The organism is Peribacillus folii, from assembly GCF_030271255.1.
Classification (GTDB): domain Bacteria; phylum Bacillota; class Bacilli; order Bacillales; family DSM-1321; genus Peribacillus.
Genome location: NZ_JASJOM010000010.1, coordinates 1 through 57671 on the forward strand (window position 1 = coordinate 1; position 57671 = coordinate 57671).

Genomic DNA, 57671 nt, shown 5'->3' on the forward strand with positions numbered 1-57671 from the left:
AACCTATCTATGCGAAACGCAAAGAAACGATTGAGCGTGTATTCGCAGATGCAAAAGAAAAGCATGGTATGCGTTGGACTACTTTAAGGGGACTTAAAAAATTGTCGATGCAAGCGATGCTTACTTTCGCTGCCATGAATATAAAGAAGATGGCCAATTGGACATGGAAAGGTCCAAAAATGGCCTAACATGGTGGGCTCGTAGAGCTTCAATCTCTTAACTATAGGTAAAAATCAATAGGGAATTTCAAAAGGGGGTACGGAATTTAATAATTCCGTACCCCTTTTGTCTACAAACAGAAAGGAGCCTGAGGGGCTCCTTTTTTTAGTTCGGCCGCTTAATGGTACCCGTTCTTTCCGTTTGCAGAACCAGACGTTTTATGGTTCGAGCCTTTTTTACCTTTTTGCTTTGTGCTGCCATCCTTTTTACTCATAAAAAAACTCCTCCTTCACAAAAGTTGTCATTTCTTGAATAGTATTTGCAGCAAGCATGCTCACCATTACGGGAAGTCAAGGAAGCTCACTCACATTCTGGATTTTTCATTTCGCTTAAGAGGGCATTTATTTCCCCGCCCAGGATAATGATGAGTCCTGATAAATAAAACCAGATCATCAAAACGATGATTCCCCCAAGACTTCCGTATGTTGCTGAATAATTGGCGAATTTATCGACATAAAAGGAAAACAAAAAGGAAACTAGGCTCCAGCCTGCCGTTGCAAAGATAGCACCAGGCAGCACAGTTAAGCATCTTAGCCTTTTGTTAGGTGCAATCCAGTAAAGAATCGTAAACACGATCATGAATACAATCGTGCTGACCACCCAACGCAGTTGATTCCAAATCGTCAGGAACTCGTCGGATTGCCCAATTTCAGAAAACAGGAAAACCCCGATTTGCTTACCGAATACCGGCAGCAGTAATACGACAATAAAAACGAAAATCATCGCTAAGGTGAGCAAAATCGACATTCCCCGGGAAATAAAGAAAGTTCGACTTTCTTTTACACCATATGCGTGGTTAAACGCTTTAATGATTGCATTCATTCCATTTGAGGCCGACCAAATCGTTCCGATGATACCAAACGACAATAATGTCCCGTTCGCTTCCATCACTTCCGATAAATTGGCCTCGATGATCTTCATCGAATCGTCAGGTGCATACGAACGGACAGTATTTAATATATCTTCTTGGGAAAATGGCAGATAGGCCAATAAAGTGAACAAGAAAATTAATAACGGAAACAAGGAGAGCAGGAAGAAATAAGACAGCTGGGCTGCCAATCCCGTCACTTCATCCATCTGCAGCCGTTTAATGAAAGCCTTGAAGAATGAGCCTTTCAGCCATTCCTTTTTATTGGCCATACCTCCACCCCATTTTCTAATTTAAGGAAAGCCGGTTTTCCGAATGAGCATTCGCTGACGATTCATCCTCATTCTCGGCAGTGAAGACCTCCTTCGTCTCCATCACCACTTGAGCAACTTGTGCTGGAATATCTTTCATTTCCTCGACTTTTTGGGAAATGAACGTTACATCATCAGAAATCTTTTCAACCGTTGATCGGACCTTCTTTGATGTTTCCCGCACTTGGGAAAGAAACCCATTGGGATTCTTTACAAAATCCCTTACATTACCCATGCAGCTTTTACTGTTATCCAATACAGACGTACGGGTCGTTTTATCGAAAAGGCTTACTACAGCCCCTGCAACCGCCCCTATAATGATCGCTTGCATAAATTTGCTTTTCTTTTCACTATTATATTCTTCTCGAATGTTGCTCATATATTCTCCTCCTCGTCATATATTGATTGATGGATAATGGTATCTATCTCCATTATACAATGTTTATATAAGTTTTTTCCTATCTTTTCCCAAACCCGACCACTTTAAAACGCGGATTCCATCGAGTGAATTGGGTTTCATGCTTCTTTTCAGTCCCAATATCCATTGACTTCTATGGGCAATCATGCAAAGATGAAAATAATTTAGGAACGCTTGAAAGGATGAGGAAAATGGACTTAACTCAAAACACGGCCGAAAGCGTCGAGTTTATGGTGGAAGCAATAAAAGATAAATTGAAAGTGATGAACTTCGGTGCCATCAAATCCACCCATTTTGATATCGATATGTATGAAGATCTTCATGACATATATCAAATGGTCATGAAAAAAACGAATTTCAGTGTCCGTGAAATGGAAGCAATCGCTGAAGAACTTGGAAGACTGCGCAATAAGTAAACGATCGAATCCTCCCAAATTGGTGAGGATTTTTCTTTTTTTTTGGATTTCTGCTACATTTGATATATAGAAAAAGAGATAGGAGTGGAAAAGCATGGTGGAAAGAAGGACGCCAATAAGTATCGCAGAAGCCGTCAATAAAGTGATGGAATACAAATTGGATGGACAAATGGAATGGGTTCCGCTGGATGAAAGCCAGCATCGTTTTTTGGCAAAAGATATTACAGCTAAAAATGATGTTCCGCATTTTAACCGCTCGCCATATGATGGCTTCGCTCTCCGGTCAAAGGATACCGAAAAGGGTTCCATCCATAACCCTCTCACGTTCGAGGTGGTGGAAGAGCTGGCTGCGGGTATGGTATCGACCGTCCCTATACAGCAAAACCAAGCGGCCCGGATCATGACCGGTGCTCAATTGCCCGCTGGATGCGATGCCGTCATCATGCTCGAGCTGACCAAGGAATCGGAGATGGACGGAAAGAAATACATATCATTCAAACGCTCCCTTGAGGAAGGGGAAAATGTTTCATTCCAAGGAGAGGACGCCAGTGAAGGCGATATTCTCGTAAAAAAAGGCACATATATCAATCCAGGTATCATTGGCTTACTAGCCACTTTCGGATATGCCGAAGTCCCTGTTGCCGCCAAGCCTATCATAGGATTATTCGCTACAGGTTCGGAGCTCCTCGATGTTCATGAACCCTTACAGCCTGGGAAAATCCGCAATAGCAACTCGCATGCCATCTCTGCCCAGATCGAAAGGGCTGGAGGAGAAGTCCGTTATTATGGAAAGCTTAAGGATGAATTTCCATCAAGCTATGCTGCAATCTCAAAGGCTTTGGAGGAAGTTGATCTGCTGATTACAACTGGAGGCGTATCCGTCGGTGACTTCGACCTTCTTCCAGAGATATATCAAAAACTAGGTGCAGATGTGTTATTCAACAAAGTGGCCATGCGCCCCGGAAGCGTTACTACTGTTGCCGTCTATCGAAATAAATTTTTATTCGGTATATCGGGCAACCCATCTGCTTGTTATGTCGGCTTTGAACTATTTGTGAGACCGGTCATCCGGACGATGCTGTTTTCGGAACAGCCGCATTTACGTAAAGAGTCCGCTCGATTGGCAGATGACATCCTAAAGCCCAACCCATTCACCCGTCTCCTGCGAACACGATTGTATTACGAATTAGGCCAGTTGAGAGTAACCCCCAGCGGTGTGGATAAATCCAATATAACCACTAGCCTGGCAGGTGCCAATGCACTGACCGTCCTGCCTGGAGGAAGTCGTAATTTTCACTCGGGGGATATCGTGGAGATCCTCTTGCTCGAGGACCAGGAAGGCAGCAGTTGGCCGTGGTGAAGCCGTTTATTTTCCAGGTTGTTGGCTATCAGAATAGAGGAAAGACGACATTCATAAAGAAGGTCATCATGAAGCTTCGTGAAGTGAATGTGGAGGTGGCCGTATTAAAGCACCATGGCCATGGGGGAAAGCCGAATATCAATAATGTAAAGGATTCGCATAATCATTTTCAGGCCGGGGCGATAGCTTCGCTTGTCGAAGGGGACGGATCATTGGAATTGCTCGGCAGTTTCAATAGTGAACCTCCAATCACTGAGCTGATTCAATTATTGGGGCTTTTTCATCCAGATGTGATTTTAATTGAAGGACATAAGCAAAAGGACTTTCCAAAGCTCGTCCTGATCAAAGAAGAAAGTGACCTTCTTTTATTGGAGCGACTTACTAATGTCAAAGCGGCCGTGGCTTGGCCTGATTGCCTTGAACGAACCAGGAAGCAAGCTTCCGTGCCTGTCTTTTCCTTGGATGCGGACCAATTCTTTGAATGGTTTTTAGAACAAATTTTAGGATGGCACAATGCTCATTCAATTGCATTAAGGAAATCCGACGACGGAGACCGATGATTTCCGATTGCAGAAAGTGATCGCTGCAAAGGTGATCGATGTTCCGAATGCTACTGCTGCTGGATCTGACAATGAATGAACTCGGTCATCACTACGTTCATCCTCGCCGGCTCAAAATTTAAAAGGTTCCGGAATGCGATCATTCCGGAACCTTTCGTCTATCATTGCTCCGTCAAAATAAGCGGACCGTTTTTGGTTATGGCGATCGTGTGCTCGTATTGGGCAGAATATTTGCCGTCTGCAGTGGAAGCGGTCCATCCATTTGAATCCCTCGTGGCCTTATATGTACCTACGTTGACCATCGGCTCGATCGTGAATACCATGCCTTCCTTAAGGCGCGGCCCTTTATTCGGCAGCCCATAATGCGGAACCTGCGGCTCCTCATGAATGACATTCCCTATTCCATGCCCGATGAAATCGCGAACGACCGAAAAGCCCTCCGCCTCGACATATGATTGGATGGCATGACCGATATCACCTATCCGATTGCCTGCCAGACTCACTTCGATAGCTTTATATAAAGAATCCTTCGTCACCTGCACCAAATGTTCCGTTTCCTTCGAAACCTTGCCGACCGTATACGTCCAGGCCGAGTCGGCAAGGGCTCCGTTATGATTGACGACCATATCAATCGTTACGATATCCCCATTTTTCAAAGGTGTTTTACGAGGGAATCCATGGCAGATTTCTTCATTTATGCTTGCACATGTCGCATATTCATACCCTTTGTATCCTTTCTGTTCAGGCTTCGCTCCATGTTTTTTTAGAAACCCCTCGACAAATTCCTCTATTTCCCACGTGGTCACACCGGGAGCGATCATTTTTGCGATCTCCCTATGACAAGCGGCCAAAATTTTACCTGATTCATGCATCGCTTGAATTTCACGTGCTGACTTTAATACGATCAATCGTGACACTTCCTTTTTTATTTCGTCTCTCCTTTTATTTTACTGCAAAGATGGAAGTATATGAATCCTTTAAAGATTATTCCATAAAAAAACCCGGCAGCTGCCGGATTTTTATCATTTCAATAAGTTTAGCGATTCCCGGTTAAATGCAGGAAGATCTTCAGGTGTTCTGCTGGTCACAAGTTGGTTGCCGCAAACCACAACCTCCTTGTCCAAATAGGTGGCACCTGCATACTCCATATCGACTTTAATAGAGGTATAGCCAGTTGCATGGCGTCCTTCGAGTGCCTTGGCCGTAATCAACAGCTGAGGTCCATGACAAATCGCAAAGACAGGCTTTTTATCATCCATGAATGCTTTGGCAAATGTTACGAAGCGTTCATCAGCACGCAGCTGGTCAGGCGAGAAACCGCCGGGAATGAACAATGCATCAAAATCCTCCGCTTTCACTGAATCGATGCTTTCGTCAATCTTGACTTCGACTTCACCTTGTTTTCCTTTAACCGTTTTCCCTTTTTCCATTTCGATCGCCGTCACGGTATGGCCCGCTTCCTCAAATGCCCTGGCCGGTTCACTATACTCGGAATCCTCAAACATATTCGTCACTACACATGCAATTTTTTTACTCATATTAAATTCATCTCCTCATTTTTTGATCGAATGAACCTATCTTTGTCCTTTATTTATGTTCCCTCCTGTACCGTAAATAAAACACATAAATCATAATCTTCCCTGAAAGCAATACTGAATCAATCCTTTGGCATCTGCGAATACTCGCTCAATCGTTTTTTTTCGTTTTGCATAGATAGGATTTACATCATGATGGTGGCGCAAAATCTGACCTTCCATAAAATGTTCATCGTATACGCAGTCATGTTTGCGAAAGAACCACTCTTTTGTGCGAGGGTGTGTATAGGGTAAAGCCGGTATGATTCAATATTAGGGAAAAGGGCTCTATCTAAAAACAAAGTTGGTTGGAGAGGGTGTTCGAGACTCCTGCGGGAAGTGCGGGTCACGGGAGTAATCAGAGGCTGAAAAGCCGAGGAGGCTCCCGGACCGCCTCTGTAAGCTAAGTGCCTGGAGAGGAAATCAACGGCCCTAAGCACCAACTCATAAAAATAGACAAACTCGATTTTCATCGAGCTTGCCTATAGTCTGAGATAAGGCAGCTAATGCCCTATCTTCCCTCCTGTTAGTCAATGTTTAGGATATTGCCCCACAACATGTATGGCATTGATGATTCTTTTATTGATCCATTTCCGGTTTTCTTCCGTATTCAGATTCTCAAATATCCGCAGACGTCCTTCTTCTGTGGTTACATAGTAGTTTGGCATATTATTCAATGATAAAGTGATGATATCATTTTTACATTTTCTGCATGAACAAAAGGTTTGGTATTCCATGCCTGACATTAAAACCTGAACCCACGTGACTACGATTTCTTCCATCACATTTGTATATTCTCTATCCATTTTTGCTCCTTCAAAAAGTAAAACCCGTCCATTCCAGACAGGTTTCACTGATTTATTGCTGTCCGCGGAACAATCAGGATTTCAACTCTCCGATTTTTCGCTCTACCTTTTTTCGTATCGTTAGAAGCCACCGGCTTGAATTCCCCATGTCCTTTAGCACTGAACATCTCAGGGTCCAACTCTTTATTTTCGAGAAGGAGCTTCATGAAATTCACCGATCGCATCACGCTCAGATCCCAGTTGGATTGATATTGATAATTCTTGATCGGAATATTATCGGTATGCCCGCTTACGATGATATTTCGGGGCAAGTCCATGACCAGCAAAGCGGAAATTTCCTTGGCGATTTTCCGGTTTTCACTTCTAACTTCAGCCACACCCGATTCAAACAGAACATTTTCCCTTATCGAAATCAACATGCCTTCATCGGTAAGGTTCGTTCCCAACTTATCCGTTAAATCATTCTTTTTGATATAGGCGTCGACACGCTTCTTCACTTCTTTAAGCTCTTCCTGCTCATTTTTCCCTAATTTCTCAAGATCCTCCGCACCTGCCTTTTGCTCTGGCGATGTGGGCTCATTGCTTGGGGAATCACTCGGGAATTCCATAAATCCCGATCCGCTCGTAAACACCTGGTTAAAGACATTGGACAATTGCTGGAACTTAACGGCATCCACCGAACTCGAAGCGAACAAAACGATAAAAAGAGCCAGAAGCAATGTTAGGATATCAGCATAAGGGACCAGCCACGACTCATCGATATGCTCTTCATGCCTTTGTTTCTTTTTCCGCCTAGCCATCTTCTCTCACATCGCCTTCCAGCCACTTTTTCCGATCACCAGCAGGCAAATAGGATGTCAATTTCTGTTCGATCGTTCTTGGCGCTTCACCTTCGATGATCGATAAAATCCCCTCAATCATCATTTCCTTGATCCGGACCTCCTGCTGAGATTTTCGCTTGAGCTTATTGGCAAAGGGATGCCATAATACATACCCCGTATAAATCCCCATCAAGGTTGCAACGAACGCAGCAGATATCGCATGACCCAATGCCTCCGTGTCAGCCATGTTCCCCAAGGCAGCGATCAATCCGATTACCGCCCCCAATACTCCAAGCGTCGGTGCATATGTACCCGCTTGAGTGAAAATCGCGGCACCGCTCAGATGGCGTTCTTCCATCGCATCGATTTCCTCAGCTAGAATATCGCGAATGTAGTCGGCACTCTGACCTTCAACTGCAAGATTCAAGCCATTTTTCAAAAAGGTATTATCCACTTGATCGGAAATGCTTTCCAATGCCAATAAGCCTTCTTTCCGGGCGATGACCGCCCATTCGGAAAATGTTTTGATTAATTCCTCCGGCTTCGTCAGCTTTTGCTGCAAAAATAAAATCTTGAATATTTTTGGCAGTCTTTTTAATTCCGACAATGGGAAAGCCGTTACGACAGCGGCAATCGTCCCTACAATGATGATCAGAATAGCGGCAGGATTGACCAACGCCGTTACACTTACTCCCTTCAGAACCATTCCGACCAAAATGGCCACAATACCAAGAACTACGCCCAAAACTGATGTTATATCCATAATATTCACCCATTCATTTAAAATCTCGTCTTAATTTTTATATCGGTTGATTTTCGAAAAAAATGAGGATTATTTTACTATTCCGGTTTAAATTCCATCAAATGATCACAAAATCTACCTACTTTTCTCCTTGTACCATGCCGTTTAACCCGCAAAATCCCACAGTTCAGTTGAATTTCAAGCACCTAAAAAGCTGTTGCCGTCCTCTGTGAGGTTTTTCATTTTAGCCTTGAATTTTTCCAGATCGAAACAAGGCAAAGCTAATCAGCTTTGCCTTTGCTCCTGTTTCACCTCGTTTCTTCCATCAATCCATTTAATAATGGGAGAAAGAAGGAACAAGATGAATAAGATCCTGAATAAATGAAAACTTGTGACAACCGATAAATCGACTTGTACGGACATCGCTGTGACAGCCATTTCCGCAACACCGCCTGGCGCCATGCTCAGGAACAATTCATTTGCCTGCAAAGATAGCAGCGGAGCCAACTGTATGGATAATAAATAGCAAAAACCGATCAATAGTACATTACTTAAGAATACAGCTCCGAACATTTTCCTGAAAAGCCTTGGGTTATCAACCTTCAATGTGCAGCCTAAATGGGCGCCAATCAATAATTGTGACATGCTCAGCCAAAAGTCAGGTATTTGCGGTGCTCCTGGTCCGACTAAATTGAATATGGCCGCAGCCATTAAAGGACCCAGTAAAAAAGGCAGCGGGAAATTCATCCTCTTTGTGACGAAGATGATTGATAGCAAGGTCACCAGCATCATGATGGCCATTTTCCCGTCATAATCAAAAAAGAAAAAAGGCCGATCAGCCATGGCCGCAACCGCACTTGAACCAACTGACATTACATGTGTCGCCAGCCAAGGAACGAACGATATGACGAGAATGATCCGAAGTGTTTGCATGAAACCGACGACCGTTTCATCGCTATTCTTCATTTCCTCACTCAAAACCACCATTTGTGAAAGACCGCCTGGAAAACTGCCAAGCATGGAAGTGCTTGGGGATAAGTTCATTCGTTTCCCGACAAGCCATCCAGTCACCATGGAAAATAATATGATGGCGATTGTCGTAAAAAGCATGACAGGCAAATATTCAACCATCTCGTTCAAGGATTGTTTCGTGAAAGAACTGCCCAGTTGCAATCCTAGAATGACGAGCCCCATGCTTCTGAAGGGCCTGGACCAATACATGTACTTCCCAAGCTTCACTTTCGCAATCATAACTACAAATAAAGGTCCAAGCATCCACGGCAAGTATACGCCAAGTCGATGAAACGTATAGCCGCCAAGGAAAGCAAGTATGGATGTAAAAATGACTTTAAAACTCTTACTCTCAATAAAATATGTACACACAACATTACCTTCTTTATCTCATTTTCATCTATATCTTAACATAAAAAGGACGGTTCCCAAGGTGCACCGCCCCTGTTCAGGACAAAAGCCAGGGCAATAAATATACGCCACCGCCTGAAATTTCTTGATTTTTTTTGCATAGTAGCCACTTATTGAATAGGGTACGATGTCACCTGTCTGTTATTTACTAGAATTACCACCCCCATAAACACCCTACAAAAGGTAGAATGAGTATATAGGGGTCAAACTCTTATGGAGGGGTGACTAAATGTTATCAAATACAGAAATAGGCATTGATTTAGGAACTGCAAATACATTAGTTTACAGTAAAAATAAAGGAATCGTATTTAATGAGCCATCTGTGGTGGCCATTGATATAGAGACTAATAAAGTATTGGCAGTCGGTGTGGATGCAAAAAACATGATTGGGAAAACACCTGGTAATATCGTCGCAATCCGCCCGTTAAAGGACGGCGTCATTGCAGATTTTGATGTAACGGCACAAATGCTTCGTGAAATCATGAAAAAAGCCAGCAAGGCCCTGGGCTTATCGCTCCGGAAGCCCAGTGTCGTGGTATGTACGCCCTCAGGTTCAACGTCTGTCGAGAGAAGGGCCATACAGGATGCAGTCAAAAGCTGCGGAGCTAAGCAGGTCCATCTTATCGAGGAACCGGTAGCGGCGGCAATCGGGGCAGGGCTTCCTGTCGAGGAGCCCGTTGCCAATGTGATCGTCGATATAGGCGGCGGGACGACTGAGGTTGCGATCATATCATACGGCGGAGTGGTATCCTGCAATTCAATCAGAATTGGCGGGGATCAATTGGATGAAGATATCAGCCAATATGTCAGGAAAAAACATAATGTGCTGATTGGCGAAAGAACAGCCGAGGAGATAAAAAAAGAAATCGGCTATGCACTTGTCGAACACTCCGTGGTGACGATGGAAGTCAGGGGCCGCGACCTTGTAACTGGCCTGCCAAAGCCCATTACCATATCATCCACTGACGTTCAGTCGGCCATTCAGGAATCGCTTCTACATATATTGGAGTCGATCAGGGCCACATTGGAGGACTGCCCGCCTGAACTGAGCGGGGACATCGTCGATCAAGGTGTCATCCTATCAGGAGGCGGCGCTCTCCTCAACGGGATACAAGAATGGCTGACGAATGAAATTGTCGTTCCAGTCCAGCTTGCAGACAATCCGCTTGAATCAGTTGCCATCGGAACCGGACTATCACTTGAAGTCATACACAAATTACAAAAAGCGGTATACTAAAAAAAGGAGTCCCTACTTGGGGCTCCTTTTTTAGTTTGCAGACAAATGGGCTTGGAATTAAAAAGTCCGTTTAACCAAGATAGGGTCAACACTTTGGCGCCCTACATTGATTGAACGTAATCATTTCAAGCTGTCCAACTTGTACAAACAAAAAAAGGTTGGCCCCCTCCCCGTTTTACTTTTAAAGAAACTGATATATTTTCACTTGTTTGTGCAGAGAATAAGAAAACCTTTTCGCGGTTTAAGGGTACGCTGCTTTTGGAGAAGGAATCTTCTTAATAGGTCTTAACGCATGCAATGTTACATAAGTTATGATATAATACAATTATGTTACATTGGCAAGAGGAGAAGATGTATGGAATATGTAGAAGCCTTTAAGGATATCAATCAAATCAGCAAAATGAAGACCTATTTACGAGCTCATTCCAGCCGCGATTATTTATTGTTTGTGCTCGGCATCAACACCGGCATGAAAATAAATGAAATGCTGGATATTACGATCCCAGACGTCCTTGATGAAACGGGGAAAATCAAGGAATTTTATGAGCAACGGCTGGAAAATGGCGAAGTCGTCCAAATTTTTTTGAACCTAAAGGTTCGTACCGCTTTACAAGAGTACCTTAAAGGCTCGAAGGTTATCGAAGGTCAATTTCTTTTTCTTTCCCCTAAGACAAAAAAGCCGATCACGCGGCAGCAGGCACACCGTATCATTCATGATGCTGTGGAAGGTGCAGGGCTGGCAGGTAAATTCGGAGCGAGTTCGATGCGTAAAACTTTTGGCTATCATGCCTATAAACAAGGGGTGTCTTTAGCTTTGATCCAAAAGCATTACCATCATTCAAGCCCGTCTGAGACACTGAAATACATCGGCATTTCCAAGGAGAAGAAATTCAAGACGATCATAGATGTTAACTTATGAACATGTTTCCATCTTCCGTTCACTCTAACCAACAAATTTAAGGAGGAATTCCAGTGAGAATTAGAGAAAGTGAACTTCCTGGTATTGGCCAAAAGTTCGAAATCATAACCAGAAATGATGAAAAGTTAGTAGTCGTCATTCACGATGACGGACGCAGGGAATTATACCATTTTGACCAGGAGCATGAAGATGTCATTTCAAGCATCACCATTAACGATCAGGAATCGAGGCAATTGGCTTCCATCATTGGCGGCATGGTTTATAAACCGCAAGCACTCGAAACGATTGAAATGTCACTGGGTGACCTGGTGATAGAATGGTTCAAGGTCGAACCAGGTTCTAAAGCCATCAATCAAACGATCGGTTCGATTGATATCCGGAGCAATTATAACGTTACCGTCATTGCCCATTCGAAAAAGGGCAAAAAACAACTGAGCAATCCTGGTCCCGACTCCATCATCGAAACAGGCGACACATTGGTGATATCTGGCGACAGGAAAGATATCCGTAACCTGACAAGAGAATTATTGACCGACGAAAGGAGTGATTAAGCTCCTATGGACCATTTAGTTTTCGAAGTGGGCACCGCCCTGCTTCTAGTGGCATTCGCCGCTCTCATTGCAGGTAAATTTAAAGTATCCAATGTACCTATTCTCATAATCATCGGAATGCTCGTGGGCCCTCATGCCCCGCACTTCGGGCTGATTGACCTGCGATTCATCGAGAGTGATGAAATCATAGCGTTCTTGGGGAGAATCGGTATCTTATTCCTCCTGTTTTATTTAGGGCTTGAATTTTCCGTTAAAAAGCTAATGAAATCAGGAAAAAATATCGTGACGGGCGGAACCTATTACATTTTGATCAACGTGGGCATGGCCCTGATATATGGCTTCCTTCTGGGACTTCCCTTAAAAGAGGTGCTGATACTAACAGGGATTATCAGCTTTTCATCTAGTGCCATCGTGGCAAAGGTACTGGTTGACCTAAAAAGGACCGGTAACAATGAAACGGAGCTAATCCTTGGTATTATCATGTTTGAAGATATCTTCCTCGCTGTTTATCTATCAGTCGTATCTGGATTGGTATTAAGCTCTTCTGGTTCCGTTTGGGGGACATTACTTTCTACTTTCATCGCGATCGGGTACATGCTGATATTCTTCGTTATAGCCCGGAAGGCTTCTGGGGTACTGAACAAGTTGTTCAATATAACCTCGGATGAGATATTCATCATTGTCGTGTTCGCTTTACTATTCTTCATTGCAGGTTTTTCGGAAACGATTCATGTAGCAGAAGCCATTGGCGCTTTATTGCTCGGGCTGGTCTTTTCTGAAACGGAACATAGCGACAGGATCGAAAAACTTGTCATTCCCTTTAGAGACTTCTTCGGGGCCATATTCTTCTTCAGCTTCGGCTTGAGCATCGATCCGACCTCCCTTGGCGGAGCAATCTGGATGGTTCTTGGGGCCGTGATCATCACCATCATCGGTAACTTTGCCGCTGGTATGATAGCCGGACGCAAATCGGGCTTATCTCACAGAGCATCCGCAAATATCGGATTAACGATCGTTTCGCGTGGCGAATTCTCCATCATATTAGCAAACCTTGGCATTGCCGGCGGTTTAATGCCTATACTCACCCCGTTTGCTGCATTATATGTGTTGACCTTAGCGATTCTTGGACCGATCCTGACCAAGGAATCCAAACACATCTATAATATCCTAAATAAAGTCTTCAAATGGACCCCTCCGAAGATCGAAAGGGAACAAGAGAAAGAAGTGCATTAAAAAACCCAGACAACATTGTCTGGCTGCTGCATAAAAAAGGAAGCCCAGGCTTCCTTTTTTTTATATACTAAATTGAATTTATCTGCCTTCTGATTGTTGATTTTGCTTTTTTACTTCTTGAACATTCGTTTCACTTGCAAACTCAGTTTCAGATTGAATAGCGTTTTGTCTAAAGTTACCTGCTTGATTTTCCTTTTCCATTTGAATTCACCTCCACGATAGTTACTTAACCAACATCGTGAGATAGTATCCGAAATTTCTTACCTTTATTAATCTATCGGGGCGAAGGTTTCTACTTAATTTAACGGGTGATTTATTTGTTTAGCAAGATCTTGTTGATTAGATTTCTAGACATTTAGTTTACGGCCCTTCCATTTTACAGAACGTAAAACATTCACCCGGAAGAAGGAATATACATAGACTCCTGTGAAGAATAAAAACAAAAACGGATAAAAAGGGAATACCGCCCATCTGAAATTACCGACCCTACGGGCAAACCATGCCGTTTGAATCGTATAGAGAATATACAATACTCCACTGATAATAATGACGGGAGCGTCTAATTCAATAATGGAAGAGATCAACGCTCCCGTAGAGATTAAACTGCCGGCAATCCAGATGATAACCATCAACATGATGACTGGATGAGTGGACTTGGAACCAACGGCAAAGCTTTTGCACCAGCCTTCTATCAGGCTGTTCAAGCCTTCCGGATACATGCGTAAAGAGATGATCCCTTTGCCACCCAAGCAATGAACCGGGAGATTATGGTCAAGAAATGCCTGGCCCAGTGCCAGATCATCCATGATTTCTCCCTCGATCTTTTTATGCCCCCCCGACAAAAGATAATCGTCTCTATTGCATAAAATGCACGGACCGAACGAACCGGCGGTTTTAAACCGTGATCCCCAGATGGTACATACATTCATGCCCACAATGACAATAATGTTAAATATTACAGAAAGGTGTTCATACAAGCGATCAACCGTGTGATAGGGCTGAAGGGATACAATGCCCCTGGCTCCTTTTCCCTGGTAGAAATGCAATAGATTTTTTAAACCATCCAAATTGGTGAAGGCAGTATCTGCATCCAAAAACAATAGCCAACTTCCTTTTGCATGCATGGCACCACGCCAGCAGGCAGATGACTTCCCGGATCCTTCATTTTTTAGAACATTTGCACCGTAGCTTTTCGCAATAACCACAGTATTGTCAGTTGAATGGTCGTCAACAACCAGTATTTCAAATTGCTTGAAACGTTGTTCCTGCAGGGATTGCAATAACGGTGAGAGCCTGCCTCCTTCATTCCTCGCAGGAATGATGATTGACAGAAACGGAAGACCGGTATTCTTGCTGGAGGAGAAAATTGGAACTGGTAAAGACCAGAACATGATAATGGCAATCATAACTGCCAGAAAACCAATAGCGAGATTAATCACTTCTGAAGCTGTCATGTAAAACGCCTCCTTCATCTAAGAGTCATCAGAAAGTCTTCTTTTTCCTGAATAATCAAACATTTCACCTGTATCGTCTTGTATCAGTTCCTGTGCAGTGATCTTGGCGGATAATAGCACGATAGGGACACCAGCACCAGGATGTGTGCTGCTTCCGGTAAAATACAGATTTTCACAATGTGTTGCTTTGCTTTGCGGGCGAAAGTGGTTGCTTTGGGCCATGATTGGCTGCAAACCAAAAGTGGCGCCATTATATGCATTGAACTTTGACTCAAAGTCCAATGGTGTTGCATATGTTTCGGTTACAATCTCCTTTTCAATGTTTTCAAAACCACGGATTTTTTTTAATTCATCTAAAATGTAGCTGCGATAATAAGAAATGGTTTCCTCTTCCCACTGATATTTGGCTGTTGCTATATTCGAGACAGGCATCAGGATATACAGCCCATCCTTTCCATCGGGTGCAAGGGAAGGATCCATTTTTGAAGCTATGTACACATAAAAGGAGGCATTCGTCAGTTTCTTCCCTGCAAAAATATCTTCCAGATTCTGATTTAGCTTTTCATTGAAAATAAAATTATGTACATGTCCAATTTCTTCATATTTTCGATCCATACCGAGATATAAAAGAAAACATGAACAGGTATATTTCATGCTGTCAATCTTTCTATCGGTATATTTCCCTTTAGCGGTCTTGTCTTTTATCAAGTGTTTCATGGCATATGGGAAGTCTGCATTACAAACGACAAAATCCGCAGAGATTTTTTTGCCCTCCACGATAATCCCGGTCGCCTGGCGATTATGAATGCATATTTCCTGCACATCCTTGCCATAGTGGATGGTTCCTCCAAGTTCCGTGAAGAGCCTCTCCATAGAGAGTGCCATCGTATACATACCGCCTTTGATGAACCATACTCCATATAAAAATTGGATCATGGGGATCATGCTGTAAAAAGATGGACTTTCAATGGGGGAAATGCCTATGTACAACGTTTGAAAGCTGATTAACTGTTTCAGCCGTTCATTCTTGATATATTTTCCTATAAAAGAATCTGCGGTGCCGCGTGCTTTCAGTCTCATCACTTTCTTCAGCATGGAAAGGTTATAAAAATCAGCCTTTTTGCGGAATGGCCTTTGAAGAATATGATGCTTTGCAACGACAAAGCTTTTGTAAATTTCATGCAGATATAGAAAAAAACCTTCCGCATCCTCTTCGCTGATTGATTCAATCATCCGTGTCAATTCGGTAAGGTCTGAGGAGATATCAAAAGGCTTGTCGGGAATATCACTGAAGTAAGCCCGATAAATCGGGTTCAATTTTTCCATTGGAATATAATCATCGGGGTTACGTCCGCATAGTTCGAAGATCTCCCGATATAATTCCGGCATCATGACAATACTCGGTCCCAAATCAAATGTATAGCCATCCAGTTCAATTCGATTCATTTTGCCACCGGGAGTTGTTCCTTTTTCATATATCTCCACCTGGTACCCCGCCTGCTGCAGTCTGATTGCAGAAGCAAGCCCTGCAACACCTGCCCCCACAACAATAACCTTCTTACTCATGTGCATTCCCTCATTTCCTTACAATATGCTGCTTCATTTCTTAACAAGTTCTGAAATAATGGCAGTAATACGCCCGCGATTGTAGCGCTGAACAACGATAATGGGAAGGTTGAATACAAACGCATACAGGATCATCACCCAGCCCGCCCATACAGGATTCCACAAGAAGAACAACGGAGCAGGCAGTATGGAGAGCCAGTGTGTGAATTCCGCCCGTTTTGTTTCCGCAGCAAAGATCGTCAAATCCCTCAACCCGATGCCATGTAACCCCTTTTTACTGTAACCCTTTTTAAGGAATAGCGTGCCGTCTATAATATAGCCTTTCCATTTTTTCACTCGGAATAAACGCTGCCACAATTGTCCGGATTTTTCCCAAGCGAAACTCCGAAACCAAAATTGATCTCTTAGAAACCATACCAATGGCAGTTTCAAACAAATGGCAGAAATGGACAGATGAAAAAAGGGCCATGCAAACATGTCGATGATGATGATCCAATGGATAGGTAATGAAACAATCATGATAATTCCCCTCATTTTTTTATGCTTCACAGGTAACATCGTGTTCTATGAATTCTAATTACAACAGCCACTTTCTTAACTTCTTCAAGAATTTCATATTTCTATCGGAATAAGGCGGGAATTTCCCTTGAAAATGGATGAAATGATAGGCTTTGTAATTTGTTTTGTCATAACTGAAGGCTAAAAAACCAGCCTTTCCATGATAAGCACCGTATCCGCTTCTTCCAGCCCCTCCAAATGCGACATGGGGATTCGCGGCATGATGTATCACTTGATTGACGCTAATGGTCGGTGACTTCATATATTCCATGAACAGCAGGATTTGTTTGTTATCTTTACTGAAAATATAGCCTGTAAGTGCATCACGTTGAATCCTATCACTGGATAATAATGTTCTTAAATCTGTATATGGAATGACAGGAAGTACCGGGCCGAATATCTCTTCCTGAATGATAGAACTCCCCGGTTTCAAATTCACAACCACCGTTGGTTCGATGAACCGATCGTTTCTATCATACTTCCCGCCATGCCAGACATCACCTTTCCCGATAAAATCAACCACCTTTTGGAAATGTGCATCGTTACAAATCCTACCATAATCATCGCTTTCCTGGGGTCGATCTCCGTAGAAAGCTGAAAGCGAAGCCGATATTTCAGAAAGTGTTTTTTCGTAAATGGACTGATGGACATACAGTGTGTCCGGCGCAATACACGTTTGCCCCGCATTAAGAAACTTACCCCAGACGATTTGCTGGATTGCCGCTTTTGAAAAGCCCGTTTCATCCAAGATACAGGGGTTTTTGCCGCCGAGTTCCAGTATCACCGGTGTGAGTTGATTGGCCGCCTGCCGCGCTACCGCTTTTCCTGTCTGCTGACTGCCTGTGAAAAAAATCAGGTCAAAAGGTGAAGAAGTCAATAGGCTGGCGGTCTGAGCATCTCCTGTAACAACTGTTAATTGTTCGGGAGGAAATACGTGATTAATGACCTCTCTAAGCAGTTCACCAGTTGCAGGTGCATGTTCAGACGGCTTGATCACACAGCGGTTTCCGCTGGCTATCGCTCCGATGGCAGGCATCAATGCAAGCTGAAGCGGATAATTCCACGAACTAATGATGAGTATACTCCCGTATGGATGCCTCTTTCTTTTGATCGCTTCCACATATCCAAGTTTTAGATGCCTGGACCGAATGGGCCGGATCCATTTTGCTAAATGCTTGCATACGTAATCGATTTCATTTAATAAAACCGTAATTTCAGAAGAAAGGGTTTCGAATGGCGGTCTTCCCAAATCTGAATGAATGGCTTGAATAAATGCAGTTTCATTCTCCAAAAGAATGGTCTTCAGCTGCAATAGCTTTTTTTTACGCGTTTCAATTGAAAGATCGGCACTGGAAAATAGATCCTCTCTCTGCCTTTCCGGTAATGTCTTTAGAAAATGACCGTCATTGTCAGGCATTGGATACATCCCTCTGAACAATTTTCTCGCTTACAAGCTGACCACTTAAGGTAACCATTGGCATTCCGCCGCCAGGGTTTACCGTTCCACCGACAAAATATAGATTGTCGTAGAGTTCACTCTGTTTCGGATGCTTAAATCCTTTATTCTTCATGCGGTCTGACACCGTTCCATAAATCGCACCGCGGTCGGAGCCATACACCCTCCTGATATCTTCCGGTGTCCATACATCCTTTGTGACTATATTATCCCGTAAGTCATGCAGGCCCATTTTTTCCAATTTGATCAAAACCCGCTCAGAGAATTGTTCATAGTCCTGCTGTGTATAAGGTTGTTGATCTCGAATATAGGGAATATGGGGCAGTACTTTTATATTTTCATATCCTGCAGGAGCTTGTGTCGGATCCGTCTTATTGACATTGACCAAATAAATGACCGGATCGTCAGGCAGCTCATGACGATGGAAGATCGAATGCATTTGCTGCTTCATATCTTCTGCGAAAAAGAAATTATGATGGCGCAGCTGCGGATAGCTCTTTTTCACTCCCAAATGCATCACGAGGCCGGAACTGGCCGGCTCGAATTTTTTTTTCAGTTTTTTCACATAATGGCTGTCTTCTTCCAGTAAACGTTCGTAAACCGGTATGACTTCCATATTGGATACAAAATAATCTGCTGTTAGTTTTGTACCGTCTTCCAAAACAGCTCCGTTAATTTTCCCATTCTCTTTTTCAAGTTTTACGATCTGCTTTCCTAGGTGGAAGGTAACACCCACTTCCTCAGCCAGCTTCACCAGGCCACTGGAAAGATTGTGTAAGCCGCCGGGTATATACCAGACACCCTGATCATGCTGCATGTAGATCATCATATTCAATACGGCCGGTGCATCGTAAGGGGACGAACCCACGTACTTGATAAAATAGGAGAGCATCACACGGAGCTCCTCATTACTGATCCGTTTATTAATGGCTCCATGAACCGTAGAAAACAGATCGAAGTTCCTCAAAGCGGTGAACAATCCGGTATGTTTCATGATTTGTCTCGTCGTATCAACGCCATGCTGAAAATAGGTTTTATCCGTCATATCATAAAGTCTTTTCGAATAGTGGAGCAGATTTTGATATTCTCGCATATCACTTTCATTCAGGGCTGAGTTCTTCTCTTGCATTTCGTTTAAATCTTCATATAAGTCAATGACATTTCCACCAGGGAAAAAGGAGCGCCATTGATGATCCAGCTTTTCAATCGGGACGTAATCCTTCATGGATTTTCCACTCGCGGAAAATAATCGTTCAAAAATCCGAGGCATCGTCAGGATGGATGGGCCGAGATCAAAACCAAAACCATCTTGATCCAGCCTGTTCAATTTTCCTCCAATGTGGTTGTTTTTCTCATATAAGGAGACATCGTATCCTGCTTGCGCGAGTGAAATGGCAGCTGACAGTCCACCGAGTCCGCCTCCGATGATGATCACGGTTTTATTTTTCAACTGTAAATGCATCTCCTTCCCACAAACCAAAGACGTTGTTGGCTGCAACATTGATTTGGGCCATTTTTTCTTTTGTAACATAGTTTCGTTTGGTTAGACACTGATATTCATTGTTTCGCACAGCATCAAGTATGCCTCTGTAAATGTGAGCAGACAGATAGACCGGTATGCGGCTATCTGTATCCAACAGCTCGATGTTGAACAAGAACTTGCTATATAGTGATTCAGCTCGAGCTGCAAGTTTTTCCCATAGTTCGATGAAATTTTCATTGATCGTGCCGTTATCTAAATCATGCTGTGAATAGTGGACATGAGTTAGTTCTTCTTCGGGTAGATAGATGCGATTTTTCTCACGGTAATCTTCTCCAATATCTCGCAGGATATTCGTTAGTTGCATGGCAACGCCAAGACTTATCACTGATGAATGCAAATCCGCAGAAGATCTCGAAGCGATGACAGGAACAAGCATTAAACCAACGGACCCAGCTACATAGTAACTGTACCTTTCCAGTTCATCCATTGTTTTCGGGGGTGTAAATGTCAAATCCAAGGATTGCCCAGTCAGCTGGTCATAAAATGGGCTGATATCCATATCATACGTATTGAATACATGCCTGAGTGCGCGCCATAGTGGCTTATCCAATTCCTCATGTTCGTTGAACAAATCAAGTTCCTTCTTTAATTGTCTCAGCAACTGAACCTTTTTCTTGGATGACTGGCTTCCATCTGCACACTCATCTGCGGTTCTGCAAAATGCATAGATGGCATAAACGGCTTTTGCTTTTTCACTAGGGAGTTGTGAAAAGGCATAGTAAAAGACTTTGGAATGTTTCTTTATGATCTTTTCACAATAATCAAAATCCGCTTGCCTTTGCTCTTTATCCATATCCATCTCCTTCTGATCTAATTGCAGATCATTGAAATATAATAAAGCGCCGATTTACTGCTACAAATCTGTAACCTTAGAACTTATTTTAAATCCTGGTTCCTCCAAAAAAAAACTTGAATGTGCTGAACATACATTATGTAAGGAAGGAATAACGGAGGATTTCAATTTTCATAGGATTCCACCACTTCTTTGATTTTCCATGCAATCAATTGCCAAGCCTCTTCAGCTCGTTCTTTTGGGCCTAGATGGGTAAAAGCATGAGAGCAGTCTTTGAATAGCTCATCTTGAACGTTTATCCCTGCTGCTTTTAATTTCTCTGCGTAGCATTCGGCTTCTGGTCTAAAGGCGTCGTACTCCGCTATGAGGATAAGGGCGGAAGCTAAGCGGTCACTGATCTCGGCACGAACAGGGGAAGCATAGGGATGCCCCGCTAGTTCTTTGTCTGGCAGGTAACACATATTTATAAAATGGGCAACTTGAGGGTAGCGGGAACGCCACTTATCTCGTTCTGGTTTATCTGCATGCGGGGTGACAAAATCCAGCATCGGGCAGGATAGCACTTGGAGCAGCGGCTGCTTGTCCCCTTTCTCATCAAGGTAGAGACAGAGTGCTGCTGCGATATTTGCACCTGAACTTTGTCCGCCGATCATGATTTTTCCCGCATCAATCTTCAAATCATCGGCTCTTCCCTTGACCCATTGAATAATGTCATAGCCCTGTTCGATCGGTTTGGGAAACGGGTATTCCGGTGCTTTCGCATAATCGACATTAAGAACGACACACTCTGCCTGATTGGACAAGAAGCGGCAATAAGGATCATCCATCTCCTTTTCATTCATTATGAACGCTCCACCATGGAAATTGATGTACACAGGGAGCTTTTCCTGTTTTGCTTCCAAAGGATAATATAAAGATAGATAAGTACGTTGAACAGATGTCTCAACTAGCACATTTTTTTTCATTTTTACTTGCTGCAGTGGAATCATAGGTGTTTTCTTTGCTTCATTGGGGAGGAGACGCAGTAATTTTGCAGTAATTGTAGTGAACATCGTGTAACCTCACTTTTTTTAACATTATAGCTGGAATGCAACGTATCTATACTCCCCCCTTCGTGTCCCCTACACATGATTTTTAATGTTCATCATGCCACTTAACTAACTATTCCACAGAAAGAGGCGTAACCCTGCTTAGTTGTTCTTCTGTTTATCGCCTTTTCTTAACGACAATTCCAGCTCGTTTTCCTTTTCATGCACTTTCATTGTGTTCTGGTACAAGGGAGACCCATGAACATAACCTGGCTGCATTCTTTCTTACATAAAGTGGAATGCAACCGCGACAATCCTGGGGAAAAGCGGTTTAAATGGAGGCTCACCGACCGCCTCTGTAAAGCCAAGTGCCTGCAGTACAACGACACGGTCGATGTACACCCATCAAAACTGCGGGTAATCTGAATCCCATTTTCAGTGCAATGGAAATTAACGGACAATCCCTAACCAGGAAAAATCATATACCGTTCAGATAAAACATAGAATTTTTTTAATAAAGGGATTAACTTTCCGCAGCAAAGGGAAAAGAAAGAAACAAATAAACTAAGTAACTTGTCAGGAGTGACGCCCGGATGGATAAATCGATAAAATTCTCTAAAAAACTCATGAAAGAAATAAAGGAAGATCGTGTCACAGGACTGGCAGCAGAACAAGCATATTACTATTTACTTGCACTATTTCCATTGCTCATATTACTGCTGTCCATATTGCCTTACTTGAATATTGATATTCAAACGGCGCTGGATACGCTCAAGACCTTCATGCCTGCGGAAACGATGGAAGTCATCGAGAAAAATATCATCAATATATTGAGTGAAAGGAATGGCGGTTTACTGACGTTCGGTTTCCTCGGAACCATATGGTCCGCTTCAAACGGGATGAATGCGTTCATCCATTCCATGAATATCGCTTATGATGTTGAAGAAACAAGAAATTTCATTAAAGCTCGCTTCATTTCCATTGCCTTAACATTAGGCTTGGTTGTGGCATTCATCGTTATGCTCGGTCTTCCCGTCTTCGGTAAAGTCCTCATCGATTTATTACAGCAGGTCATTCCAATCGCGGATGAAATGCAAATCTTATTCAGCTTATTACGCTGGGTCATAGCGGTAGTGGTCATCTCGCTCGTGCTTACCTTCTTATATCGCTTTGCCCCGAATAAGAGCTTTTCGTTTATACATGTACTCCCTGGAGCAGTGACGGCAACTGTACTTTGGCTAGCGATCTCGCTAGGATTTTCCTTCTATGTCAGTAACTTTGCCAACTATTCCTCCACCTACGGAAGTTTGGGAGGAGTCATCATCTTGATGCTGTGGCTGTATTTAAGCGGCCTGATCTTTGTCGTCGGAGGAGAAATCAATGCGATCTTGCATCATCAGAAAAACATACCGAACAAAAAGTCACGTACGCTTGTACACCCTGTCCCGCTTAAAAGGTGAACAAAAAACAAGAAAAAGCGGCTGTCCTGATCGGACAGCCGCTTTTTCATTCAACCTTTATTGACGAACTCTTCATACCTTTCATCATGGGCCAGCCATGCCGCGTATTTCCGCTTCATGTATTTTTCCGCTTCGCCAAACGTATCAAACGTTTTTTTCTGTTGTTTACCGTTAATTTCAACAATCCATTCCTCTTCTTCGTCTTCATAGATGAATATGTCCTGTTTCTCCCTCGTTGAATAGAGGCAGCCTTCTGGGGAATCTTTTACATTCAATTGGTTTTTATTGGCATCACGCTTCAGCGGCTCGGCAAAGAATGTCTTCTCGACGAACTGACTGTATGCCTTCTCGGACATCGTGCAGCCGGCGGCTTTTTGGTGCCCGCCTCCATCGTACTTTCCGGCAACCTCTGAAACATCTATGTCATCATGAATGGTCCGGAAGCTGATTCTTTTACTGCCGACCATCAAGATTGCGATATAATCCAAATGGGAGAACTCCTTCGATAATTCATTTCCCAATTCCGAATGATATGATTCGGCATGGACCACCCCGGCAGTATGAGGACCGACTGTTGCTTGATAAACTTCTCTTTTCTTCCTGTTTATGTAACGCTCCACCCTGCTCTCTTCCACTTTCAGAAGCGTTTGCTCCACTTCATCAAAGGAGAAGCTTGCGCCAGTGGACAGCTTTTGAGCGATTTTCATCTCGAATTCCTCGATCGGAATCATGAAGAATAAATCATTTAAACGTTTTGCCGTTGCATTTTTATTAACTTCCCATTCCCATGTGTCATATTGGCGGACCAATTCAACGAATTCCGCTACGATGCTTGAAGGCTCCAGCAAATCGTTTTCAATTGCATACTGATAAAACAATGAAGTCGCCGCTGTCTGTTTACCATCTTCCTGCTCGACCGTAACGGATGCCCAATCATGTTCGTTCAAGTGCAGCGCTGACTTATGATGATCTATGAGCAGTGCTTTACCTCCATCTTCAACAAATTGCGAAATCAGCTTTTCGTTATCTTCATCAACCGAAAGATCGGTAACAATCAAAGTATCCTCGATTTTTGCCTGCTCCAGAAATGCTCCCACGTTCTGGTTAAGCCGGCCGATCGAATTATAACTAACCACTACATCTTCTCCGAATGCCAGCTTTGCCACAATGCCGCACCCTACTCCATCTAAATCATTATGTGTAAAGAGATGGTACACACAAACCCCTCCTAATAACTAATAAATTTACTTTTCCCTAAAGAAATGAATTTCACTTGCAATCTTTACAATTGTAGCATAATCACCTTGCCTATTTTATCATGCTTTCAGTAACCTAATGCTTTTGCACATTTTTTATTTCCCTTTCCATTCCACGGTAATTTTCTTCAGAAGAGAAACAGAATAACCTTCGCTTCCTTGTGACATAAGATTAAGACCCAAACATTCATCTGAAATCAGCTAGGGGCTTTGCCCGATGAAGAGAATGCAGCACGGCTGAATGTAGTTACCGCGAGCGAAATGGCTTCCATCCTAAAAATGCACATAGAAAAACCGCAGGAATATTCTCCCTGCGGCTTTCCTGAAACAAAATTATTGCTCAATCAGCTTTCCAAGGTTAGCCATTTCAATCGCACTTACGGCCGCTTCATAGCCTTTGTTGCCAGATTTAGTTCCGGCACGTTCAATGGCTTGCTCGATACTCTCGGTCGTAAGCAGGCCGAAGATGACCGGTACGCCTGTGTCCAATGATACGGCCGCCATGCCCTTAGCCGCTTCATTGCATACATAATCGTAATGGGAGGTCGCACCCCTGATAACCGTCCCAAGTCCGATTACTGCATCATATTTACCTGTATTCACAAGCTTCTTTGCGATTAACGGAAGCTCGAAAGCACCAGGAACCCAAGCGATGTCCACATCATTCTCATTAACGCCATGACGCTTAAGGCCATCCAATGCCCCGCCCAGAAGCTTGCTTGTAATAAATTCATTAAACCTTCCTACAACGATTCCGACTTTCAATCCAGATCCGATTAATTGTGCTTCAATGATGTTCCCCATGTCCTATTCCTCCTAATTTATAAAACCTTTTATTTTTTTCAAGCTTTGAACCTTACGAGTTCGGAACGTTCAGTTCCAGTTCCTGTTTTCCGCTTGATTCGCCTTCCTGAAGGTAACGAATCAAATCAGCTATCGTTATGAATTTCAAGTTGAATTTATCGGCGATGACTTCTAAATCGGACACCCGTGCCATCGACCCATCTTCATTCATGATTTCACAGATGACACCAGCTGGAGCGGCACCGCATAACCTGGCCAAATCCACTGAAGCCTCCGTGTGCCCTGCCCTCTTAAGTACGCCTCCTTCTTTGGCGACTATCGGAAAAGTGTGACCAGGCCTTTGAAAATCTTCAGCGACCGATTCTTCTTTAAGAAGCTCCAGAATGGTCAAGGAGCGTTCAAAAGCACTGATTCCTGTAGATGTGCTATTATGATCGACACTTACAGTAAAAGCCGTTCCATGCTGGTCGGTATTCACCCCAACCATAGGATGCAAATTCAGCTTTGCCGCCAGTTCTTCAGTTATCGTCGTACAGATCAAGCCTCGTCCATGGGTCGCCATGAAATTGATCGCATCCGGGGTCGCTTTTTCGGCAAGTACGACAAAATCGCCTTCATTTTCCCGGTCTTCATCATCTGATACAATTACTACCTTGCCAGCCTTCAAATCTTCGATTGCTTCTTCAATTGTATGGAACATCCACTACACCGCCCTTATCTTAAAATCCGTGCTTTGCTAAAAACTCTAGATTCAGCCCTGGTTTTGAGTCGCCTTTTTTCATCTGATGTACAATATATTTCCCAATCATGTCGTTTTCAATATTAACGATATCCCCAGCCGCTTTTTGCCCCAGTATGGTGTCCTGGTGAGTCAAGGGAATCAAGGAAACAGTTAATAGGTTTTTCTCGATCCCAAATATCGTCAAGCTCGTTCCATCGATGGCAATCGATCCCTTTGGTATGCAAAAGGCACTTAGCCCTTCTTCCAATTGGATGATATAATATACGGCATTTTCTTTCCGTTCTTTTTTTATGATAGTCCCGGTACCATCGATATGACCTGAAACGAAATGTCCGCCAAATCTTCCCCCAGCACTCATGGCTCGCTCGAGATTCACGGGTGACCCCACTTTTAAGGTCCGGATCGTGGAAGCCTTGACCGTTTCCGGCATGACATCGACAGCAAATAAACTTTTCGTGAAGGAGGTAACCGTCAAGCAAACGCCGTTGACTGATATACTATCCCCTAGATGAACATCTTCAAGAATTTTCTCGGAACGAATCGTCAACTCCATACTGCTTTTTCCTTTTTTCAAGGAATGGATGGTACCGATGTCCTCAATGATTCCCGTAAACATGTTTTTCCCCCTTTAATGAAATATAAAAAACCCCTTAGAGTACCTAAGGAGTTTGCAGGAGAAATGAGTGAAAAAATTGTATACCTAAAAAACCTAATTTTCCCATTCTTAAAAAATTAGGCGTACGTATACACTTGGGTTCCACACGTCCTTCTCCCATCCAGACTGTACTGTCGGCTTTGGAATCTCACCAAATCCTGCCTTTATCAGGCTCGCGGGCTTAGAATTGCTTCATCACCGCCGGTTGGGATTTTCACCCGACCCCGAAGGACTAATAATATGAATCTTTCAATATTTTATCACCTTAAAGTACGGATGTAAAATTTCTGATTGGAAATGGTCCATTTGTTATAGAAACTCCTTCCTCTTCCATACGAACTGTTAAGGCTTTTTCAAAAAACGGCCGATGTGCTCCAAAAAGGTTATTCAAGCAAAAATGGTGGAATAAGATATAAAAGCCACAATTCCACAATACTTTCAAGGAGGAACCTTATGCTTATTGTCATCTTTAACTTGATTTTTTATTTATTCGTCGTCACCATGAATTTCCTCGCCAATTATCTGCCATTCAACGGCCAAACATCCGGAGAGGTTTCCGATAAACTGGATGTTCTTTTCACCCCTGCAGGTTATGTATTTTCCATATGGGGGTTCATCTATCTCCTGCTCGCCATCTGGGTTTTCAGGCAGTTTACTGGTGAGCATAGAAACAGTCCGGCTACTAAGGCATCATTCCCTTGGTTCGTTTTAAGCTGTGTGCTGAATGGCGCCTGGCTCCTTGCATGGCATTACGAATACTTTTTGTTATCCGTTTTCATCATCGTTGCGCTTTTGGCAACGCTGCTGGTCACTTACACACATATAAAAAGAGTGGAGCACACTGGTTTCGATTTGTTTCCATTTTCCATCTATTCAGGCTGGGTAAGTGTCGCGACCATTGCTGACATTGCCTATTACCTCACCTATATCAAATGGGACGGTTTTGGGATATCCAAGGTGACCTGGACGATCACCCTGCTGGTTGCAGCAACGATCCTGGCCATCGTCTCTTCTGGAAAAAACCGGGACTGGGGCTATCCGCTCGTATTCGTTTGGGCGTTCATCGGCATCGGAATCCGCAATGACGCCAGCTACCCAGTCATTACGACCAGTTCCTATATCCTTGCCGCTGTCATCTTGATCATATCCGTGATCATCTTCATCAGGAATCGAAGGATTATATGACTAAAAATACAACTGCCTTACAACGCTTGCTGCAAATCGTCCCAGATATCCTGCCAAGCTTCCAGTCCAACCGATAATCGGATGAGCTGGTCGCTGATCCCCATTTGCCTGCGGGATTCTTCCGGGACGGCCGAGTGCGTCATGGTAGCGGGGTGCTGGATCAATGTTTCGGCATCCCCTAGACTGACGGCAATCTTGATTAATCTTAATTTATTGAGAAAATCCTGGGCATCGGCTTTTGTACCAAGCAATTCAAAAGAAATGAGACCGCCGCCATGTTTCATCTGCTTTTCCATAATATAATGATCCTCATGCGCTTCATCGCCCGGATAATAGACCTTATTCACCTTTGGATGCTTTTTCAGCTCGCCAAAGATTTTCATTGCATTGTCCGAGTGCCGGTCCATCCTTACTGGCAAGGTTTTCAGCCCCCGCAATAGCAACCAGGCATCGAATGGCGATATGATCCCGCCAATATCTTTTTGTGTCGTTCCCGCTAACTGTTTCATGAAGTCTTTGCTGCCGACTGCCAGGCCGGCAACGACGTCCCCATGTCCGCATAAATATTTCGTGGCGCTGTGAAGAACGATGTCACAGCCATATTCAAGCGGTCTCTGTAGGTAGGGAGTGGAAAAGGTATTATCGACCACGACCGTCACGTTGCACTCCTTTGCAACTCTCACCACCATCTGTAAATCAATCATTTTCATGGTCGGGTTTATTGGAGTTTCGACATAAATGCAGGTCGTTTGCGGACGGATCATTTTCCTTACTTGCTCCTCTGTTTCCATCGCACAAAAATCATGAGATATGCGATATTTATCTTTCATTAACTGCAGAAGGCCGAACGTACAGCCATATAATCCAAGTGAACAAAGGATGTGGTCATCGGCTTTAGTCAACCCGAAAAGTACAGCCGAGACCGCAGCCATTCCCGACCCGAAGGCAAGCCCAGCTTCCGCTCCTTCCAATGCGGCGATTTTATCTTCAAGCACTTGTACCGTTGGATTTCCCAGTCGGGAATATATATAGCCATCCTCCATTCCCGCGAAACGCCGTTCCCCTTGCTCCGCCGTTTCGAATGTGAAAGTAGAAGTTTGAAATAAGGGAGTGGTCAAGCTTCCATAATGGGCCTTCGAGTCATATCCTTCATGGATGACAGCCGTTTCGAATTGCTTTTGCTTATCCGCCATATTGTTTCCTCCTAATCTATGTTTAATTTATTTTTATTTTATGTCAGGAGCCTCAACAATGGAAGCGTTTTCAAGATTAGGAACTCCCTTCAATCTCATACGTGCGGCCCCTGTTTCATTGATGCCGCAGTACGAAAAAAACCATTCTAATACGAATGGTTATTTCCTTCATCATTATTTACGGATGATGTAATGGCACTTAATCTCTTGCCAATCAGCGGGGAGAAGTAATTAAGAATCGGTCCTCCCAAACACACCGTTAAGAGCGTCCCGATACCGATTGGCCCGTTGAACATGAATGCCATGCCGAGGAAGAAAAGATATATTAAAGTTTTCGAGAATAAAATATTCATGCCAGTTAAGTCTTGAATGATCAACATCAAACGGTCTACAGGAATCGGAGCAAAGTTTGCATGTAAATAAATAGCCGTTCCCAACCCGAGGACCGTCAATCCCATACTTACACAAATAAGTTTAGGGAACATGTGTTCCGGCTGTATCACGGTTTGCAATAAAAAAAGCCATAGATCAATGCCAAGACCCGTTATAAAGGCTGTTAATAATCCCCATACTTCCGGCCTTTGTTTGTTTAATGATGCATTAAAAATTATCATGATGGCCGCAATGATGAATTCCCAGCTTCCTACCGTCAGGCCTACTTGCATGGAGAGTCCGACCAAAAGGGCATCAAACGGTGATGTTCCGAGGTCCGATAGTATCGTCAAGGAGCAGCCCAATGTCAAAATCATGATTCCCGTCACATAGGGGATGAAATTCGTTTTACTCACGTTAAACAGCCTTATTCATCGGTCATTTCTTTTGTCATGAGAATATGGGGACCGCCATCTTCCAGGAAGACATCTGATGAAGTTTTGTAGCCAAGCTTATGATAAAATCCCTCCGCTTGAGTTTGACCATGTAACTTAACCTGAGTTACTGCCTTTTCCCTTGCGATTTCTTCCAGCGTTTTAATGATTGTTTTCCCTAGGCCAAACTTCCTGTAAGGCTCCAGGATGCAGATCCTTTCCAATTTTCCTGAATTCCCGACGATCCTCACCCTCCCGGTTCCCACAGGCTGAGAATCATGATAAACCAAAATATGCTCAGCTTGACCATCGAGTCTATCAAATTCGTCAAATTCATCTTTCAAGCTGAAACCTTGTTCCTCAACAAATACTTCTTTTCTGATGGCAAAAGCCAGATCCAATTCTTCAGCCACCGTTATTTTCTTTGAATTCATTGAACTTCAACGCCTTTCTAGATTTATTCATTTAGACAAGTCATAATAAATCCATAGCCTTTTATTAGTATAAATGATATTAATTTTGTTGTAAATACAACAAAATAGAAAGCGAGGATTTTGAATGAAGGAAATACTTCGTGAAATCGGAATGATTGCAAGGGCTTTGGACTCGATAAGTAACATAGAATTCAAGGAATTCAACCTGACGAAGGGGCAGTATTTGTATCTTGTCCGAATCTGCGAGAATCCCGGAATCATTCAAGAAAAGGTGGCAGAAATGATAAAGGTTGATCGCACGACGGCAGCCCGTGCCATTAAAAAACTTGAGAATCAAGGCTTCATTGTAAAGAAAAATGATGAGCACAACAAAAAAATCAAAAAATTACATCCTACAGATAAAGGGGAGGGAGTTTACACATTTCTAAAGAAAGAAGGCGAGTATACCGACAAGGTCGCATTGTCCGGTCTATCTTCGGAAGAAATCGAAGCAATGCTTCAGCTTCTTCACAAGGTCAGAAAAAATATCGAGGTCGATTGGGAATATGTAAAAAAAGGGAACAAGAGAGAGTATTGAATAGATATTTCATAAAAAAAGCGACAGCCTAAAACGACTGTCGCTTTTATTGGGAAATTATTCGTCAGCCACGATATTTCCGCCATAGAAGGTTACTCTCGTGAGAGGGATATCCAATTCACGAGCGATTTTTTTCAGCTCGCGCTCCTCCCTTTCCGTCACGATGGAAATGACGGTGCCATCAGCACCAGCACGTCCAGTTCTCCCCGACCTATGGATATATTGGTCAATATTATCAGCCATATCAATATGAACGACAGCAGTCAGGCCTTTAATGTCAAGTCCCCTTGCCGCTACATCCGTGGCAATCAGCATCGGCGATTTGCCGGAACGAAGCTTACGCAGCGCTTTTTCGCGGTCTACCTTATTGGACTCACCGTGAAGGACACCCAGCTCGATCCCTTTATAACTCAGCTTTTCGTGCAGAACGCTTAGTTCGCCGATATCGTTAAGAAAGGCAAGGGCCTTCACATCCTTGAGCCTTGTTATTTTCTCAAGAATCTTGGATTTTTCCCTTCTCTCTACAACAAAGTAAAGATGGTCCACTTTCGATTCCATTTTTTCATGCTTATCGACCTTGATCAATTCAGGTTCATTCATGAAACCACGAGCCGCTTTTTCCGTTTCCGCTGGCAATGTTGCAGAAAACACCAGGATTTGCCGGTCCTTAAGCGTCGCCTTAATGATATTATTGATCGTGCCCATGTGCTCAGACGTAATCAATTGATCTCCTTCATCAAGTACAATCGTCTTAACTTCATGCATCTTCAATTTCTTTTGAGCAATCAATTCATAAATCCGTCCTGGTGTCCCGGCAATGACCTGTGGATGCTTCTTCAGTTTGTCAAGCTGCCTTTTGACGTTAGCACCGCCGATGAATGCTGCCCCTGTTATGGCGCTTCCCTCTGACCAAATCCGAACCTCTTCATTGATTTGCATGACCAGTTCACGGGATGATGCCAGAATCAATGCTTGGGGGGATTTTTTTTCAGGATCTATTTTTTCCAACAATGGCAATAAATAAGCTAATGTTTTTCCTGTTCCTGTCGGCGATTCAGCCATGATGTCTTTTCCGTCAGCGATTACGGGAATCGCTTTCGCTTGGATCGGTGTAAGCTGCCCGAAGCCGGACTTTTTCCAGACCTCTTGGATATATGGTTTTCTATCATTCAATAATTCAGGTAATTCGCTCATATCGTTCTCCTTTAATAAAAAACTTTTCCTAATTTCCATAGTACCATTTATTCTTGTCCTGTAGCCAACGGAATCCGAATTGTAACGGTCGTCCCTGCGTTGACCTCACTTTCAAAATGAAGCTCTCCGTCAAGCCGATGTACGATTTTGCGGCAAATGGCCAGACCGATCCCTGACCCCTTCTCTTTCGTCGAATAAAAAGGTTCACCGATCCGTTCAAGTCGTTCCGGCGCCATGCCGCTGCCATTATCACTGATGCTGACCACAGCATGATCATGGATGATTTGCATGGATATATCGATTTCCCCATTATCTTCAATCGCTTCAATGCTATTTTTCACAATATTGATGATCAGCTGTTTGATTTCTATTGGATCGGCCAGTATATGAATGGGTTCTGCCGTCTTTATCCTAAGCACCATCCCGATATTGTTCAAATTGGTCTCCGCTTTCATCAGAGTGAACACCTGCTGTACACTGTCTGCAAGATCGATCCTCCGAAAAGCGATATCCTGTTTCTTTCCAAGAATAAGCAACTCACTTGAAATGATATGAATGCGGTCAATTTCCTTCAACATGATATCAGAATGCAGGGGATTGACCTCCTTCGTCATATCCATTAGTTGGACGAAGCCTTTTAATGAGGTCAGTGGATTCCTGATCTCATGCGCTACTGCAGCGGCAAGCTGTCCGATGACTGATAGCTTTTCAGACAAGACCATCAATTCCTCTTCTCGCCGCACTTCTGTTATATCCCTGACAATCGCATATATACCTAACATCTCCGACTGAACGATGATCGGTAAAAAGGTGACACGGATGATCCGCTTTTCATCTCTCCTGTTTTGGAAGGACGTCTCGAATTTAACGGCTTCGCCTTGAAGGGACTGTATAAAGTAAGCGGATGTTTCTTCCACTTCATTCCAGTTAATGAGCTGATGGCAATTCTTCCCCGTCAATTCAACACTTTGCTGCCCTAACAGCTTTTCTGCTTCAGGGTTGATGGAAACGACATTTCCTTCAAGGTTCAATTCTATGACGCAATCCGGATTATGCTTGAACAGCGACTGATATTGCTCATCCTTTAGGTTGAACTCCTGCTGCGACCTTAACATTTTATCCGTCCAATACCGGATTAAGAAATATAAGAATATCCCGGTTATGAAAATGAAGGCCCATCCTTTGGAGTGTTGAAACATCGCATATATTTGAACGTCTGACTTTGCTTGTGCCATTGAGAAATAATCCGAGACGAAAATCCATAAGACTCCAATGACAATATATATAATGGCTACTTTGCCTGCAATTTTATGAGATTGGTTCATATCTTTTCCTTTGTAAGTTTTTTGGTTTTTGGTTTATCATTCCCAAACGGCTCAAAAAAAGCCCTCATGTTTTAAACATAAGGACCCTATCAATATTGTACCATATATTTTGTATACATTTTGGATAACTCAATAAAAATCGAGCAACTATTTTTAGAATATATATGACCTTCTTGGAACTCCCGTGCTCTGGAGCCTCTGAAAACAGAGACCTTGAAGACGGGTTCCCGAACGCCAATATTTACAATTGGGACGGCTGGTACTAGAATTAAGGCAACGAAAACAGCTTTCGGCCATGTTTTGCGTTCACCTGCATGTTCCGATTAATTTGAATGGATATCGAAAAAACAAGATTAGGTCATTAGGAGGAAATCGCCCATGCAATCCTATATCAATCAGTCTGATGGAATCTTTCCCTCAGTATGCTCCCTTGATTGTCCGGATCAATGCGGTTTATTGCTGCACAAGAAAGGCGGGAAAATCATCAAGGTCCAAGGAGATCCTGACCATCCCGTCACGAAAGGCAATATTTGCAACAAAGTAAGGAATATGACTGACCGCCTGTACGATCCAAAACGCTTAAAGCAGCCGTTAAAGCGCAGCGGCCAAAAAGGGGAAGGTACCTTTACCCCCATCAGCTGGGAAGAAGCAATTGATACCATCACTGCCAAGTGGAAGGACTTGATCAACCTACATGGGCCTGAAAGCATCCTTCCTTACAGCTTTTACGGCAATATGGGGAACCTCAGCGCCGAGGGGATGGATCGCCGTTTTTTTCATAAGCTGGGCGCCAGCATGCTTGAGCGCGCCATCTGTAACGCGGCTGGCTCTGCCGGCTACGGCTATACGATGGGTGGGTCGTTTGGCATCGACCCTGAAGAAACGATACATACAAAGCTTTTCATCATGTGGGGCATTAACGCAGTGAGTACCAATATGCATCAAGTTACGCTCGCCCAGCAAGCTCGAAAAAGCGGTGCCAAAATAGTCGTCATTGATGTACATAAAAACCAAACAGGTAAATGGGCGGACTGGTTCATTCCCATCCTTCCTGGAACCGACAGCGCCCTCGCCCTCGGTTTAATGCACATCCTGTATGCAGAGAATCTAATCGACCAGCCTTTTCTGGATGCATATACAGTGGGTGCCGAGCAATTGCGCGATCATGTCCGCCAATACGATCCTGCGACCGTATCTGGAATCACAGGTGTACCCATTGAGGACTTATATGAATTAGCCAGGATGTATGGAACGACCACCCCATCATTCGTTCGCATCGGCAACGGTTTGCAGCACCATGACAATGGCGGCATGGCAGTACGTACCATCGCCTGCCTCCCTGCACTTACCGGCCAATGGATGGCACAAGGAGGCGGAGCGACCAAAGGCAATTCCGGATACCTGGCATTCAATACAAATGCCTTGAGGCGCCCTGACTTATTAGATAATAAAGCGCCGCGGACCATTAATATGAACCAAATCGGTCAAGCTCTTCTGGAAAAAGAAAATCCGATTCGTTCCATGTTGGTATATGGCTCCAACCCAGCGCTAGTCGCCCCAAATGCAAATAAGGTACAGGAAGGACTAATGCGGGAGGATTTATTCACAGTCGTTCATGATTTATTCTTAACCGAAACGGCCATGTATGCGGACATTGTCCTCCCCGCCGCATCATCTTATGAAACGGAGGATTTTTATAATTCTTACTGGCATAATTACATCCAAATACAAAAACCTGTCATCGAAAAATATGGCGAAGCGAAATCGAATGTTGAATTGTTCAAATTGTTAGCTGTTGGGATGGGCTTTCATGAACAAGCTTTTAAAGATTCAGAGGAAGACATGATTCGGCAGGCTCTCGATTTCCCTGATAACCAATATCTAGACGGCATCACCTATGAATCCCTTTCGAAAAGTCAATTTGTGAAGGCCAAGATGAAGCCGCTATTCCCGGGCAAGCTACAAACACCTAGCGGTAAAATCGAGCTTTACTCCGAACGGATGAAGCAGCAGGGATACGAACCTCTGCCAACCTATAAACCAATCATAAAAGACAGCGACCTGCCCTTTTTATTCATACCGGCACCTAACCACAACTTCTTGAATTCAACCTTTTCCAATAACGCCAAGCATATCTCTTTGGAAAAGGAACCGAAACTGCATATGAATGCAGCTGATGCCAAAAAATTAGGAATTGCTTCCGGTGATATGGTAAGAATCTGGAACGAACGCGGGGAATGCCTGCTCAAGGCAGCACCAGGCGAAAATGTATTGCCCGGCGTTCTCGTCAGCCAAGGCTTATGGCAAAAGACGCCCGACACGAAGCAGCACATCAACGTCCTTACCCCAGATCGCCTCTCAGACATGGGGAATGGCGCCGTTTTCTTTTCAGGACGAGTCGACCTTGAAAAAGCCCAGCCTTGAGGCATGACTAGGCATCTGTGGATATATCTGTGATTCTCGGATTTTATCTCCGTTTTTACGAATATATCTACGATTTCTGAAATTTCATCTGCGATTTCTCGAATATATCTGCATTTTTTCGGATTTTTCTGCGATTTCTCGTTTTTTATCTGCAATTGACGTTGTATCGTCTACACGCAAAAAAGGACATTCCAGAATGAACGTCCTTTTTTTGCGTGCACTAGCTCTTATTCTTCATCAAACCAGCCTGTTGGCTGGATATCCAGGTTGTTATTGATTTGCTTCAATTCTGTATATGCTTCATATCCGAACGTGCCTAGTTCGCGCCCATTGCCGCTTTGCTTGAAGCCGCCCCACGGAGCTTCGTTATAAGTCGGGTGATAAGAGTTAATCCACGTAATGCCCGCACGGACTTTTTTAATGACGCGATGTGCTTTGGCGATGTCATTGGTGAACACTGCCCCGGCTAAGCCATATTTCGTATCATTGGCGAGGCGGAGGGCTTCGGCTTCATCCTTGAACGTTTGAACGACAAGGACAGGTCCAAAAATTTCCTCCTGCACGATTCGCATATCAGGTGTTGTATCGACAAAGATCGTCGGCTCGACAAAGTACCCGTTTTCCAAGCCTTCTCCTTTAATTCGGTTTCCGCCAACGATTAATTTTGCGCCTTCATCTTTTCCGATTTGAATATACGATAAGATCTTGTTCATGTGTGCCTCTGAAACGACAGGTCCCATTTGGCTCTTTTCATCCGAGCCTGACCCCACCTTGATGCGTTTCGCTTTTGCAGTAAGGCTTGCTATGAACTGATCATAAATCGACTCTTCCAAGAGTAAACGAGAGCCGGCCGAGCAAACCTGGCCTTGATTACAGAAGATCCCATACAACGCATAATCGACGGCTGTCTCAAAGTCAGAGTCCGCGAATACGATATTAGGGGATTTACCGCCAAGCTCCAATGTCACTTTCTTTAAATTTCCAAGCGAAGCCTCCATGATTTTACGTCCGGTTGCCGTTCCTCCTGTAAAGGCCACTTTATCGATTTCTTCGTGTTCGGCTATCGCCTGTCCGACAACAGGTCCAGCCCCTAGCACAAGGTTCGCGACACCCTTTGGCAAACCGACCTCAGCCATGATTTCAAACAGCTTGACTGCTGTCACTGGTGTAATCTCTGATGGTTTGAACACGACGGAGTTTCCTGCGGCAAGGGCCGGTGCAAGTTTCCAGGCTGACATCATCAAAGGGAAATTCCAAGGAACGATCTGTCCGCATACACCGATCGGCTCTCTTACGACCATCGCTTGTTGCCCGTCAGGAACCTCAAAGGTCTGCCCTGTCGGTTTCGTAGCCAAGCCTGCATAATACCTAAAGCAGGCCGCGGAATCATCGATATCAAAACGGGATTCGCGTAATGGTTTCCCATTATCAAGCGTTTCCAGTGCAGCAAGCTCTTCGGCCTTTTCTTCAATCTTGTCGGCGATCTTGAATAAAATGCGTGCCCGCTCGACTGCCGGCGTTCCCCACCATCCGCCTTCATAAAAGGCATGCTTGGCTGCCTCTACCGCTTTATCGACATCCTCCTTCGTACCTTCTGCAGCTGTAGCAATTACTTCTCCAGTCGCCGGATTCAATATATCCCTTTTTTCACCTGAAGACGAACTCACCCATTGCCCATTAATGAACATTTTTAAGTCCAGTGCTCCGGTTCCTTCTTTTTTCGCATGATTTTGTAAGGTTTCCTGCATCTAAATTCCTCCTCGTTTAAGTGATTTACCTAATATACTTAAAAGCAAGTTTCATGCCATTTTAAATTTGTGGATACATCGCGGCGTTTATTTACCCATCCGTGGGCCCATTACATTCATTCGTGAATGACCTATTCATTTCTGCATAATTTTTCGCTAAAAAAAGAAGATGGACATTTGCCCATCTTCCACCTACTAATCCCGATTAATGATGATCAATTTCATTTCCGTCATTTCCTCGATGGCATATTTTAATCCTTCGCGGCCCGTTCCGCTTTTTTTGACGCCGCCGTATGGCATGTTGTCGACGCGGTAAGTCGGGATATCATTGATGATCACGCCGCCGACTTCCAATTTTTCTGCCGCAGAAAGGGCCAGGTTGATATTTTCCGTGTAAATCCCAGCCTGCAGTCCAAATTCGGAATCATTGACCAAGTCAATCGCTTCGTCTACGGAAGCAACCTTGTTTATTAACACGATCGGTGCGAAAACCTCCTGACAGGATACCTTCAGCATCGAATCCACTTCCAGCAGCACAGTTGGATGCAGGATATTCCCCTCGGATTTGCCCCCTGCTGCAACGACCGCACCATGTTGTTTGGCTTCATCGATCCAGTCGAGGCTTCGTTGCACATCACCAGGACTGATCAACGCAGAGATGTCCACCGAAGGGTCCAAGGAATCGCCAAGCTTCAAGGCATTCGTCGCTGCTATGAATTTTTTGACGAACTCATCGTATACGTCTTCATGAACATACGCACGTTGTAAGGAAATGCAGACCTGCCCCTGGAAAGAGAATGCTGCCGAAACACAGCGCTGGATGATTTTATCGATATGGATTCCTTTATCCACTATGACGGCCGCATTCGATCCAAGCTCGAGACTCACCTTCTTCAATCCCGCTTTATTGCGGATTCCGATTCCTACAGCAGGACTGCCGGTGAAGGATATGCTTTTCACCCGTGAATCAGTGACTAATTTATCACCGATTACAGAGCCGCTTCCAGTAACTAAATTGAATGCTCCGACAGGCAATTCGGTTTCCGCCAATAGCTCCGCAAGAAAAATCGAGGATAGTGGTGTTTGGCTCGCAGGCTTCAAGACGATCGTATTACCCGCAGCAATCGCCGGGCCGATTTTATGGGCGACCAGATTCATCGGGAAATTAAAAGGCGTGATGGCACCAAGAACTCCAATCGGTTCACGGACTGTATAGCCGATCCGTCCCTCCCCGTCTGCTGTAGCATCCATCGTCAATGTTTCCCCATGAATCCTTTTTGCCTCCTCTGCCGCAAATTTATATGTGGCTATCGTCCGCGAGACTTCTACCATTGCCGTTTTAATCGGCTTCGCTGCCTCTTTAGCGATAATTTCAGCTGCTTCCTCCTTGCGGCTTTCCAAAAGACCGGCAAGCTGTTCAAGTATGGCAGCACGCTTATGGCTAGGAAGGGCTGCCATCGTTTTCCTCGCTTGATGAGCCGATTCTATCGCCAGCTCCACATCTTCTATGCTTGCCGAAGGAATTTCCGCTAAAACTTTCCCGCTATACGGAGATGTAAGCGTCGTGAAATGGTCAGCTTCTTGCCATTTACCATTAATGAATAATTTCTTCTTCAGCGTTTCCGTCATTTCCATCCTCTTCACCTCTTATAAAATTTCTTTTTCGACAGCTGTAAATGTTTTATCAAGGATGTCGATGATCTTTTCGACCTCGGATTTCGTGATGATTAGCGGCGGTGCAAAGACGAGTGTATCTTGATCGAACGTAACAGACCGGCAAATCAAGCCATTCCTCGCCGCTTCAGCCACAAGTTTTGGGGCTAATGGTGTCTCGAAGCCTTCCCCAGTCTTTTTATCCTTCACGATGGAGATGCCGCCAATCAGTCCAAGCGCCCTGACATCCCCAATGATTTGGTGTTTGCTTTGAAGCTTCCTGAAGCCGGCAAGCAGCTCTTCACCGCGTTGTTTCGAGTTTTCCATCAGGTTTTCACGTTCAATTATCTCAATGTTTTTCAAAGCCACCGCACAAGCCATCGGGTGACCGCTGTATGTGTACCCATGCAGAAGCGTGCCTTTTGAAAGGGAAATGAAGTCCTTGTGCAGCTTGTCGTTCAAGACCACACCGCCTAATTGGGCATAACCACTCGTCACACCTTTTGCAAAGCACATCATATCCGGCACGACGCCATAGTGTTCAATCCCGAAATACCTACCTGTTCTTCCGAAACCTGTTATCACTTCATCCGTGATCATTAAAATGCCATATTCATCACAAATCTCCCTTACTTCCTTGAAGTAGCCTTCAGGAGGAAGATTCACGCCGCCTGCTCCTTGTATCGGTTCCGCAATAAAGGCCGCAACCGTTTCCGGGCCTTCCTGCTCAATGACCTTCCGCAGCTCTTCAATAGATGCACCGTCGACATAACGAAAATCAGGAGCTACCGAATTCGTGAAGTCACGGAATGGTTTCAGGCCGGTCGCACTTGTCGCACCCATGGCAACTCCATGATACGATTTCGAACGTGAAATGATCTTTTGACGATTAGGCTGGCCTTTCAGGATCCAATAATGACGCGCAAGTTTGAACGCCGTATCATTCGACTCCGAACCGCCCGAAGTGAAGAAAACGGCATTCAAATCTCCAGGTGCTACGGAAGCGATCTTGGCAGCCAGCCGAATGGCCGGCTCATTGCTGAAAGTAGCGAAGTTGGAGGTGAACGCCAGTTTGGCCATTTGTTCTCTTGCCACATCGGCCAGCTCTTCTTGTCCATGACCAATATTCACATTCCACAGTGAAGACATTCCATCGATGACTGTCCTGCCCTTAACGTCCGTAAGATAAATCCCTTTGCCTTCTTTAAAGATGAAACTTGGGCCATCTGCCTGCTGTTGCTCGATAGCCGTAGTCGGATGAATGAAATGCTTTTTATCCAGATCGATTAATTCCTGAATACCCGTCTTCTCTTTAATCATGTAAAAAACACCCTTCTTGAATAATGGATTTTTGTATAATTTTATATTTAGGATATTGCAAGATGCATGCCAAAGTATATGAACCTAATAGAATAGGTATTCTTCACAAAATGATTCATATTCAAATCAAAATGAGAGCATATTGATTTATTTTAGAATCAATTGATTTATAATCGAATCGAACAATTCACTCTTCTGTAAATTTCGGGTAGTCTAAACCATGTTACATTACCTGACATTATATATTGAATTATCGGAAGATTTGTATTATTATCTAAACTATCCTTTTGTTCACTTAGTTAATCTAAAATGAAAGAAGTTGATAGACATGCAAGCAGGCTTTGATTTGCAGCTAAAACAATCCTTGAAATTATCATTAACTCCTGAATTGCAGCAGGCAATCCATATCCTGCAATATTCCACACTTGAATTGATGGATTTCCTAAAAGAGCAGGCTAATGAAAATCCTGTTCTCGAAATGACCGCAGCAGTTAGTGACCCCCTCGCCTCAAACACTGGACAGATCGTTTGTCCATCCATCAAGGAAAATCGCAAACGGGACACTTCATCCAATAGGCAATACAGTAAAGATAATGATTACAACCCAATCGATAATTTTTCCGGTACTACAGAGACATTGGAGGCCCATTTATTGGAGCAGCTGAGTTTTTTCACGTCAATGAAAAGCAGCGAAATGAAAATTGTCGAATTCTTAATAGGAAGCTTAAATGAAAGTGGCTTTCTTGATATTGATATAAATTGGACAGCCTCGCTTTTTTCGGTGACGGCCGAGGAAATCAAGAGGATGATTGACGTTCTGCAATCGCTTGACCCCATTGGCGTCGGAGCTAAAGATCTGATCGATTGCTTACTCATCCAAATCCGCAATCAAGGCAATGGCAACCGATTGGCTTATACGATCGTCGAAAAGCACGTAAAGGATTTGGCCGAAAACCGCTTCCGAAAAATTGCTGAACTTAATAAAGTGACCATCCAGGAAGTTCAGGAGGCAGCCGACTTCATCCGTACCTTAAACCCACGCCCGGTCAGTCATTTTTCCGATGAGATGATCCATTACATCGTCCCGGATGTATTCGTGGAAAAAGAAAAAGATGGTTATAAGATAACTGTCAACGATAGCTTCATACCAAAGCTATCCATCCATTCTCACTATAGGGAATGCATCGACACGAAATCGGAAAATCCAGCTAAAGATTACGTTAAAGCCCACTTAAATGATGCTCAATGGCTGATCAAAGGACTCGAACAAAGGCAAATGACTCTATATAGAGTGACGGCGACAATCTTGGAGACACAGCAGGATTTTTTCCTGCGGGGTATGGCTGGATTAAAACCGATGACACTGAAAGACATTTCCGAAAAACTTCAGCTTCATGAGTCAACGATCAGCAGGGCGACGAGCAATAAATACATCCAGACACCATATGGACTTTATAAATTAAGGAACTTCTTTACGAGAGGGTTAAATCGAGTCAATGATAAAGACAGTGAATCGACTGCCACCATCAAAGAAAAAATAAAGGTCTTGATTGCCGATGAGGATAAAATAAAACCATTTTCCGACCAGAAGCTATGCCAAATCTTTGAAAGTGAGGGAACCGTGGTGTCCCGCCGCACCATAGCAAAGTACCGTGAAGCTCTTGGTATACCTGGTTCTTCCAAGCGGCGCAGATTTTAATAACGCTTGTCATAAAAAAGCCTCCTCCAAAAGGCATGACTGTTTGGAGGAGGCTTCTATATATTCTTATTTCATTTCATGCACGGCCACATTAGTGATGATAGCTGGGGCGGCGGTCCCCCTTCCTTCTCCCCCTATCGTCACCGTTTCCCCCGGTTTGATCTTTTCATTCCAATGGTCATTCTTGATCACATAGTGATGCCTTGATTCCCTGATGATTTTCCCATTCCAGATTTGCTGGATTTTCCCCGCGTAATCGAATTCAACCTTCCAATTCTCTATAGGGGTTGTGCCGGTGTTTTTGATATTGATATTGAAAATGGAGCCTGTCCCCCACTTAGAAGTGATGGTATATGTGACATTGACATCATTGATACCATGATAAGGTCCTTTAATGCCTCCTTCCAGCAGATCATCGGAAATTTGTTGCAGAAGGGTATCGCCTTTGCATGTATACTTTCCTGAAAATCTGCAATCCAGACTTAAATCCCAAATCATCGCCCCTCCCATCTCCTGTGAATCGATGAAGGCAGTTTTGTGACCGATGGACTCGCGGTCATCATATGAAATGAACGATTTCGTTTTTGGGTTATATAGGAAAGGCACCTTTGCTTCGTCATTCCAATATCGTTTAAAGCCTTTCTTATTTTCATAGTTGGCTGCAAGGTCTCCATAATCGAATATACCGGTAATGCCAGATGTATCATCATCCCACGTCCCCTGAGGCAAAAAAGAACCATTGCTTCCAGATGTGGCAGTTTGGTATTCCCCATATTGCCCTCCAGCTTCTACTCCAGTCCACCCTTTCCCATAAAACGGAATACCTAGTGTGACTTTATCCATGGGCACATCCGCTGCCTTATACCGTTCAACCGACTCCTTGACCGTCAACCCCCAGCTACTATTGGGATCTTTTTTTGAAAAATAAAGCGGGGCATTATGGTTTGTAATCGTTTCCCAGCCTCCGTGGAAATCGTAGGTCATCAGGTTGATCCAATCTACAATTTCCGCAATCTTTGATATTTCCGTGTTTTTTATGAACGAGCCGCTTATTCCTGCCGCTATCGTCAATATATAATGCTTGCCGTCTTCTTTTTCGGCTTTATCCAATTCATTGCGGATTTCTTGGAGCAATGATGTATAGTTTTCTCTATCTTCAGGACGGAGAGCGTTCCCAGCAAGCCCCCCTTCCACGGGATATTCCCAATCGAGGTCGACGCCATCAAAGCCATATGTCCGAATGAATTCAACCGAGGATTGGGCGAACACCTTCCGCGTTGCAGGATCCGCTGCCACATCGGAGAAACGGTTGCTCCATGACCAGCCACCGACGGCAATAAGCGTTTTTATGTGCGGATGCTTTTCTTTCAGATCATTGAGTTTTGCAAAGTTTCCGCATTCTGCACGATTACATTGCTTCACTGTCTTTTTCCCATAGGCATGTTTGACGTCAATTTCGGGGTCGCCTAAGACGACTGTTCCATTCGGTATTTTTTTACTTTGAAGTGGAATGGATGAATCCTGGCACTTCCATGTATTTGAACCCGGATTATCCACAGAAGCATTCCCATGCACTCCATCCCAGCAAATATCGGCAAAAGCATAGTTGATATGGGTTATGTTCGTTCCATTGATATCCTCCACCTGGTAGTCCCGATCCTTCGCTCCCCAGGATGTATAATAACCAACGACTTTCTTCACTGACTTACCGGAGGCTTCCGCTGATTGTGACGCTCCCAAGTTTCCAAATATTAATGAAGCGATCAATGCCACAAGCATCCCCAAAGAGTACATCCATTTGCCTTTTTCCATTCCCTATACCCCTCCCGATTTCTTCCGTTACTAGAATGAATCTATTAAACCGACGAGCTGCCAGGATGTCATTTACAAAATTTGTATGATACTAATATTTTACATGTCATGACAAATTATTTGTACAGGTGGAAAGACCTGTTTATGTAAAAAAATCCAAATGGAGTTTTTGAATACTGAAAAAGGCATCTTAAAAAAGTCCCCGAAATCGGGGACTTTGCACTTCATTCGTCATATCATTTTGCATCAGTGAACATCGTTTCCCCTCTAAAATCCTGCTAAATGATTGATATGATTTTTCCAGGAAAACCTTTACAATTAAAATGACTTGAAAAATCCGTCGGATTCAGCAGGTTCCGTCCACCACAAGATTCGTCCTTTCTTGCGGCTTTTGCGATTCCACATAAAGATCTTCCTGGATCATCCAGTTATCTTCCCACATCTGGCGCGCCTCTTCGCCATCCCGTTCGAGGCCGCGTTCCAAACGTCGATCACGGGGACATTCCACCCAGACGGTGAAATTATAAAGCCAAGCCAATTCCTTACGAGTGGAATACGTTCCTTCAACAATGACCAGGCAATCAGAAGGGACAACATGCCATTCAGCCAAGGCATCCTTATCCCAATCATACCGTTGATATTTTGCTTCCATCCCTTCGGAGAGCGGCTGCAGTACTTGGAAAAACAACCGTTTCCAATCATAATCTGCTCCGATTTGTTTTTGGGATGGAGGCAGCTGAATGCGTTGCGAAGATGGGAAATGAAAATCGTCCATATGAATAACGGCGCTCCCCGGACACGCTGCCTGGATAAGGGAAGCTAATGTACTTTTTCCAGACCCGCCCCTGCCGTCTATGGCGATCAGATAGGGAAATCGTTTTGGGGACATGACATGAATTTCGGCCATAAGGACTTCGATTGTAAGCGGACCATTCAGCGTTGTAAATTTCATAAGCATTCCTCCTACCTTACCTATTTCCATTCAATCCCGCATGTTTCCTGTGGGGAGTAAATGAAAAAAACTGAAAAGAAGGTGCATGTATTGAACACGATCCAATTTGCCGCCATTTTTGATATGGACGGTACCTTATTTCAAACAAACGAAATTTTAGGTTCTTCTCTTGAAAAAACATTTGAGGTCCTTCGGGCAGAAGGAAACTGGAATGGGAATGCCCCGCTTGCAGCGTACCAAAGAATAATGGGCGTGCCCCTGAGCGTCGTTTCGGAAACTCTGATGCCGGAACATCCTGATCCTATTCGCCAACAGGCGGACCGCCTTTTTTTGGGATATTTGAATCAGGAAATCAAAGAAGGAAGGGGCCAGCTTTTTCCTTACGTGCTAGAGACCTTTTCCACGATCAAAAAGCTTGATATATCCATTTTCATTGCTAGTAACGGACTCGAAAGGTATTTGGAGGAAATCTGTTCTTACTTTGGACTGCATCAATATATTACCGACATTTACAGTGTCCAAAGATCTGCGGAAGGCTCCAAGTCCGATTTGGTAAAAATGATATTGGATGAGCATCACGTTCAACATGCGCTGATGATCGGCGACCGGAAATCCGACATCGAAGCGGCAAGGAAAAACAATCTAACTGCTTGTAGGCTGCAAATTCGGATTTGCCGGGGAACAGGAATTGAATGAGGCGGATGTACTCATCACAGATTTCCGTGAACTGCAAACCTATGCATCTCATTGGCTCCTAACGTCCCTTCGTTAATAATCGTTCCTGTTCAGCGAGCATAACGGCTATCTTATCCTGGATGGCCGTTATTCCCTTTTCTTCCACGAAGTTATTGAGGATGATTGAAAATATCAGTTTTTCCCCTCGTTTGGTCGTCACATAACCCGCTAATGCGCTTGTTCCTGTAATCGTCCCCGTTTTCGCCCGGACATTCCCGGCTGCAAAGGTCCCCTGCATTCGCTTCCTAAGCGTTCCTCCCACCATTCGACTCTCGATTCCTGCCACCGGCAACGCATTCAAATAGCTGGGGAACCACGTTTTTTCCTGTATGGCATATAGCAGCTTCGTTATCTCATTGGCTGGGATCATATTGACTTGGGAAATACCGGAGCCATCGCGCATCTCGATCGTTTGCATATCGAGTCCCAAACGATTCATCACGTTTCCGGAAACCTTCAAACCGTCCTCCCAGCTCCCTTTCCCGCCGGCTTCTTTGCCCATCTCTTTTATTAAGACCTCAGCATGACTGTTGTTGCTCAGCTTCATGAACGGAATGAGAAGCTGTGAAAGCGGCATGGATCGATGAGTTTCAATCAAGTTCGCGTCTATTGGCGTTTCCCCTTTTTTCCTTTCCCCCACAATTTTGATCCCTTGTTTTCTCATTGATTTCTCGAAAAGGTTCAAGGCATATTCGGTGGGATCCTGCACTGAAACCCACTCCTTGACCTCCCCGGTATTTTCCGGAATCGTTCCAGTCACCGTAATGACCTGTGTTCCGTGAGATCGTTCAATATGGATTTCCTTTTGGCCGCCTGATGCCACTGTTTTCGTTTTGTTGATGATTCTTACATGATCCATCTCCGGAATTTTCTCCAATGCGGCCTTACTGCCGGCTTTTTTACTTGGCTTAATCTTCAAGATGATGGTTCCGGTATCATAATCTTCATCCGGGGAAGCGGTTAAAGCTGAGACAGCCGCTCCGTAATATTCTTGTTCATCGCTCCATACTAAGTCCTTTGAATACCGGACATCATCATACCAGGAATCATCCCCAATAAGATTTCCATGAATGAGTTTCACTTTCTTTCGCTTAAGTGAAGCAGCCAGCTCATCGAAATCACTTTCCAGCAATGACGGATCCCCTTTTCCTTTCAAATACAAATCGCCCTGCAGGACATGGCCGACTTGCACGCCTTTTTCGTATAATTCCGTCAGAAATACATGGTCTTCCCCCAACGTTTCCAGCGCTGCCGCTGCCGTCAAAAGCTTCAGATTGGAACCTGGACGCAAGCGCGTTTGCGAACCTCGTTCATAAATCAGTTCCCCCGTTTCTGCTGACCGGATCGAAATTCCCGCTAACGCCCCTGATAATGCAGGGGTTTCATCCAAAATACGCTGAATCTCCTGGTCCACGGTTCCCATTCCATTTGCGGCCTGCATTGATTCTCCATGAAAAATGCCAATCAAAAATAGGAAGAAGAAACAGCTTACCTTCCTTTTATATGTCAAACCTATCACTCCCAGTCTAAAAAATGTCTCCTACTATCTTATCCACTTTACCTTCATCTAATAGGAAGACAAACCGGGAACTTTCTCGAAAGTTAATCCGTATAAGTATGAAGACACAAAAGGAGTGAATATATGTATTCGAAGATTAAACCACCTACCAAGAAGATTTCCAAACAAGCCGTGAAAGTTTGGCGGATGTTCGAAGCCATTATCCATCTCATCATACTTGCCGTCCTTTTCATTCTATTGTTTGCAGACGGATATTTTGCTTGGAAAGTATGGATCGGATGGCTATTAATCGGACTTATCGTACTATCCTTATGCCATTCTGTCTGGTCCATCATCATAGAACCAGTCTTGCTGCAAAGATATTGGCGTTACGATGTGAATGAAGAATTCATCCAAACAAAACAAGGAGCATTGTATGAAACGCATGAACTCATACCGATGACGAAAGTTCAATCCGTCCGGCTGGACCAAGGTCCTTTGCTGCGAAAATATAATTTATACTCACTAAGCATCGGCACAATGGGCAGCTCCCACGACATACCTGCCATACCGGAGGATGAGGCCTATGAATTACGGGACAAAATCGCCCATTTCGCGAAGATTAAGGAAGTGGATTGACGATGGAGCAACAGGCAAAACGGCTTCACCCCATCAAAATCCCTTTTGAATTAGGAAGATTGCTGAAAGGGAATATTTTTTTCATCATCATGCTTTATATATTGAACTTCGGATCAGAAAAAATGTATATGAAGCTACTCCAACTTCTCTTTCTAATCTATTTGATCTGGAGGGTCTTGTCGATCATCCTTACATGGTATACCTATAAATATCAGATCAAGGAAGGCACCATTCATATTACTACGGGACTCATCTCGAAATCATATCAATCGGTACCGCTTCATAAGGTGCAGAATGTTCAACGACGGACGACATTATTCCACAAGATTTTTAAACTAACCTCCTTGACGTTCGAAATGGGGACCAGCGGCGACGAGGGCAGTGTCCCCTTCGAGGTGATATCCCAAAAAGAGGCCGAGCGGCTAGAGCGTGCCCATTCGTCAAAGAATGGCCCAATCGCGGATGCGGAGGTTGCCGCGGAGCGAATGGCAGCAGACCTGGGTCCCGTTACGGAAAAGACGATTCATTTCACGCCGACCAAACGAGACGTTCTGAAAGCCTCCTTTACATCGCTCAGCTTCCTGGCCCTCATTCCCATTGTGGCCACATTATATAATACACTCGATGATTTCATCGATTTAAGGAATGCGGAAGGATTCGCAGCGAAGGTCATGGATTCATGGTGGATCATAACCATCGTCATCATTGCCCTCATCTGTATGGCTGTCACTTTCGGAATCGTTTCCACTTTTGTTAAATATGGAAAATATGAAATTTCATCTGATCAAAACCGCATCCATATCAAGAAAGGTGTGCTGGACGAATCCGCTTTTTCGATCCAGAAAGAAAAAGTGCAAGCTGTCGAGATCACCCAATCCTCATGAAAAGGATGCTTGGTTTAGCCGAAGTGAAACTGATAAGCGCAGGAAGCACTGGGGATGAAGAGCTTGAGACGAATGTCCTCTATCCTTTTTTATCGATAGAACGGGCCCATGAGATGATCGAGGAGATTTTGCCCGCTTACAAGGTGGAACGTTCCATGAAGCCGCTCTCGAAACAAGCCTTCAAAATCCGGATGCTTCGCCCCAGCGTGTTCTGGCTTCTTACTACAGTCGCCATCTTTTTTTTCGATATGGCTTTGTGGTATTTTTCATTGATTTTACTTGCCCTCATTTACACATTGAGAATATTGGATTACAAAAGCAGCCGCTACTTGTTGAATGGTGAGTTTGTCCAGTTTAAATCCGGAAGCTTAGGAACCTCACTGTTCATTACAAAGAGGAGCAAGGTCATACAAATTGAAGTCAGGCGCTCCAAACTGCAGAAGGTTTTCGGGCTTGCCTCCATCCAAACGATCAACCGCTCCAAACCTGTACATCACACAAAAATCCATGATGTGCCCATCGAATATGCGGACGATTTTTATGCGTGGTACATGGGCAGGACCCACACCATTCAAATGGAGTAAGCAATCGAAGAGGTGACTAATGCTGTCTCCTCTTCTTTTTCATCTGTGATTCCCCCGCTAATATCTAAGTCAGTGGTTAGCTCCACAAGGGTGATGATTTATTATGGCAATTTTCTAAATAGAAGCTTCAAAAAAGTGATTGTTCACCGAAATATCTATTAGAAGCCAAAATTAAATCTATATAGGGAGCATGGTCCATGAAAAAAATGACAGATTGGTATTTTAATTCGCTAAAAAAACAGATATTGATTCCCTTTTTAGCTTTGATCATGATAAGCGGATTGGCCATTGCTTACATGAGCTATAAAAACAGCATCGAGTTAACGACGAATGAGCTTACTGGAACGACGGAAGAGCAAGTCAAGTCAATGAATGAATCCTTTGAAATCTTCTTCAAGAAAACGGAGGATCAATTGGATAGGATCAGTAAGTATCCCCGCATGAGTGCTTATGAAAAGGACCCTGAATCGATATTTGATGAGTTTTCCCATACACAGTCCAGCAATTCTGAAATAAATGGCTTATATCTTGGCACGGAAAAAGAGGGAAAAACCATAATTTTCCCAAAAGCTGAATTACCTGCGGACTTTGACCCGAGACAGAGGGAATGGTATCAAACCGCCTTGAAGGAAAAAAATGAAACCATTTGGACCGAACCTTATACAGATCAAGCTACTAATGAAATGGTCATTACCGCAGCAAAGGCCATATATGATGGTGACCGATTAATCGGTGTGCTCGGTGTCGACATTTCGATAGACACATTGGTCAAGATGGTTAATCAAACGAAGTTCGGGGAAACCGGTTATTCGGTATTACTGGATAAAAAAGGAGCATTCGTTACCCATCCGGATAAGGAAAAGATTCAACAGGATATATCCAAGGAGAACATTTTCAAAAAAATGAAAAGTGAATCCGGATCGATGATCGAGGAATATGAAGGAAAAAAACGGATCATCGGCTATGCCACCAACCCGACTACCGGATGGCGAATAGCTGGATTGATGGATGAAAATGAAGTGATAGTCCGTGCAAGCCCGATGATCAAAGATAATATCATCACATTGTTGATCGTCTTCACCATCACTGCCTTATCTGCCATCTTCATCACCAGATCCTTGACAAACCCGATTAAAAAGCTGCAAGGCTCGATACGGAAGATGGCTGATGGTGATTTCACAGCCAAAAATTCGATCTCAAGGACTGATGAAATTGGTCAGCTTGCGGAAGATACGAACATGATGGCCCGTAATATGAGCCAGATGCTAGGAAAGGTCAACAACCTTTCCGATAAAGTTTCCGATTCCTCCATGACGCTAGTGGCAAGTGCAGAGGAGAATTCGGCTGCAGCAAACGAGGTCGCCTTGACGATGGAACAAATAGCGTCAGGTGCCATAGACCAAATTGAAGTCGGTCAAAATAATGAAAATGCCGTAAAGCTTTTGGCGGACAAAATTAATGATCTTGATGCAGAAACAAGCAAAATGGCGTTGGAATCCGATAATATGTTCAAGGCTTCAGAAAACGGCATCACTCAGGTCCGGGACTTAAAACAACAATTTAACGAAACTTCGCTGATTTCCAATAAAATGAGCACAGCCGTCAAGTCATTGGATGCACGCTCCCACGATATCAGCGCAATCGTAAAGACGATAAGCGGGATTGCCGGACAAACCAACTTACTAGCCTTGAATGCTGCCATCGAAGCGGCAAGGGCCGGCGAGCATGGAAAGGGGTTTGCCGTGGTAGCAGATGAAGTGAAGAAGTTGGCCGAGCAAACGGAACAGTCATTGAAGGAAATCTCTGAAATCATTCAAGCGATGCAAGCCGATACAAGCAATACAGTACAATTGATTGACCAAGTCAATCAAAAAATCCATCATCAGGATACCTCGGTGACGGATACGGAAAATGCCTTCAGTCACATTGCAACGATCATCGAGAGCACATTCAGCAATTTTGACGAAATAAAAACGATGATGAATGAAATGGTATCAGAGGTCACACGGATGGCCGGCAACGCGGCACAATTAAACTCTATCAGTCAGGAAACGGCGGCGGGAACCGAGGAAGTATCAGCTTCGGTCGAACAAACGAACGCCTCCATGGAACAATTGAATGCCCTTGCCAGTGATCTCGATACCTTATCACAGGAAATGCATAAAGAAATAAGGAAATTCATATTTTAATCAAAAAAAAGGGACGGACCCTAAAGGGGTCCGTCCCTTTTCGCTTGTCATTATAGCGTTCTCCTGCCATGCGTTAACGTTTCATCCGTTTCTGTAATACCTGAATAAGAAGAATTCAATTTACGCGCATCTTTGTCGACCAGCACAAGCAGCTTGCCGTTTATCACATCCGCTTCATATCGATTCGCCTCATCTTCCGGTAAGCCCATCCCGATCAATGTACCGGCCAAACCGCCTGTACCCGCTCCTACAGCTGCGCCAGCCAAGGTTGCAGCAAGCGGTCCTGCTGCCAATACCGGTCCTATTCCCGGTATAGCCAATGCGCCCACTCCTGCTAACAAACCAGCTGCTCCTCCCAAAATCCCACCGGTCGCTGCACCAGCTGCGAGACCCTCTTCGGCCTTCGTACCGGTTTCTTCATTGACTGTCCTTAACTCCTCTTTATCTTTTGCTACTACCGATATTTCATCACGGTTATATCCATCGGCCTGCAAGGCCTCAACGGCCCTAATGGCTTCTTCTCCAGTTTCATAAACCCCAATTATACGTTTATCCATTTCTATCATCCTCCTTAAAGAATGTAAACTATCGCTCCCCCTTTACATACCCCAGAAAGTGGAAGGAATAAACGTCATGTAACAGGAAAGATTTTTAGAGTTAACACTTAGGAAGGAAGGGTATATATAATGATAGTATCCAAATATTTAGGAGGTTTTCTTTTTGCTCATCGAGTTACTTAAAGATTTAGTATCAATCGACAGTTCATCGAAAAAAGGAGCGAACGAAGCAGTTGAATACTGTGCGGACTGGCTTAAAAAACAAGGAATATACGTAAACGTAATCGTTAATAATGGGTATAGGATGCTCGTTAGCGAGATTGGCCAAGGAGATAAGACCGTCATCTGGAATGGCCATGTCGATGTTGTCAGCGGAACTCCGGATCAATTCTTCCCACAAGTTCATGAAGGGCGCCTGTATGGACGCGGGGCAGCCGATATGAAAGCAGGGGTTGCCGGAATGATGTGTGCATTCTCTGAACTGAAGGACATGAACCTAGGATTGAAGATTCAGTTGCAAATAGTATCGGATGAAGAAACTGGAGGGTTGAACTGTTCTGGCTATTTAGCGAAACATGGTTATAGAGGGGACTTTGTGATTTGTGCGGAACCAACCCAATTGGGAATTGGCCTTCAGGCAAAGGGTGCCCTGCGCCTTGATATTGAAGTTTCCGGTAAATCCGCACATGGAAGCCGCCCATGGGAGGGCGTGAATGCAATCGAGAAGGCCTATGAACTCTATCAAAAAATAAAGGAGCTTCCTTTCACGAGGGATCATACTCCCCTTTACGACTCCCCCTCCATTAACCTAGCAAAAATAAAAGGCGGGGACGTCTATAACAAGGTACCGGATGCCTGCTTGCTCAGTCTGGATATCCGCTATCTCCCTACACAAACCATGGAGGAAGTCGTGACTCAAATCGAAAGTGTGACGGGTAAGAATATTTTCATCAATATGTACAGCAAGCCAGTGAAAACGGAAGAGTCAGACCCATTCATCACACTGCTTCGTCCCGTCGTCCAAAGAAACATCAACCAAGATGCCGTGATTTTTGGGCAGCATGGTTCGGCTGATACCGTCTTTTTTGCCGCTTATGATATCCCAGCCATCGAATTCGGACCAAAAGGAGAAAATTGGCATGGAGACAGGGAATGTGTTGATCTGGAATCGGTAGCCGTCTATCAAAAAATGCTAGTTGATTTTGCAACGGAATTCACTTTAGTTTAATAGTTTCATCATTTGAAGAAGGTGCTGCCTGCTTTTTGCAGACGGCATCTTTTTTAGGTCATCTACTTAATTGAATGACATCATCAGCTTATCCATAATGAATAACTTAAAGTTTGATCAGCAGAATAGTATTCGAGCTCCAAGGCAGAGCTCATTAAAAAAAACGGCAAAGTCCACACCTTCAAATTTATGGGCAATCAGATTTCCACCCTTAGCGTCCTAATGATTCAGGGTAAACGGAATCTATCAAATCATTTAAAATGAATGCCCGACCTCACTCCCTCCCCATTCCATCAATTATCACGCAATAATCCAGACATGATTTCGTAGCATCGGGTTACAAAAACACACAGGACTTTAAAACTAGTTGTAATACAACCAAATATTGTACATTCAAACAAAATACGCCATTAAAATAGCTATAAAAGCTTTTAAACCGACATGATCATTCATTATAAAACATATCGAAACCTTCCCCAACCAAGTCCCTTTTGCCTAGTTAATATTACATTCATTTATCAACGGAAACTTTTTTGTAACACAATTACTATTCCACCGAAACATTATTGTCATATAGACCTGTTATTCTAAGTCTACGATTTAAAACAAAGGAGACTATTCATTTTGAAAAAAATACTACTTCCAATTTTCACTGCTTTCTTCCTGGTATTTAGTTTTTCCGGAGTTTCATCGGCTGCTACTACTACATACAAAGTCAAAAGTGGCGACACACTATGGGGTATCGCCAATAAACATAATATAACAGTCAATCAACTCAAAAGTTGGAACAACCTAAAAAAAGATAACATTCATCCAAAGCAAGTCCTAAAGGTTAAGAAGCCTTCTAGTTCTGCTAAACCAAAAGCTAAAACAACATCATCCACAGCCAAGAAATATAAAACGATCACGGTGAAGGCGACCGCGTACACAGCGAATTGTAAGGGCTGCAGCGGGATTACGGCAACAGGTCTAAACTTAAAGAAAAATCCTAAAGTAAAAGCCATTTCCGTCGATCCCAAGGTCATTCCGCTAGGAACGAAAGTTCATGTGGAAGGTTACGGTGAAGCCATCGCGGCAGATAAAGGCGGAGCAATCAAAGGAAATAAAATTGACGTCTTCTACTCTTCTCACTCAAAAGCACTTGATTGGGGCAGAAAAACGGTAAAAGTCAAAGTGTATAAATAAATAAGAAAAGATCAGCCCGAAAACTTTCGGGCTGATCTTTTCTTATTCCCTAACTTCAACCTTTTTAAACCACCTGCATGTCCTTGTAGAATAAGTATTTACTGAAAATTACGACAATGTTATGATGGGTACATCTTACAAAAAGAGGTGTTCACTTTGAATATTGTCATTATGGGGGCCGGGGCACTCGGCTGCTACTTCGGGGGCCGATTGCAGCAGGCAGGACAGCAAGTTCAATATCTGGTCAGGAAAAACCGTGCCAGACAATTGAAGGAAAACGGCATTGCGATAACCAGCCCTCATGGAAACTGCCAATTTAACGAACTTCAAATCTTTGAGAACGTGCATGATATCGAAAAAGCAGATTTGGTCATTCTCGCCGTTAAAGGGCAGCATTTGCAAGGCACCCTCGCCGATTTAAAGGTGCTTGTTGAAAACGGCGCCAAGGTCCTGCCGCTTTTGAATGGATTAGAGCATATATCCATTTTACAGGATGAACTCGGTGAGGAAGCCGTGCTCGGAGGCAGTGCCTTTATCATTGCCACCCTTGATGAAAGGGGGCATATCATTCATTCAAATGAGAATCACGACTTAATTTTTGGTGCGCTTCACCCGTCACAAGCAAAGGTATGCGATGACTTTGAACAAGCTGCAAAATCAGCTATCATGTCGGTAAACAGGACGGAAAACATTCTAATCAGGATGTGGATTAAATATATGTTCATCACCGCCTTCTCCGGTGTAACTACCGCAGCCAACCTCCCTATCGGCGCGATACGGAGATTTCCGGAAAGCAACGGGTTACTGGAAGATGCCCTTATTGAAATGATGGAACTTGCCAACGCTTATGATATCGGGATAACCAGGCAGAACGTTGCTCAGGCTTTGGAGAATATGGCAGGTTTAGCCGAGGAATCCACTTCCTCCATGCATCAGGATCGCCGGAAAGGCCTAACGCTCGAAGTGGAACATTTACAAGGCGGCGCGCTGCGTCTTGCTGACAAGGTCGGATTGGAGCTTCCCGTGATCGGAACGCTTTATGCCCTCATAAAACCATTTGAAAATTGACTTTATGATACCGGTATTCAGCCGGTATTTTTTTTATGGCAGTTCCGCCCTCCCTTCCTTCTCCTCTATGTCCCCTTAAGACCAAAAAGACCTAAAAGAACAATATCACCAAAAGAATATTCCAGCTCCTTCTTCTGTTACACTGAACCCAAGTTAAGTAAGCGCTATCATATAATAAAGGAGAATGCCTCATGAAACTATTAAAAAATTTAACGGTTCAGGTCATCATCGGTATCATTCTGGGGATAACGGTCGGTTTCTTTTTCCCTGCTTTTGGTGAACAGCTGAAGATATTGGCTGACTTATTCATCAAAATGATAAAAATGGTCATTGCACCGATCATCTTCTTAACCGTCGTAATCGGAATAGGCGGTATGGGTGATATGAAAAAGGTTGGCCGCATCGGCGGAAAGGCTTTGCTCTACTTTGAAATCGTAACCACTTTTGCCCTGGCCATCGGAATCATCGTAGTCAATCTGCTCGGCCCCGGTAAAGGCTTTAACATCGACTCAGTCGAAGGCGGTGATGTATCACAATATACGACAGCCGCATCTGAAACGGAACATGGCGCGATCGCCTTCATATCCAATATCATTCCTGATAATGCCGTTGCGGCAATGGCTGGCGGTGATCTGCTTCCTATCCTCTTCTTTGCCGTTCTGTTCGGTTTATCCATGGCTGCCATGGGTCCGAAAGTACAGCCAGTTGTTTCCTTCCTTCAGCATATCGCCGATATTTTCTTTGGCATCGTCAGTATGATCATGAAGGTCTCGCCATTGGCTGCCTTCGGGGCAATGGCATATACCATCGGAAAATTTGGACTCGGCTCTTTAAGTTCACTGGGGCAATTGATGGGGAGCGTGTATATCACCATGGCCCTGTTCATCGTTCTTGTCCTTGGCACGATCGCTAAAATCTATGGCTTTAATATTTTCAAATTCATTGCCTATTTAAAAGAAGAAATCCTCTTAGTGTTAGGAACCTCTTCTTCCGAATCCGCTCTGCCAAGCGTGATGAAAAAACTGGAGAAATACGGCTGTTCAAAATCGGTGGTCGGTTTGGTGGTGCCAACTGGTTATTCTTTCAACCTTGATGGCACATCCATCTACTTATCCATGGCAGCCATTTTCATCGCCCAGGCCTATGGTGTGGATTTAAGCATATGGCAGGAATTGACGCTTCTGGGTATTTTGATGTTAACCTCCAAAGGAGCTGCCGGTGTAACCGGCTCTGGATTCATTACCCTTGCTGCAACCTTGGCCGCTTTCCCGATGATTCCCGTAGAAGGGATGGCCCTGCTGCTGGGAGTCGACCGCTTCATGTCTGAAGCGCGTGCCATCACGAATCTTATCGGCAACAGTGTCGCCACGGTGGTCATCTCCAAATCCGAAGGTGAATTCAATCCAAATCATGCCCTCTCCGATAATATTGGTGAAGTGGCCGTATCAGCGGAAAAATAAATGGACATACGAAAAAGGAGGAGGAGAGCAATGCTTGCCCCTCTTTTTTATGACTTTCTAAAAAAAGCCAATCAAATTAATTTCGTAATCAAGATAAAGTGTTTATACTTTTACCTAACAGGTAAAAGTATAAAGTTGAAAGTTTCATTTAGTAGTTTGATGGATTAAACCAAAATGGGAGGTTTTATCATGAAAGATTACGGATTATTGATTAATGGTGAGTGGTCGGATTTTGGATTGGATAAAATTGAAGTGACGAATCCAGCAACGAATGAAGTCGTCGCCACCGTTCCAAAAGGCGGCGCAGTGGAAGCGGCGAAGGCCGCTGATGCTGCACATGAAGCCTTTCCCGATTGGGCAGCGCGATCTGTCTACGAACGGGCTGAATTAATTTGGAAATGGCATCGATTGATTGATGATAATAAAGAAGAATTGGCTAAGATCATGACGGAGGAACAAGGAAAACCATTTAATGAAGCGTTTGGTGAAATGACATATGCCAACGGATTTTTGTCTTGGTACGCGGAAGAAGGAAAACGCGTGTATGGCG

Annotated in this window: 54 protein-coding genes, 1 pseudogene and 1 riboswitch (1 of these 56 running past the window's edge); of the genes and pseudogenes, 23 read left to right on the plus strand and 32 right to left on the minus strand. The window is 43.9% G+C overall.

Annotated elements, in window-relative coordinates; genetic code table 11:
• Window positions 1–188: transposase (locus tag QNI08_RS16715; RefSeq protein WP_285768537.1), on the plus strand; the 188-nt coding region annotated here is incomplete at its 5' end.
• Window positions 189–519: 331 nt separating this feature from the next.
• Here QNI08_RS16715 and QNI08_RS16720 read toward each other — a convergent pair.
• Both QNI08_RS16720 and QNI08_RS16725 read right to left on the minus strand, forming a co-directional pair.
• Window positions 520–1359 (minus strand): YihY/virulence factor BrkB family protein, encoded by an 840-nt coding sequence (locus QNI08_RS16720; RefSeq protein ID WP_285768538.1) that lies wholly within the window; start codon window positions 1357–1359, stop codon window positions 520–522.
• 16 nt (window positions 1360–1375) lie between these two features.
• On the minus strand, window positions 1376–1777 hold the full coding sequence (locus QNI08_RS16725; protein ID WP_285768539.1) for a YtxH domain-containing protein: 402 nt from the start codon (window positions 1775–1777) through the stop codon (window positions 1376–1378).
• 230 nt (window positions 1778–2007) lie between these two features.
• Between QNI08_RS16725 and QNI08_RS16730 the strand changes: the two genes are divergently transcribed.
• The 3 genes from QNI08_RS16730 to mobB all read left to right on the plus strand — a co-directional run bounded on the left by QNI08_RS16730 (window position 2008) and on the right by mobB (window position 4152).
• Window positions 2008–2232: a DUF1128 domain-containing protein gene (locus tag QNI08_RS16730; protein WP_285768540.1), complete on the plus strand. Its 225-nt coding sequence runs from the start codon at window positions 2008–2010 to the stop codon at window positions 2230–2232.
• Between the two features lie 94 nt (window positions 2233–2326).
• Window positions 2327–3592, plus strand: coding sequence for a molybdopterin molybdotransferase MoeA (locus QNI08_RS16735; protein WP_285768541.1), 1266 nt, complete (start codon window positions 2327–2329; stop codon window positions 3590–3592).
• The gene (gene mobB / locus QNI08_RS16740) at window positions 3586–4152 is read left to right on the plus strand and encodes a molybdopterin-guanine dinucleotide biosynthesis protein B (protein ID WP_285768687.1); all 567 of its coding nucleotides are present in this window, start codon (window positions 3586–3588) and stop codon (window positions 4150–4152) included. The genes QNI08_RS16735 and mobB overlap by 7 nt, the downstream gene beginning before the upstream one ends.
• 161 nt (window positions 4153–4313) lie before the next feature.
• Here mobB and map read toward each other — a convergent pair whose 3' ends face one another.
• The 6 genes from map to QNI08_RS16770 all read right to left on the minus strand — a co-directional run bounded on the left by map (window position 4314) and on the right by QNI08_RS16770 (window position 9478).
• Entirely contained in the window at window positions 4314–5060 is a 747-nt protein-coding gene (gene map / locus QNI08_RS16745) for a type I methionyl aminopeptidase (RefSeq protein WP_285768542.1), read from the minus strand.
• Between the two features lie 114 nt (window positions 5061–5174).
• The gene (locus QNI08_RS16750) at window positions 5175–5690 is read right to left on the minus strand and encodes a type 1 glutamine amidotransferase domain-containing protein (protein WP_285768543.1); all 516 of its coding nucleotides are present in this window, start codon (window positions 5688–5690) and stop codon (window positions 5175–5177) included.
• A gap of 566 nt (window positions 5691–6256) precedes the next feature.
• Window positions 6257–6532 carry a late competence development ComFB family protein gene (locus QNI08_RS16755; protein WP_285768544.1) on the minus strand — a complete coding sequence of 92 codons (276 nt, stop codon included), beginning with the start codon at window positions 6530–6532 and terminating at the stop codon, window positions 6257–6259.
• A 44-nt stretch (window positions 6533–6576) separates the two neighbouring features.
• Window positions 6577–7332, minus strand: coding sequence for a flagellar motor protein MotB (gene motB, locus QNI08_RS16760; RefSeq protein ID WP_285768545.1), 756 nt, complete (start codon window positions 7330–7332; stop codon window positions 6577–6579).
• The gene (gene motA, locus QNI08_RS16765) at window positions 7325–8116 is read right to left on the minus strand and encodes a flagellar motor stator protein MotA (RefSeq protein ID WP_285768546.1); all 792 of its coding nucleotides are present in this window, start codon (window positions 8114–8116) and stop codon (window positions 7325–7327) included. Before motA ends, motB begins: the two co-directional genes overlap by 8 nt.
• Window positions 8117–8380: 264 nt before the next feature.
• Window positions 8381–9478, minus strand: a complete 1098-nt coding sequence (locus QNI08_RS16770; protein ID WP_285768547.1) for an AbrB family transcriptional regulator — start codon at window positions 9476–9478, stop codon at window positions 8381–8383.
• Window positions 9479–9746: 268 nt separating this feature from the next.
• Here QNI08_RS16770 and mreBH point away from each other — a divergent pair, with 268 nt between their 5' ends.
• The 4 genes from mreBH to QNI08_RS16790 all read left to right on the plus strand — a co-directional run bounded on the left by mreBH (window position 9747) and on the right by QNI08_RS16790 (window position 13457).
• Window positions 9747–10754, plus strand: a complete 1008-nt coding sequence (mreBH, locus tag QNI08_RS16775) for a rod-share determining protein MreBH (protein WP_285768548.1) — start codon at window positions 9747–9749, stop codon at window positions 10752–10754.
• A gap of 355 nt (window positions 10755–11109) precedes the next feature.
• A complete protein-coding gene (locus QNI08_RS16780) occupies window positions 11110–11673 on the plus strand; it encodes a tyrosine-type recombinase/integrase (protein ID WP_285768549.1) in 564 nt (187 codons plus the stop codon).
• 53 nt (window positions 11674–11726) lie between these two features.
• Window positions 11727–12224 (plus strand): cation:proton antiporter regulatory subunit, encoded by a 498-nt coding sequence (locus QNI08_RS16785; RefSeq protein ID WP_285768550.1) that lies wholly within the window; start codon window positions 11727–11729, stop codon window positions 12222–12224.
• 6 nt (window positions 12225–12230) lie between these two features.
• Window positions 12231–13457, plus strand: coding sequence for a cation:proton antiporter (locus QNI08_RS16790; RefSeq protein WP_285768551.1), 1227 nt, complete (start codon window positions 12231–12233; stop codon window positions 13455–13457).
• A 78-nt stretch (window positions 13458–13535) separates the two neighbouring features.
• Here QNI08_RS16790 and QNI08_RS16795 read toward each other — a convergent pair whose 3' ends face one another.
• From QNI08_RS16795 to QNI08_RS16830, 8 genes are all read right to left on the minus strand, one after another.
• Entirely contained in the window at window positions 13536–13658 is a 123-nt protein-coding gene (locus QNI08_RS16795) for a gamma-type small acid-soluble spore protein (RefSeq protein ID WP_285768552.1), read from the minus strand.
• A 146-nt stretch (window positions 13659–13804) separates the two neighbouring features.
• A complete protein-coding gene (locus QNI08_RS16800) occupies window positions 13805–14911 on the minus strand; it encodes a glycosyltransferase family 2 protein (protein ID WP_285768553.1) in 1107 nt (368 codons plus the stop codon).
• An 18-nt stretch (window positions 14912–14929) separates the two neighbouring features.
• Entirely contained in the window at window positions 14930–16477 is a 1548-nt protein-coding gene (locus QNI08_RS16805) for a phytoene desaturase family protein (protein ID WP_285768554.1), read from the minus strand.
• A 33-nt stretch (window positions 16478–16510) separates the two neighbouring features.
• Window positions 16511–16996 carry a glycosyl-4,4'-diaponeurosporenoate acyltransferase CrtO family protein gene (locus QNI08_RS16810; protein WP_285768555.1) on the minus strand — a complete coding sequence of 162 codons (486 nt, stop codon included), beginning with the start codon at window positions 16994–16996 and terminating at the stop codon, window positions 16511–16513.
• A gap of 58 nt (window positions 16997–17054) precedes the next feature.
• Entirely contained in the window at window positions 17055–18452 is a 1398-nt protein-coding gene (locus tag QNI08_RS16815; protein WP_285768556.1) for an aldehyde dehydrogenase family protein, read from the minus strand.
• Window positions 18445–19941: a phytoene desaturase family protein gene (locus QNI08_RS16820; protein ID WP_483313789.1), complete on the minus strand. Its 1497-nt coding sequence runs from the start codon at window positions 19939–19941 to the stop codon at window positions 18445–18447. Before QNI08_RS16820 ends, QNI08_RS16815 begins: the two co-directional genes overlap by 8 nt.
• A complete protein-coding gene (locus QNI08_RS16825) occupies window positions 19931–20827 on the minus strand; it encodes a phytoene/squalene synthase family protein (protein ID WP_285768558.1) in 897 nt (298 codons plus the stop codon). The genes QNI08_RS16820 and QNI08_RS16825 overlap by 11 nt, the downstream gene beginning before the upstream one ends.
• Before the next feature lie 164 nt (window positions 20828–20991).
• Window positions 20992–21879 (minus strand): alpha/beta hydrolase, encoded by an 888-nt coding sequence (locus tag QNI08_RS16830; RefSeq protein WP_285768559.1) that lies wholly within the window; start codon window positions 21877–21879, stop codon window positions 20992–20994.
• A gap of 569 nt (window positions 21880–22448) precedes the next feature.
• Here QNI08_RS16830 and QNI08_RS16835 point away from each other — a divergent pair.
• Window positions 22449–23315, plus strand: a complete 867-nt coding sequence (locus QNI08_RS16835; RefSeq protein WP_285768560.1) for a YihY/virulence factor BrkB family protein — start codon at window positions 22449–22451, stop codon at window positions 23313–23315.
• 50 nt (window positions 23316–23365) lie between these two features.
• Here QNI08_RS16835 and QNI08_RS16840 read toward each other — a convergent pair whose 3' ends face one another.
• The 4 genes and pseudogenes from QNI08_RS16840 to ribE all read right to left on the minus strand — a co-directional run bounded on the left by QNI08_RS16840 (window position 23366) and on the right by ribE (window position 26733).
• Entirely contained in the window at window positions 23366–24532 is a 1167-nt protein-coding gene (locus tag QNI08_RS16840; protein WP_285768561.1) for a DHH family phosphoesterase, read from the minus strand.
• Between the two features lie 372 nt (window positions 24533–24904).
• Window positions 24905–25375: a 6,7-dimethyl-8-ribityllumazine synthase gene (gene ribH, locus QNI08_RS16845; protein ID WP_285768562.1), complete on the minus strand. Its 471-nt coding sequence runs from the start codon at window positions 25373–25375 to the stop codon at window positions 24905–24907.
• A gap of 61 nt (window positions 25376–25436) precedes the next feature.
• Window positions 25437–26075: pseudogene (gene ribB / locus QNI08_RS16850) on the minus strand (3,4-dihydroxy-2-butanone-4-phosphate synthase); the annotation flags it as partial.
• 19 nt (window positions 26076–26094) lie between these two features.
• Window positions 26095–26733, minus strand: a complete 639-nt coding sequence (gene ribE, locus QNI08_RS16855) for a riboflavin synthase (RefSeq protein WP_285768563.1) — start codon at window positions 26731–26733, stop codon at window positions 26095–26097.
• A 144-nt stretch (window positions 26734–26877) separates the two neighbouring features.
• Window positions 26878–27008, minus strand: a riboswitch (FMN riboswitch).
• A gap of 217 nt (window positions 27009–27225) precedes the next feature.
• Here ribE and QNI08_RS16860 point away from each other — a divergent pair.
• Window positions 27226–27957, plus strand: coding sequence for a TspO/MBR family protein (locus QNI08_RS16860; RefSeq protein WP_285768564.1), 732 nt, complete (start codon window positions 27226–27228; stop codon window positions 27955–27957).
• 17 nt (window positions 27958–27974) lie between these two features.
• Here QNI08_RS16860 and megL read toward each other — a convergent pair whose 3' ends face one another.
• The 3 genes from megL to QNI08_RS16875 all read right to left on the minus strand — a co-directional run bounded on the left by megL (window position 27975) and on the right by QNI08_RS16875 (window position 30390).
• Window positions 27975–29150 (minus strand): methionine gamma-lyase, encoded by a 1176-nt coding sequence (gene megL / locus QNI08_RS16865; protein ID WP_285768565.1) that lies wholly within the window; start codon window positions 29148–29150, stop codon window positions 27975–27977.
• Window positions 29151–29296: 146 nt separating this feature from the next.
• Complete coding sequence (locus QNI08_RS16870) at window positions 29297–29938, minus strand: YczE/YyaS/YitT family protein (protein ID WP_483313790.1); 642 nt, start codon at window positions 29936–29938, stop codon at window positions 29297–29299.
• 11 nt (window positions 29939–29949) lie between these two features.
• On the minus strand, window positions 29950–30390 hold the full coding sequence (locus QNI08_RS16875) for a GNAT family N-acetyltransferase (protein ID WP_285768566.1): 441 nt from the start codon (window positions 30388–30390) through the stop codon (window positions 29950–29952).
• A 124-nt stretch (window positions 30391–30514) separates the two neighbouring features.
• Between QNI08_RS16875 and QNI08_RS16880 the strand changes: the two genes are divergently transcribed.
• On the plus strand, window positions 30515–30967 hold the full coding sequence (locus tag QNI08_RS16880; RefSeq protein ID WP_285768567.1) for a MarR family winged helix-turn-helix transcriptional regulator: 453 nt from the start codon (window positions 30515–30517) through the stop codon (window positions 30965–30967).
• Window positions 30968–31024: 57 nt separating this feature from the next.
• Here QNI08_RS16880 and QNI08_RS16885 read toward each other — a convergent pair whose 3' ends face one another.
• Both QNI08_RS16885 and QNI08_RS16890 read right to left on the minus strand, forming a co-directional pair.
• On the minus strand, window positions 31025–32161 hold the full coding sequence (locus QNI08_RS16885; RefSeq protein WP_285768568.1) for a DEAD/DEAH box helicase: 1137 nt from the start codon (window positions 32159–32161) through the stop codon (window positions 31025–31027).
• Window positions 32162–32208: 47 nt separating this feature from the next.
• Window positions 32209–33486: an ATP-binding protein gene (locus QNI08_RS16890; protein WP_285768569.1), complete on the minus strand. Its 1278-nt coding sequence runs from the start codon at window positions 33484–33486 to the stop codon at window positions 32209–32211.
• 378 nt (window positions 33487–33864) lie between these two features.
• Between QNI08_RS16890 and QNI08_RS16895 the strand changes: the two genes are divergently transcribed.
• A complete protein-coding gene (locus QNI08_RS16895; protein WP_285768570.1) occupies window positions 33865–35910 on the plus strand; it encodes a molybdopterin oxidoreductase family protein in 2046 nt (681 codons plus the stop codon).
• Window positions 35911–36137: 227 nt separating this feature from the next.
• Here QNI08_RS16895 and QNI08_RS16900 read toward each other — a convergent pair whose 3' ends face one another.
• The 3 genes from QNI08_RS16900 to QNI08_RS16910 all read right to left on the minus strand — a co-directional run bounded on the left by QNI08_RS16900 (window position 36138) and on the right by QNI08_RS16910 (window position 40631).
• The gene (locus tag QNI08_RS16900; protein WP_285768571.1) at window positions 36138–37658 is read right to left on the minus strand and encodes an aldehyde dehydrogenase family protein; all 1521 of its coding nucleotides are present in this window, start codon (window positions 37656–37658) and stop codon (window positions 36138–36140) included.
• A 195-nt stretch (window positions 37659–37853) separates the two neighbouring features.
• The gene (locus tag QNI08_RS16905; protein WP_285768689.1) at window positions 37854–39287 is read right to left on the minus strand and encodes an aldehyde dehydrogenase family protein; all 1434 of its coding nucleotides are present in this window, start codon (window positions 39285–39287) and stop codon (window positions 37854–37856) included.
• 18 nt (window positions 39288–39305) lie between these two features.
• Complete coding sequence (locus QNI08_RS16910; RefSeq protein WP_285768572.1) at window positions 39306–40631, minus strand: aminotransferase family protein; 1326 nt, start codon at window positions 40629–40631, stop codon at window positions 39306–39308.
• A gap of 328 nt (window positions 40632–40959) precedes the next feature.
• Between QNI08_RS16910 and rpoN the strand changes: the two genes are divergently transcribed.
• Entirely contained in the window at window positions 40960–42330 is a 1371-nt protein-coding gene (gene rpoN, locus QNI08_RS16915; RefSeq protein ID WP_285768573.1) for an RNA polymerase factor sigma-54, read from the plus strand.
• A 66-nt stretch (window positions 42331–42396) separates the two neighbouring features.
• Here rpoN and QNI08_RS16920 read toward each other — a convergent pair whose 3' ends face one another.
• Entirely contained in the window at window positions 42397–44142 is a 1746-nt protein-coding gene (locus QNI08_RS16920; protein ID WP_285768574.1) for a glycosyl hydrolase family 18 protein, read from the minus strand.
• 346 nt (window positions 44143–44488) lie between these two features.
• Entirely contained in the window at window positions 44489–45049 is a 561-nt protein-coding gene (locus QNI08_RS16925; RefSeq protein WP_285768690.1) for a uridine kinase family protein, read from the minus strand.
• A gap of 105 nt (window positions 45050–45154) precedes the next feature.
• Here QNI08_RS16925 and QNI08_RS16930 point away from each other — a divergent pair, with 105 nt between their 5' ends.
• Window positions 45155–45790, plus strand: coding sequence for an HAD hydrolase-like protein (locus QNI08_RS16930; RefSeq protein WP_285768575.1), 636 nt, complete (start codon window positions 45155–45157; stop codon window positions 45788–45790).
• A gap of 58 nt (window positions 45791–45848) precedes the next feature.
• Here the strand turns inward: QNI08_RS16930 and dacB are convergent, their stop codons facing one another.
• Window positions 45849–47339 (minus strand): D-alanyl-D-alanine carboxypeptidase/D-alanyl-D-alanine endopeptidase, encoded by a 1491-nt coding sequence (dacB, locus tag QNI08_RS16935; protein WP_285768576.1) that lies wholly within the window; start codon window positions 47337–47339, stop codon window positions 45849–45851.
• 132 nt (window positions 47340–47471) lie between these two features.
• On the opposite strand from dacB, the gene QNI08_RS16940 reads away from it, so the two are divergent.
• The 4 genes from QNI08_RS16940 to QNI08_RS16955 all read left to right on the plus strand — a co-directional run bounded on the left by QNI08_RS16940 (window position 47472) and on the right by QNI08_RS16955 (window position 51623).
• The gene (locus QNI08_RS16940) at window positions 47472–47966 is read left to right on the plus strand and encodes a PH domain-containing protein (protein ID WP_285768577.1); all 495 of its coding nucleotides are present in this window, start codon (window positions 47472–47474) and stop codon (window positions 47964–47966) included.
• Window positions 47967–47968: 2 nt separating this feature from the next.
• Window positions 47969–48850, plus strand: coding sequence for a PH domain-containing protein (locus tag QNI08_RS16945; protein ID WP_285768578.1), 882 nt, complete (start codon window positions 47969–47971; stop codon window positions 48848–48850).
• A gap of 23 nt (window positions 48851–48873) precedes the next feature.
• Window positions 48874–49434, plus strand: coding sequence for a PH domain-containing protein (locus QNI08_RS16950; RefSeq protein ID WP_285768579.1), 561 nt, complete (start codon window positions 48874–48876; stop codon window positions 49432–49434).
• Between the two features lie 197 nt (window positions 49435–49631).
• On the plus strand, window positions 49632–51623 hold the full coding sequence (locus tag QNI08_RS16955) for a methyl-accepting chemotaxis protein (RefSeq protein WP_285768580.1): 1992 nt from the start codon (window positions 49632–49634) through the stop codon (window positions 51621–51623).
• 50 nt (window positions 51624–51673) lie between these two features.
• On the opposite strand, the gene QNI08_RS16960 is transcribed toward QNI08_RS16955, so the two are convergent.
• Complete coding sequence (locus QNI08_RS16960) at window positions 51674–52180, minus strand: general stress protein (RefSeq protein ID WP_285768581.1); 507 nt, start codon at window positions 52178–52180, stop codon at window positions 51674–51676.
• Window positions 52181–52343: 163 nt separating this feature from the next.
• Here QNI08_RS16960 and QNI08_RS16965 point away from each other — a divergent pair, with 163 nt between their 5' ends.
• From QNI08_RS16965 to QNI08_RS16985, 5 genes are all read left to right on the plus strand, one after another.
• Window positions 52344–53408, plus strand: a complete 1065-nt coding sequence (locus QNI08_RS16965; protein WP_285768582.1) for a M20 family metallopeptidase — start codon at window positions 52344–52346, stop codon at window positions 53406–53408.
• Window positions 53409–54032: 624 nt separating this feature from the next.
• Window positions 54033–54593 carry a 3D domain-containing protein gene (locus QNI08_RS16970; protein WP_285768583.1) on the plus strand — a complete coding sequence of 187 codons (561 nt, stop codon included), beginning with the start codon at window positions 54033–54035 and terminating at the stop codon, window positions 54591–54593.
• Between the two features lie 156 nt (window positions 54594–54749).
• Window positions 54750–55661 (plus strand): ketopantoate reductase family protein, encoded by a 912-nt coding sequence (locus QNI08_RS16975; RefSeq protein ID WP_285768584.1) that lies wholly within the window; start codon window positions 54750–54752, stop codon window positions 55659–55661.
• A 191-nt stretch (window positions 55662–55852) separates the two neighbouring features.
• The gene (locus QNI08_RS16980) at window positions 55853–57121 is read left to right on the plus strand and encodes a dicarboxylate/amino acid:cation symporter (RefSeq protein ID WP_285768585.1); all 1269 of its coding nucleotides are present in this window, start codon (window positions 55853–55855) and stop codon (window positions 57119–57121) included.
• A 189-nt stretch (window positions 57122–57310) separates the two neighbouring features.
• On the plus strand, window positions 57311–57671 hold the beginning of the coding sequence (locus QNI08_RS16985) for an NAD-dependent succinate-semialdehyde dehydrogenase (RefSeq protein WP_285768586.1). 1058 nt of this gene lie beyond the right edge of the window; 361 of the gene's 1419 nt are visible here — the first part of the coding sequence; the start codon lies at window positions 57311–57313; its stop codon lies beyond the right edge, outside the window.

What these genes read in the sequence shown, in the direction of transcription:
- QNI08_RS16720 (WP_285768538.1), bottom strand. Translation starts at nt 1,359, where the DNA reads ATGGCCAATAAAAAGGAATGGCTGAAAGGCTCATTCTTCAAGGCTTTC.
- QNI08_RS16725 (WP_285768539.1), bottom strand. Translation starts at nt 1,777, where the DNA reads ATGAGCAACATTCGAGAAGAATATAATAGTGAAAAGAAAAGCAAATTT.
- QNI08_RS16730 (WP_285768540.1), top strand. Translation starts at nt 2,008, where the DNA reads ATGGACTTAACTCAAAACACGGCCGAAAGCGTCGAGTTTATGGTGGAA.
- QNI08_RS16735 (WP_285768541.1), top strand. Translation starts at nt 2,327, where the DNA reads ATGGTGGAAAGAAGGACGCCAATAAGTATCGCAGAAGCCGTCAATAAA.
- QNI08_RS16750 (WP_285768543.1), bottom strand. Translation starts at nt 5,690, where the DNA reads ATGAGTAAAAAAATTGCATGTGTAGTGACGAATATGTTTGAGGATTCC.
- QNI08_RS16755 (WP_285768544.1), bottom strand. Translation starts at nt 6,532, where the DNA reads ATGGATAGAGAATATACAAATGTGATGGAAGAAATCGTAGTCACGTGG.
- motB (WP_285768545.1), bottom strand. Translation starts at nt 7,332, where the DNA reads ATGGCTAGGCGGAAAAAGAAACAAAGGCATGAAGAGCATATCGATGAG.
- motA (WP_285768546.1), bottom strand. Translation starts at nt 8,116, where the DNA reads ATGGATATAACATCAGTTTTGGGCGTAGTTCTTGGTATTGTGGCCATT.
- mreBH (WP_285768548.1), top strand. Translation starts at nt 9,747, where the DNA reads ATGTTATCAAATACAGAAATAGGCATTGATTTAGGAACTGCAAATACA.
- QNI08_RS16780 (WP_285768549.1), top strand. Translation starts at nt 11,110, where the DNA reads ATGGAATATGTAGAAGCCTTTAAGGATATCAATCAAATCAGCAAAATG.
- QNI08_RS16790 (WP_285768551.1), top strand. Translation starts at nt 12,231, where the DNA reads ATGGACCATTTAGTTTTCGAAGTGGGCACCGCCCTGCTTCTAGTGGCA.
- QNI08_RS16795 (WP_285768552.1), bottom strand. Translation starts at nt 13,658, where the DNA reads ATGGAAAAGGAAAATCAAGCAGGTAACTTTAGACAAAACGCTATTCAA.
- QNI08_RS16800 (WP_285768553.1), bottom strand. Translation starts at nt 14,911, where the DNA reads ATGACAGCTTCAGAAGTGATTAATCTCGCTATTGGTTTTCTGGCAGTT.
- QNI08_RS16805 (WP_285768554.1), bottom strand. Translation starts at nt 16,477, where the DNA reads ATGAGTAAGAAGGTTATTGTTGTGGGGGCAGGTGTTGCAGGGCTTGCT.
- QNI08_RS16810 (WP_285768555.1), bottom strand. Translation starts at nt 16,996, where the DNA reads ATGATTGTTTCATTACCTATCCATTGGATCATCATCATCGACATGTTT.
- QNI08_RS16815 (WP_285768556.1), bottom strand. Translation starts at nt 18,452, where the DNA reads ATGCCTGACAATGACGGTCATTTTCTAAAGACATTACCGGAAAGGCAG.
- QNI08_RS16825 (WP_285768558.1), bottom strand. Translation starts at nt 20,827, where the DNA reads ATGGATAAAGAGCAAAGGCAAGCGGATTTTGATTATTGTGAAAAGATC.
- QNI08_RS16830 (WP_285768559.1), bottom strand. Translation starts at nt 21,879, where the DNA reads ATGTTCACTACAATTACTGCAAAATTACTGCGTCTCCTCCCCAATGAA.
- QNI08_RS16835 (WP_285768560.1), top strand. Translation starts at nt 22,449, where the DNA reads ATGGATAAATCGATAAAATTCTCTAAAAAACTCATGAAAGAAATAAAG.
- ribH (WP_285768562.1), bottom strand. Translation starts at nt 25,375, where the DNA reads ATGGGGAACATCATTGAAGCACAATTAATCGGATCTGGATTGAAAGTC.
- ribE (WP_285768563.1), bottom strand. Translation starts at nt 26,733, where the DNA reads ATGTTTACGGGAATCATTGAGGACATCGGTACCATCCATTCCTTGAAA.
- QNI08_RS16860 (WP_285768564.1), top strand. Translation starts at nt 27,226, where the DNA reads ATGCTTATTGTCATCTTTAACTTGATTTTTTATTTATTCGTCGTCACC.
- megL (WP_285768565.1), bottom strand. Translation starts at nt 29,150, where the DNA reads ATGGCGGATAAGCAAAAGCAATTCGAAACGGCTGTCATCCATGAAGGA.
- QNI08_RS16875 (WP_285768566.1), bottom strand. Translation starts at nt 30,390, where the DNA reads ATGAATTCAAAGAAAATAACGGTGGCTGAAGAATTGGATCTGGCTTTT.
- QNI08_RS16880 (WP_285768567.1), top strand. Translation starts at nt 30,515, where the DNA reads ATGAAGGAAATACTTCGTGAAATCGGAATGATTGCAAGGGCTTTGGAC.
- QNI08_RS16885 (WP_285768568.1), bottom strand. Translation starts at nt 32,161, where the DNA reads ATGAGCGAATTACCTGAATTATTGAATGATAGAAAACCATATATCCAA.
- QNI08_RS16890 (WP_285768569.1), bottom strand. Translation starts at nt 33,486, where the DNA reads ATGAACCAATCTCATAAAATTGCAGGCAAAGTAGCCATTATATATATT.
- QNI08_RS16895 (WP_285768570.1), top strand. Translation starts at nt 33,865, where the DNA reads ATGCAATCCTATATCAATCAGTCTGATGGAATCTTTCCCTCAGTATGC.
- QNI08_RS16900 (WP_285768571.1), bottom strand. Translation starts at nt 37,658, where the DNA reads ATGCAGGAAACCTTACAAAATCATGCGAAAAAAGAAGGAACCGGAGCA.
- QNI08_RS16905 (WP_285768689.1), bottom strand. Translation starts at nt 39,287, where the DNA reads ATGACGGAAACGCTGAAGAAGAAATTATTCATTAATGGTAAATGGCAA.
- QNI08_RS16910 (WP_285768572.1), bottom strand. Translation starts at nt 40,631, where the DNA reads ATGATTAAAGAGAAGACGGGTATTCAGGAATTAATCGATCTGGATAAA.
- rpoN (WP_285768573.1), top strand. Translation starts at nt 40,960, where the DNA reads ATGCAAGCAGGCTTTGATTTGCAGCTAAAACAATCCTTGAAATTATCA.
- QNI08_RS16920 (WP_285768574.1), bottom strand. Translation starts at nt 44,142, where the DNA reads ATGGAAAAAGGCAAATGGATGTACTCTTTGGGGATGCTTGTGGCATTG.
- QNI08_RS16925 (WP_285768690.1), bottom strand. Translation starts at nt 45,049, where the DNA reads ATGGCCGAAATTCATGTCATGTCCCCAAAACGATTTCCCTATCTGATC.
- QNI08_RS16930 (WP_285768575.1), top strand. Translation starts at nt 45,155, where the DNA reads ATGAAAAAAACTGAAAAGAAGGTGCATGTATTGAACACGATCCAATTT.
- QNI08_RS16940 (WP_285768577.1), top strand. Translation starts at nt 47,472, where the DNA reads ATGTATTCGAAGATTAAACCACCTACCAAGAAGATTTCCAAACAAGCC.
- QNI08_RS16945 (WP_285768578.1), top strand. Translation starts at nt 47,969, where the DNA reads ATGGAGCAACAGGCAAAACGGCTTCACCCCATCAAAATCCCTTTTGAA.
- QNI08_RS16955 (WP_285768580.1), top strand. Translation starts at nt 49,632, where the DNA reads ATGAAAAAAATGACAGATTGGTATTTTAATTCGCTAAAAAAACAGATA.
- QNI08_RS16960 (WP_285768581.1), bottom strand. Translation starts at nt 52,180, where the DNA reads ATGGATAAACGTATAATTGGGGTTTATGAAACTGGAGAAGAAGCCATT.
- QNI08_RS16980 (WP_285768585.1), top strand. Translation starts at nt 55,853, where the DNA reads ATGAAACTATTAAAAAATTTAACGGTTCAGGTCATCATCGGTATCATT.